The sequence below is a fragment of the Paenibacillus sp. IHB B 3415 genome (assembly GCF_000802655.2).
Taxonomy (GTDB): domain Bacteria; phylum Bacillota; class Bacilli; order Paenibacillales; family Paenibacillaceae; genus Paenibacillus_AQ; species Paenibacillus_AQ phytohabitans.
On the sequence record NZ_JUEI01000036.1, the window covers coordinates 1 to 53,518 of the forward strand.

Annotated in this window: 44 protein-coding genes and 1 pseudogene; 34 read left to right on the forward strand and 11 right to left on the reverse strand. The window is 50.9% G+C overall.

Going from position 1 to position 53,518, the window contains the following annotated elements; translation table 11 throughout:
• Positions 1 to 311 precede the first annotated feature (311 nt).
• From QW71_RS16995 to QW71_RS39875, 3 genes are all read left to right on the forward strand, one after another.
• Complete coding sequence (locus QW71_RS16995; protein ID WP_039300852.1) at positions 312 to 575, forward strand: hypothetical protein; 264 nt, start codon at positions 312 to 314, stop codon at positions 573 to 575.
• Between the two features lie 112 nt (positions 576 to 687).
• A complete protein-coding gene (locus tag QW71_RS17000; RefSeq protein WP_039300855.1) occupies positions 688 to 1,740 on the forward strand; it encodes an acyltransferase in 1,053 nt (350 codons plus the stop codon).
• The gene (locus QW71_RS39875) at positions 1,688 to 1,867 is read left to right on the forward strand and encodes a phage holin, LLH family (protein ID WP_152679781.1); all 180 of its coding nucleotides are present in this window, start codon (positions 1,688 to 1,690) and stop codon (positions 1,865 to 1,867) included. The genes QW71_RS17000 and QW71_RS39875 overlap by 53 nt, the downstream gene beginning before the upstream one ends.
• 125 nt (positions 1,868 to 1,992) lie before the next feature.
• On the opposite strand, the gene QW71_RS17005 is transcribed toward QW71_RS39875, so the two are convergent.
• Positions 1,993 to 2,220 carry a hypothetical protein gene (locus QW71_RS17005; protein ID WP_039300858.1) on the reverse strand — a complete coding sequence of 76 codons (228 nt, stop codon included), beginning with the start codon at positions 2,218 to 2,220 and terminating at the stop codon, positions 1,993 to 1,995.
• Positions 2,217 to 2,396 (reverse strand): hypothetical protein, encoded by a 180-nt coding sequence (locus tag QW71_RS17010; RefSeq protein WP_152679782.1) that lies wholly within the window; start codon positions 2,394 to 2,396, stop codon positions 2,217 to 2,219. Before QW71_RS17010 ends, QW71_RS17005 begins: the two co-directional genes overlap by 4 nt.
• Positions 2,397 to 2,854: 458 nt before the next feature.
• Here QW71_RS17010 and QW71_RS17015 point away from each other — a divergent pair, with 458 nt between their 5' ends.
• Entirely contained in the window at positions 2,855 to 3,061 is a 207-nt protein-coding gene (locus QW71_RS17015; protein ID WP_039300864.1) for a ribbon-helix-helix protein, CopG family, read from the forward strand.
• A gap of 400 nt (positions 3,062 to 3,461) precedes the next feature.
• Here QW71_RS17015 and QW71_RS42225 read toward each other — a convergent pair whose 3' ends face one another.
• A complete protein-coding gene (locus tag QW71_RS42225) occupies positions 3,462 to 3,737 on the reverse strand; it encodes a tyrosine-type recombinase/integrase (RefSeq protein ID WP_083442587.1) in 276 nt (91 codons plus the stop codon).
• 483 nt (positions 3,738 to 4,220) lie between these two features.
• Between QW71_RS42225 and QW71_RS17020 the strand changes: the two genes are divergently transcribed.
• Both QW71_RS17020 and QW71_RS39880 read left to right on the forward strand, forming a co-directional pair.
• The gene (locus QW71_RS17020; RefSeq protein WP_039300867.1) at positions 4,221 to 4,469 is read left to right on the forward strand and encodes a hypothetical protein; all 249 of its coding nucleotides are present in this window, start codon (positions 4,221 to 4,223) and stop codon (positions 4,467 to 4,469) included.
• Between the two features lie 179 nt (positions 4,470 to 4,648).
• Positions 4,649 to 5,092 (forward strand): hypothetical protein, encoded by a 444-nt coding sequence (locus QW71_RS39880; RefSeq protein ID WP_152679783.1) that lies wholly within the window; start codon positions 4,649 to 4,651, stop codon positions 5,090 to 5,092.
• A gap of 737 nt (positions 5,093 to 5,829) precedes the next feature.
• On the opposite strand, the gene QW71_RS17025 is transcribed toward QW71_RS39880, so the two are convergent.
• On the reverse strand, positions 5,830 to 6,042 hold the full coding sequence (locus QW71_RS17025) for a hypothetical protein (protein WP_039300871.1): 213 nt from the start codon (positions 6,040 to 6,042) through the stop codon (positions 5,830 to 5,832).
• A 701-nt stretch (positions 6,043 to 6,743) separates the two neighbouring features.
• Here QW71_RS17025 and QW71_RS17030 point away from each other — a divergent pair.
• From QW71_RS17030 to QW71_RS17080, 12 genes and pseudogenes are all read left to right on the forward strand, one after another.
• On the forward strand, positions 6,744 to 8,504 hold the full coding sequence (locus QW71_RS17030) for a putative metallopeptidase (RefSeq protein WP_039300872.1): 1,761 nt from the start codon (positions 6,744 to 6,746) through the stop codon (positions 8,502 to 8,504).
• 810 nt (positions 8,505 to 9,314) lie between these two features.
• Positions 9,315 to 9,512: a hypothetical protein gene (locus QW71_RS17035; RefSeq protein ID WP_081970197.1), complete on the forward strand. Its 198-nt coding sequence runs from the start codon at positions 9,315 to 9,317 to the stop codon at positions 9,510 to 9,512.
• Positions 9,505 to 10,764: a DNA polymerase IV gene (locus QW71_RS17040; protein WP_039300878.1), complete on the forward strand. Its 1,260-nt coding sequence runs from the start codon at positions 9,505 to 9,507 to the stop codon at positions 10,762 to 10,764. Before QW71_RS17035 ends, QW71_RS17040 begins: the two co-directional genes overlap by 8 nt.
• The gene (locus QW71_RS17045; protein ID WP_039300881.1) at positions 10,761 to 11,237 is read left to right on the forward strand and encodes a hypothetical protein; all 477 of its coding nucleotides are present in this window, start codon (positions 10,761 to 10,763) and stop codon (positions 11,235 to 11,237) included. Before QW71_RS17040 ends, QW71_RS17045 begins: the two co-directional genes overlap by 4 nt.
• 128 nt (positions 11,238 to 11,365) lie before the next feature.
• Positions 11,366 to 12,694, forward strand: a complete 1,329-nt coding sequence (locus QW71_RS17050) for a sugar ABC transporter substrate-binding protein (RefSeq protein WP_039300884.1) — start codon at positions 11,366 to 11,368, stop codon at positions 12,692 to 12,694.
• 157 nt (positions 12,695 to 12,851) lie between these two features.
• Positions 12,852 to 14,633, forward strand: coding sequence for a sensor histidine kinase (locus tag QW71_RS37145; protein ID WP_235441481.1), 1,782 nt, complete (start codon positions 12,852 to 12,854; stop codon positions 14,631 to 14,633).
• A gap of 5 nt (positions 14,634 to 14,638) precedes the next feature.
• On the forward strand, positions 14,639 to 16,258 hold the full coding sequence (locus QW71_RS17060; protein ID WP_039300887.1) for a response regulator: 1,620 nt from the start codon (positions 14,639 to 14,641) through the stop codon (positions 16,256 to 16,258).
• Positions 16,259 to 16,353: 95 nt separating this feature from the next.
• Entirely contained in the window at positions 16,354 to 18,219 is a 1,866-nt protein-coding gene (locus tag QW71_RS17065; protein WP_052770061.1) for a GH32 C-terminal domain-containing protein, read from the forward strand.
• A 17-nt stretch (positions 18,220 to 18,236) separates the two neighbouring features.
• Positions 18,237 to 19,172, forward strand: a complete 936-nt coding sequence (locus QW71_RS17070; protein ID WP_083442588.1) for a carbohydrate ABC transporter permease — start codon at positions 18,237 to 18,239, stop codon at positions 19,170 to 19,172.
• A gap of 23 nt (positions 19,173 to 19,195) precedes the next feature.
• On the forward strand, positions 19,196 to 20,035 hold the full coding sequence (locus QW71_RS17075) for a carbohydrate ABC transporter permease (protein ID WP_039300890.1): 840 nt from the start codon (positions 19,196 to 19,198) through the stop codon (positions 20,033 to 20,035).
• A gap of 197 nt (positions 20,036 to 20,232) precedes the next feature.
• Positions 20,233 to 20,328: pseudogene (locus QW71_RS42230) on the forward strand (hypothetical protein); the annotation flags it as partial.
• Positions 20,329 to 20,444: 116 nt separating this feature from the next.
• Positions 20,445 to 20,624: a hypothetical protein gene (locus tag QW71_RS17080; RefSeq protein WP_039300892.1), complete on the forward strand. Its 180-nt coding sequence runs from the start codon at positions 20,445 to 20,447 to the stop codon at positions 20,622 to 20,624.
• Between the two features lie 221 nt (positions 20,625 to 20,845).
• Here the strand turns inward: QW71_RS17080 and QW71_RS17085 are convergent, their stop codons facing one another.
• On the reverse strand, positions 20,846 to 22,660 hold the full coding sequence (locus QW71_RS17085) for an alpha-glycosidase (RefSeq protein WP_083442589.1): 1,815 nt from the start codon (positions 22,658 to 22,660) through the stop codon (positions 20,846 to 20,848).
• A 254-nt stretch (positions 22,661 to 22,914) separates the two neighbouring features.
• Positions 22,915 to 23,598, reverse strand: coding sequence for an SOS response-associated peptidase (locus tag QW71_RS17090; RefSeq protein ID WP_039300895.1), 684 nt, complete (start codon positions 23,596 to 23,598; stop codon positions 22,915 to 22,917).
• 132 nt (positions 23,599 to 23,730) lie between these two features.
• On the opposite strand from QW71_RS17090, the gene QW71_RS17095 reads away from it, so the two are divergent.
• The 9 genes from QW71_RS17095 to QW71_RS17135 all read left to right on the forward strand — a co-directional run bounded on the left by QW71_RS17095 (position 23,731) and on the right by QW71_RS17135 (position 37,804).
• On the forward strand, positions 23,731 to 24,219 hold the full coding sequence (locus QW71_RS17095; RefSeq protein ID WP_039300898.1) for a DUF523 domain-containing protein: 489 nt from the start codon (positions 23,731 to 23,733) through the stop codon (positions 24,217 to 24,219).
• Positions 24,220 to 24,452: 233 nt separating this feature from the next.
• Positions 24,453 to 25,604, forward strand: coding sequence for a cysteine desulfurase family protein (locus QW71_RS17100; RefSeq protein ID WP_039300901.1), 1,152 nt, complete (start codon positions 24,453 to 24,455; stop codon positions 25,602 to 25,604).
• Between the two features lie 88 nt (positions 25,605 to 25,692).
• A complete protein-coding gene (locus QW71_RS17105; protein ID WP_039300903.1) occupies positions 25,693 to 26,214 on the forward strand; it encodes a PRC-barrel domain-containing protein in 522 nt (173 codons plus the stop codon).
• A 14-nt stretch (positions 26,215 to 26,228) separates the two neighbouring features.
• Entirely contained in the window at positions 26,229 to 26,438 is a 210-nt protein-coding gene (locus QW71_RS17110; protein ID WP_039300906.1) for a hypothetical protein, read from the forward strand.
• Positions 26,439 to 26,824: 386 nt separating this feature from the next.
• Positions 26,825 to 31,363 carry a carbohydrate binding domain-containing protein gene (locus tag QW71_RS17115; RefSeq protein WP_052770062.1) on the forward strand — a complete coding sequence of 1,513 codons (4,539 nt, stop codon included), beginning with the start codon at positions 26,825 to 26,827 and terminating at the stop codon, positions 31,361 to 31,363.
• Positions 31,364 to 31,495: 132 nt separating this feature from the next.
• Complete coding sequence (locus QW71_RS17120) at positions 31,496 to 32,893, forward strand: sugar ABC transporter substrate-binding protein (RefSeq protein WP_052770063.1); 1,398 nt, start codon at positions 31,496 to 31,498, stop codon at positions 32,891 to 32,893.
• Positions 32,894 to 32,967: 74 nt separating this feature from the next.
• Positions 32,968 to 33,948 carry a carbohydrate ABC transporter permease gene (locus QW71_RS17125; RefSeq protein WP_039300909.1) on the forward strand — a complete coding sequence of 327 codons (981 nt, stop codon included), beginning with the start codon at positions 32,968 to 32,970 and terminating at the stop codon, positions 33,946 to 33,948.
• On the forward strand, positions 33,945 to 34,802 hold the full coding sequence (locus tag QW71_RS17130) for a carbohydrate ABC transporter permease (RefSeq protein WP_039300911.1): 858 nt from the start codon (positions 33,945 to 33,947) through the stop codon (positions 34,800 to 34,802). Before QW71_RS17125 ends, QW71_RS17130 begins: the two co-directional genes overlap by 4 nt.
• Positions 34,803 to 34,834: 32 nt before the next feature.
• Positions 34,835 to 37,804 (forward strand): GH36-type glycosyl hydrolase domain-containing protein, encoded by a 2,970-nt coding sequence (locus QW71_RS17135; protein ID WP_200905931.1) that lies wholly within the window; start codon positions 34,835 to 34,837, stop codon positions 37,802 to 37,804.
• Positions 37,805 to 37,809: 5 nt separating this feature from the next.
• Here QW71_RS17135 and QW71_RS17140 read toward each other — a convergent pair whose 3' ends face one another.
• Both QW71_RS17140 and QW71_RS17145 read right to left on the reverse strand, forming a co-directional pair.
• Entirely contained in the window at positions 37,810 to 39,417 is a 1,608-nt protein-coding gene (locus QW71_RS17140; protein ID WP_039300914.1) for a response regulator, read from the reverse strand.
• On the reverse strand, positions 39,395 to 41,140 hold the full coding sequence (locus QW71_RS17145) for a sensor histidine kinase (RefSeq protein WP_047013815.1): 1,746 nt from the start codon (positions 41,138 to 41,140) through the stop codon (positions 39,395 to 39,397). Before QW71_RS17145 ends, QW71_RS17140 begins: the two co-directional genes overlap by 23 nt.
• Positions 41,141 to 41,265: 125 nt before the next feature.
• Between QW71_RS17145 and QW71_RS17150 the strand changes: the two genes are divergently transcribed.
• Positions 41,266 to 42,846, forward strand: coding sequence for an extracellular solute-binding protein (locus QW71_RS17150; RefSeq protein WP_039300917.1), 1,581 nt, complete (start codon positions 41,266 to 41,268; stop codon positions 42,844 to 42,846).
• A gap of 138 nt (positions 42,847 to 42,984) precedes the next feature.
• Here the strand turns inward: QW71_RS17150 and QW71_RS17155 are convergent, their stop codons facing one another.
• Positions 42,985 to 43,719, reverse strand: a complete 735-nt coding sequence (locus QW71_RS17155; RefSeq protein ID WP_047013819.1) for a glycoside hydrolase family 16 protein — start codon at positions 43,717 to 43,719, stop codon at positions 42,985 to 42,987.
• A 191-nt stretch (positions 43,720 to 43,910) separates the two neighbouring features.
• On the reverse strand, positions 43,911 to 44,600 hold the full coding sequence (locus QW71_RS17160; protein WP_371916283.1) for a glycoside hydrolase family 16 protein: 690 nt from the start codon (positions 44,598 to 44,600) through the stop codon (positions 43,911 to 43,913).
• A gap of 228 nt (positions 44,601 to 44,828) precedes the next feature.
• On the opposite strand from QW71_RS17160, the gene QW71_RS17165 reads away from it, so the two are divergent.
• The 3 genes from QW71_RS17165 to leuS all read left to right on the forward strand — a co-directional run bounded on the left by QW71_RS17165 (position 44,829) and on the right by leuS (position 49,199).
• Positions 44,829 to 45,896, forward strand: coding sequence for an AI-2E family transporter (locus tag QW71_RS17165; RefSeq protein ID WP_039300924.1), 1,068 nt, complete (start codon positions 44,829 to 44,831; stop codon positions 45,894 to 45,896).
• A gap of 384 nt (positions 45,897 to 46,280) precedes the next feature.
• Entirely contained in the window at positions 46,281 to 46,487 is a 207-nt protein-coding gene (locus QW71_RS39890) for a hypothetical protein (protein ID WP_152679785.1), read from the forward strand.
• 270 nt (positions 46,488 to 46,757) lie between these two features.
• On the forward strand, positions 46,758 to 49,199 hold the full coding sequence (gene leuS, locus QW71_RS17175) for a leucine--tRNA ligase (protein ID WP_039300930.1): 2,442 nt from the start codon (positions 46,758 to 46,760) through the stop codon (positions 49,197 to 49,199).
• 184 nt (positions 49,200 to 49,383) lie between these two features.
• Here leuS and comER read toward each other — a convergent pair whose 3' ends face one another.
• Entirely contained in the window at positions 49,384 to 50,235 is an 852-nt protein-coding gene (gene comER / locus QW71_RS17180; RefSeq protein WP_039300933.1) for a late competence protein ComER, read from the reverse strand.
• Between the two features lie 147 nt (positions 50,236 to 50,382).
• Here comER and QW71_RS41385 point away from each other — a divergent pair, with 147 nt between their 5' ends.
• The 3 genes from QW71_RS41385 to QW71_RS17195 form a co-directional block, all read left to right on the forward strand.
• Positions 50,383 to 51,300 carry a helix-hairpin-helix domain-containing protein gene (locus QW71_RS41385; RefSeq protein ID WP_039300936.1) on the forward strand — a complete coding sequence of 306 codons (918 nt, stop codon included), beginning with the start codon at positions 50,383 to 50,385 and terminating at the stop codon, positions 51,298 to 51,300.
• Positions 51,301 to 51,873: 573 nt separating this feature from the next.
• Positions 51,874 to 52,392 (forward strand): dCMP deaminase family protein, encoded by a 519-nt coding sequence (locus QW71_RS17190; protein ID WP_039300969.1) that lies wholly within the window; start codon positions 51,874 to 51,876, stop codon positions 52,390 to 52,392.
• 214 nt (positions 52,393 to 52,606) lie between these two features.
• Positions 52,607 to 53,518: ComEC/Rec2 family competence protein (locus QW71_RS17195; protein ID WP_160311817.1), on the forward strand; the 912-nt coding region annotated here is incomplete at its 3' end.

Sequence of the window (53,518 nt, forward strand, 5' to 3'; positions counted from 1 at the left end):
GGGTTATTTTTCCATATCTACTCATGTCAGGTTTGGTGCAAGTGTACTGCATTGCGGACTGGATGGAAGTCGTAGACGAGGCTAACAAGCTAGGTTTTGAATAGGGCGGAGATTGGACCAGTTTTAAGGATCTCCCTCACCTGCAGGTAACCTTTGGCTTGAGCACGGCTCAGTTGCGGGCTGGCAAGAAACCAACGGAAGCGCAGGTAGCGGCGGCTTATGCTGTCATTGATAAATTACAAGGGGAGGCGGACGAATTGTAAGCAGAAGATAAGAAAAGAATTGATACGCTGGAGGCCGCGGTTAAGGCATTGACGAACAGCAGGGATGTACTCAAAGAACAGGCTTTGCGGCAGGCCGGAGAGATTAAGGAGATGAGCGTCTTATTGCTGGAGCTGACCGATACCAACCCGCCAGCGTGGGCCAAGGATGCGCTGAAGGCTTTTGCGAACACTCCGTCAGTACTCAACGGCAAGCCGGTCATTGACACACCGGACAAGGCCACATATACCGAGGCAAGGTTGATTACAATTCTACATCGGGTCGGGCTTGCAACAGAACAAAAGGGTAGATGAGTAATTAATATTTATCCTCAATGCTTGTATATAACGGATTATTTGAAAAAAACATAGATTATGCACATCCTTTTAAGTATATTTAAGTAAATAAGCTAAGGATGTGCTGCATTTGTTTGGGACACTCAGGTTTGTACTTGCGTTCGTAGTAGCAATGAGTCATATGGGAGTAATAGGGGGTACTAATTTCGGAGTTTCAGCGGTTGTCGTTTTCTACATCCTCTCTGGCTATGTTATGAGCCATTCTTTTAGTAGTAACTTTGGTGGGGAAATCAATAATTCAGGTAGATTTTACTTTGACCGATTAATGCGTATTTACCCTATGTATCTTTTGATTTTAATTATCACTGTGGTTTTTTTGGTGATATCTGGTTTTGGGCACACAGATTTCACATATAAAAACTTATTTTCGAATCTGTTAATTATCCCTTTGAATTTCTTTATGTTCACTGATTCTTCTATCATCCTTCAGGATCCTAAATGGAATTTAATACCTCCTGCTTGGTCTTTGGGAGCTGAATTGCAATTTTATCTTTTGGTTCCATTTTTAATTAGATTTAAGCAATTTAGAATTGTAGCACTTGTGATAAGTATTACTGTTTTTATTTCGGCTTCTATAGGACTAATCAATGCAGATATTTTTGGATATAGATTATTGCCAGGGATATTATTTATTTTTTTAACAGGTACTTTTCTATATAACTACAGAAAACATCAAAGTTTAAAAGATTTGAAATTTATTAAAATTATATACGTGATAATTCTATTTTTATTTATTGGCGCATCGTTATTAGGTAAAATGAGCTTACCTTATACTTATGAGGTTCTATTTGGCTATTTAACAGGGGTTATTGTTGTATTTATTTTATCCGGAGTTAACCATAATACTGTCAAAAAAATAGATGATTTACTTGGAGGCATCTCCTACCCTCTATTTTTATGTCACTTCTTAAGTGTTTGGATCTTTCAATATATTTTTGAACGACTAGGGTTCAATCTTGATATAAAAGGACTGTCAGTAATTCAATTATTATTTAGTATTGGCTTAAGTTATCTGTCCTTTAAATTCATTGACGTTCCAATTCAAAGATTCCGAAAGAAGAGGCAACAAATTGGGCGTAACTCAGCGCGAACCGCTTCACAAGAGCGCGGAGTATCAGGCTAAGCTGGAGCAGGCTTTGGATTATGCAACGCAGCAGTTATCCCGTAAGGAGGTTAAGGTCACGCCTGCTGAGATACGGGCGGCGATTGAGGCGGCCTATCTCAAGGCCCAGGCTCCCGCCGTAAAGTAAAATCCCAAACGCTTGGGATTATTATGATTTTCAGACATCACTGCCTATGATATGATAAAGCCAATAAAATCCAGAAGCACTGGTAAAAGCCCGTCAACCTTTACTGGTCGGCGGGCTTTTTTTGTTTATATCTCAACTTCTCCCCACCCTGGCGGCAGCGGCTCCTCCGGCAATTCCTCTATATCCTCCGGCTCCACAATCACCAGGACCAGCTCCACAATGTCCACCAGCGCCCCTATCCGTTTCGGACCGCCTTCAAATGTTCCGATAGCCAATACCTTGCCCGTCTTGCCAGCATGATGGCCCTTCATGATCCGCACGGGCAGCCCCGGCTTCAGTTCTTCTAATTTCATGGCCTTGGCGCCCTCCCAGTCAGCCGCAGGGCTTCTTCACGGCGGCCTATATCTTTCAGCCATGCGGTGTCCTGTGTAGCCGCTGCTGCGTTGGAGAGCTGCCGCAGCTTCAAAGTATCCCAGCAGTACCGTTCATTGATCTGCAGGCAGTGCAGTAGCTCCGGGCCATTTTCCATTTTGAGCTTGCCTGCCTTATGATAGCCGGTACAGCTCTGCAAGTCTTAAGTGTGCGGGCAGCATCAGCGCCGCCCCCTAGCCTTCACCAATGCGGCGATCGACAGGACCAGTGTAACACCGATAACAATCCAGGTAACAATGTTCAGCATCGTTTATTCCTCCTGCGTATACCCGCCGGCATTCTGTATATTCAAAACTGTTTATGTTATGATTGGGTGGAGGAAGGGCCGTGAACCCTTCCCCCGTGGAACCTATTTACGTTTGCCCGGTCGGCTGCGTTTTTCGGTTCCTTTCTTTTTGTCCTTTAGCAGCAATGTTGCGGTAATGAGCTGGATGATTGCTGTAAGGAGCGTTACCCAATCTTTCATGTGCCATGTTCACCTCCTTTCTTATCTCAATTATATACTGGTATCAGTATATTTTTTGTGATATCCTTTAGGAAAGGAGGGACAAGCCTATGGAGCAACAAGGTAAAGCCTCAACCCGGGCAAAAGACAAGTACAATGCCGCAAATTACGATCAAGTAAAATTGTGGGTAAAGAAGGGTGACAAGGAGCGTATTGACGCTGCAGCAAAGGCGGCGGATATGAGCCGCAATGCCTTCATATTGGAAGCTGTTGAAGAGAAGATAAATCGCGAAGGTAAAGAGCCGCCACAGGAGTGATCCTGGACGGCTCTTTTGATGTTTTTTGTTACCCGTAAATTACCCGTAAAACACGTTGTAGATGTATGTTTTTCCTTGTAGCTGTAACTCGGTATAAAATGAGCTAAACCCAATCCCCATAAGGATTTAGCTCATTTCTTGTAGCTCCCTGTAGATATAGCCAAATAGATGTTCTACATCTAGCAAGAGCTTAATGTGGCAAGGGATTTCACGGTTATGTTGAGTAATGAGTTACCCATCAGTGATTTCAATTTGCCAGTTCTTTAATACTTCAAAAGCTTTGAAAACTGTGTCTCCGAAACTCACTATTTCGTTCACTTTGATCATTTTTCGGGGGGGGGGGATGAATATTCTTTAACGCTTGAACCAATCTGCTTATTTATATCAATTGTTCGTTTCTTCATGTCAATGTCTTCCCATTGTAATCCGGGGGGGGGGGGGATGAATATTCTTTAACGCTTGAACCAATCTGCTTATTTATATCAATTGTTCGTTTCTTCATGTCAATGTCTTCCCATTGTAATCCTGTTGCTTCACTGATCCGTAGTCCAGCATAGGTCAGGATAACAAATAAAGCCCACGGGGTGATGGAAAGTACAAATCTGCAAAGCTGAAGAAATAATTCAAGCTCATTTTTCTCGAGAAATTTGGGAAGTATGAGCTTTTTTTCTCCGATTTTTCGTGCAACTTTTTTTCCTTAGGTATAAGGCTCCAGCAGTTGGATTTGTTTCGATTAACCCATTCCGTAAAGCATGTTTATACATAAGTGAAGCGGCAGTATCTACTGCTGTTATACTGCTCCGCTTTAAAACCTTTCTTTTCCTCCTATATAGATTGTACGTCAGTTATGGATTGCCGTGACTCCAAAGAATGTTGGCCCTCCGGCCGCTGTTGTCTGCAGATTTCTTGATTTAAACCGCTATTCGCGGTGGAAATCTGCAGACAAAGGCGGACGCTATCGCTCCTACAGTTCCAAAATCCGCCTCCGCCACTTTTCCCTGTCTGTTTATTTTCAAGTTCAATCTATATAGTGGGGACGGTGGTGCAAATGGAATTATACCCAAGGGTGACGGCGGCGGAGAAGGGTACAACAAGAAAGAAACTGGAAGAGTATCCCGAAAGGGTTCGGAAAATAAGGGTCTACGGAGATAAAGATTGTTTGACGGTGTTAGAGGCCAAAGAGCTGGAAGACTGCAGATGGAAGGTCAGAGAAATCGACGCTGCATTTGAACTTATCTTAGATGATGAGGTAGCGGCCATTATCAAGCACCGGTACGTAAATGCCCGTAAACATAAGCTGACCATTCTAAGATATACGGCGATCAGCAGCAAGGCAACCATTAACCGGCGGGTTGATGTTGGAGTGGAAACTATAGAGGAGCACCTGAAGCTGGCCGGGATCATATGAGCGATAGACGCAACAGTTAAATCCTCTACATCCTACCTATCTAAAATTCTGAACAATCCAGCCTTGGTATAGTTGTGATTAATAGGTATGTATGGTAATGTTACCATATTACCAAATATCTCCTAATAAGGGATGAGGTGATAATTTTAGATATCAACACAAAATCGGAGGGAATGAAAATGAAAAAGAGTTTTTTAGTTGCTACCGCAATAGTCGCTACAATGTCGTTGTCATCTGGTTCAGTCTTTGCTACTGAAACTCCAGTACCATCTGCAACTGCAGTCCCATCTAATCCTGGTGGAATACATCCAATGTCAGACTATTTAGCTGTAAATAATGCTAATCTAGATAATGGTGGGAATTCTTGGACCCATTTATCTGGATTCAATTATGGTAGAATATATCTTACCAATACATCATCCCAAACTCTAACAGTCTATTTATCATACAAATCATCATCTGGTAGCAAAATAAATATCGGAACATGGAGTGTTAGCGGAAATGACACTCTGACTGTTAATACTACTAACGCAGGTGGACAGACCTTTTTTTTAGATTATAATACACCTAATGGTACAGTAAGTGGAAAAGTTAACGTACGAGCATCTGACGTAGCTCTTTAACTCGAATTTCGCACCTAATACATCAATATTAAAAAGAGAAGCGTGCTCAAAGAGATGTTCTGCGGCTACATTCGCACCAAATTCAATGATTTTGTGCGGATGTTCGGCCGTCCGATCCTCAAATCAGGCCGGTTTTGGCCTTGACAGACGTTAAGTGCTCCGTAGAACAACGAGGCTCCTCTATTCCAATTTAGAATATAAGTTCGGTACAAAGCATATGTAAAAGGGCGGCAGCTGCCGCCCTTTTACATATGCTTTTAGTTTTTTTAGAATCTCGACTATTATTTGTTGAGTATCCTTCATATCTTACTTGACCTTGTTAACAAACAACTTGCAGTAGGGAATCAAGTGCTTCGTAGCAAGTTTGAAGTTGAATCCGCACGTGAGTCAAAAAAGGGCTATGATAAAAAGCTAAAGGACCTGTCTGATGAGATAGTTTGCCTTGAAAATAATTTATCTTGATTTGAAGTTTCGCAGCCCGAAGATGCTGTGAAATTTTGAGACAAACGTGAGACTAAGTTGAGACAAGAACAGACTTACAGTAGGGACATAGGACAGCAACATCGTCCGGGTGTCCCTGTTGCCCCTAATCGCTGCAGGACTCGTCAGAGCTGAGCTGAGCAGTGATGATGCCCGTTGCAATAGCAGCAGATATTATAGGGGTATAGCTGATAGTACATGTAGCAAGTAGATGTTACGGCGGTCTGATGCGGGGGACGAGGGTTAAATAACTGCCCTTAACGCGTTCCGCTCGGGCGCGGTTTATGGTCGTTAGATTGACTACAACGCAAATACGGGCAAAATTTAAAACAACTATTTTGACCAGCGAATTTATCGAGACCAGCAATAGTGAAGCTTTCTTCTGGAAGTTCAGTAATGCCACGCGCTCTGTTAAGGGCTTTTTCCAGATAAGTAGGGGCTTCCAAGTGCGAATCACCAGTTTTAAACATGCTGAACGCACCTCCTGTTACATCGTCGGTTCTGAATCCTCCGTGACGTTTGTTAAGCAAAATGTTATCGCTCGGGCTTTTTATCCCGTGCTTCTGTAAGTTTTCTTACAGTTCAGCATATATCATCATCCACATGGGATGTCGGGCGCTCGTGGATGGATTATTGGTTGCCTTCCTCACCATCTATGCGTTGCACCTTCTGAGGTCAATTTATACAGGCTACCTCAGCTTGGCTCAAGATTGCCATATCCAAAAGGACTTAGGGTTCCTTGAGTTCACCCGATTCAAATCTGAATATTGCTATCCAGTTGGGCCGATAGTTGTAGTAATATTTTACCAGACTATATATAGATTTGAATAGACAGGTTTCATTTTAATATTATGGCCTCATAGTTAAGGTAGGTTCGAATCCTACCGAGGCCGAAATCCCAAATGTTTGGGAATATAATATGTAGATGCAAGTCGCTGAAAGGCGGCCATTTTATGTTGCAATAAGGAAAGTGTGTATTAGTGAGTAAACAGCAATTAGCTATTACAGCGGTCTACTGCAGGGGAAATGAGTTTACTTATAAATAAAGGTATTTTATTTGGAATTCTATTAAATTCTACAAATGTCCACAAATTATGATGTTTTGTGTAGGAGGTTTAAAGGAATTGCCCCCCTTTGTGTAGAAACTTTAGGAAAACAAGGGGGCGGAAAAATGAATTTGGGTCCAATATTTATTGCTAATATGAGAAATGGCGAAGAGTTTATATCTGGTATGGATAAAGTGCTTCGAGATTTACGATCGGATTTTGATGTTGCTACAGAAGAACATTCGAAAATTAAAATAACTGAACTTAAGAAGGTTCATGTCGATGTTACTGGCTCAGTATCAACGCTTGCCAATTCAGCACCTGGTTCAAACGGTTGTATAAGTGGGCTTAGAGGAACAGGTAAATCACATTTAATGTTAATAGCCCGTGACCTTATAAATTATGAACGTAAGAGTTTTTGTGTTTATATAAATTTAAAAGAGCTGTTTAAAATAGGTGATTCAACTATTGTAGATGAACGTTTTTATGTTTGGGGTATCTTAAAACAATTACAGAGGCAACTCATTTCGTTGATTGATGATGACACTCCGGAAACAAGATTTCAGAAAATGATGAATCTTTTCAGGAAAAAACGAGACAATGATGCGAAGGTCGAACTCTTAGAAAAAGTGTTTTCCAAAATTGAAAAGCTTATATATATGGGTGATATGGAAATGCTTGCACTGGCGAGAACAGTCACTACTTCTTCATTAAATGGAACTTCGAGCAGTAGCAGATCCAATGTAGGAGGGGCCCTCGGCGTTACTGGACCAAAACTAGAATCGGTGGCTGAACAAATTAATGGAAGTAGTAGTTCAAAAAAACATGATGAGAGTTACAATGTTGATATTTTTCTCAGTACATCTTCATTGCAACAATTATTAATTGAAGTGGTCGGAGTGCTAGGCTTAGAAAGCATTGTGTTTTTTTATGATGAGTGGAGTATGTTGGAGGTTGTAGAGCAGAATCTGTTATCTAAGTTGATTAGATCAATGAGTACATCTCCAATTTACCATTGGATTGGGTATATTCCTTATAAATCAACTCTAGGGGTTCTAGAACAAACTGCTGATATGCCACATAGGATAGACTTAGATTTACAGTTTATCTATGAAGAAGACAATCAGATCTGCAAAGAATACTTTAAAAGATTTATGAATAACAGAATTGAGTCCGTCTTCGGTTCAAATGTATTAACAGTAGGTTCAATAGTTAAACCCCAATTTTTTGATTCTTTAGTTATTGCCAGTATGGGAAATACAAGAGATTTTGGGGTTATGCTAAATAAAGCATGGCAGTTTTATAAACAGGATTTTCTCATTAAGGGTAATACAAGATTTATTAATAAAAAGCATGTTGTCAGTGCTATTAAAGCTGTTGCTGATGAGAAAATGAACAACTTAAAAAGTAAAAATATTAAGTACTCGGAACGCTTATGGAATGAGATAGTGAAATTTGTTGGTGAAAAAAAACACACACATTTCTGTATAGAACTTGATAATTCAAATGTACAGTATATTAATGAAGAAGAAATGCAAGATCTCATGTATCATAGGCTTGTTCATCTGAGAAAAAAGGATATGACGCCAAAAGACGGAGGTGAGTGGCGATTGTCAATGTATGCTGTAGATGCTAGTGTACTCTTTTCAAGAATTTTTGAAACGAAATCTGACAAGAAGAAAATTAAACTTGTTACTGATGTAAATGTAATTCATAACCAAGTTAGACGCTACCTATTTGAAATGTCTAGTGTATTAGATGAGTTCAGGCTTTTACAGGGAAAACAAATCAAGTGTAGTTGTGGAAAATATATAACTGAGGATATGAAACTTGCTTGGGAAGTAAAGAAATGTCCGTACTGTGCTACACCACTGCTAATTAATTGAAATATAAATCTTATTGAGTCGCTAAAAGGCGGCTCTTTTTGTTTGTAATTTTAGGAGGTGATAAAAAAGCTTGATTTTTTAGATTTTGGCTCTGGGTCCCTCTGACTTTTGAAAAGAATGGCGGGTGCGCGTGAGCTCGATTTCTGGCTAGATATAATTTCAAAATGATCGCTTCGTTACAGGTCATTGCATGAAAATACGCATAGTGTGATACCAAGAAAACCCTTGACATATAAGTTTTTTTTCTATGCTCTGCGGTGGTATGAGGAGGGGATGGCGAAATCAGGTGATGGTCAAAGCGAAATGATTGTTACCGCAATACAGATGGCGGCTTGCTCGGGCTGACTCCAAGGCGTATCCAGCAGCTGGCGGAGGAAGGGCATCATTGTCAGGAGCGGCAGGGGTAAGCATATAGCAGCCGGAAGTGTTCAGAATTACATCCGATTTCAGGCGGAAACGGGTGATGGCCGCTCCAGCTTGCCTGTCTTATGCAGTCGGTACAGCTCTGCAAGTCTTATGTGTGCAGGCAGCATTAGCCCCTTTAAGTCGTTCGCGACTTTGAGGGGACTTTGTTTGTGAGTTCATATGGAGACTTGGAAGGGCTTATTTTGGCTGTAAGGACTAAATACTGTTCAGTCCCCTAACAACCCCCAACCCATTCCGCTCCTATCCAGTTCTAATAATTATCAGCAACGCATAAGCTACTCTTACCATACAAGAACATTTGTTCTATTTTACCATTGCTTAAAAAACTTATTCCTGGTTATAATACAAACAAATGTTCTCACTGAATCCCGGAGGCGAGCAATCATGAAGATGAGCATCGGCCAAACCATAGAAATGATATATCTGGACAAAGCGGGCAAGATTACGCAGCGGAAAATTGAAGTGCACGGTATCCGTGATGGCCGCATACGGGCTACCTGTCTGAGCACCGGCCTGCCCCGTGTTTTCCTGACGGACAGCATCTTGTCCTGGCACCCGGTACAGAGGCAGAAATATGCCTAAAGACCGGATCATTCTGCTCTCGGATTGCCAATCCTTCTATGCAAGTGTCGAAAAGGCTGCGCATCCCGAGTATAAAGATAAGCCTGTCGCAGTCGGCGATCCCACGCGGATGAACGGTATTGTCCTGGCTGCCTGCCCTATCGCCAAATCTCATGGTGTAACCACCGCATCACGCGTGGGTGAAGCCATGACCAAATGCCGGGATCTCGTAGTGATCCGCCCCCGGATGAGTACGTATATCCAGGTTTCGCTGATGATTTCAGAAATCTATAAGGGATATACCGACCAGGTTGAGGCTTTCAGCATTGATGAGCAGTTTTTGGATGTGACCGGTTCTTTGAGTGTTTTTGGAGGAGATCTGCCGGATATGATTCGCTCCATCCAGCATCATGTCCTGTTGTCAACGGGGGTGTGGACCCGGGTGGGAGTCGGACCGACCAAAATTCTGGCCAAGATGGCGAACAACTTTGCCAAGAAGAAGGAAGGCGGGGTCTTCAGGCTCGATTACAGCAATATAGACTCGGAGCTCTGGCCGTTGCCGGTGCATGAAATGTTTATGGTGGCAGGCCGGATGACCAAGAATTTTTACCGTATGGGAATTACTACGATTGGAGATATTGCCCGGATGGAACTAGGGGAATTCAAGCGGAGAATGCGCACGACCATGGGCAAGCAGAGCGATATCCAGGCGGAATATTATTGGCAGACGGCGCGCGGCATTGATCCCAGCCCGGTTGTTACCGGGATACGCCACCAGATCAAGTCGGTCGGGCACGGGAAGGCGCTGCGCTGGAATCTCTATACCCGGCTGCCGGAAATTGAGGTTGTTCTGCTGGAGCTGGTGATTGAGGTCTGTCAGCGGGCGCGGAAATACCGGTATATGGGGTCGGTGGTGTCTATCGTGGTGGCAGAGACGGACGGTAACAAATCTAACTCCTACAGCAGACAAGTGACACTGCCGGAGCCGTCGTCTTTAACGCATGAGGTGGCAGCGGCGGCCTACCGCCTCTTTGTGGATCATTGGACGGGGATGCCGCTAAGCCGTTTGGCGATCTCTATCTCCCAGCTGACCGATGACAGTGTCATGCAGCTCACCTTATTCGATGACCGTATCCGCACATTGTGCAGAGAACGGGCAGTGGATCAGATCAAAACCAGATACGGCAGCCGGGCGCTTATCCGCGCATCCTCTTTGCTGGAATCCGGGGTTGCGCTGGAACGGGCGCAGCAGATTGGGGGTCATTATAAATGAGCAAATTAAACGGAAATGAGCGGTGGAAAACCAAGATGTTGATGAGCGAGCATGTAGACCAGTTTGAGGAGAAGCAGGAGGATACGGTCAGAAGAATGATAACAGTTGAGGAGCGGACGATGGTGCGAGACCTCATTTTGCTCCCTTACATAGATACTATGGTCAGCCGGAGCCTGAAGGAGATCGAGCTGTCCAGCAGCATCCTTAAGCGCGCCTTTGTGATTGCCGGTCAAGCGATACAGCGCCGGATCATGCAGGATACCTACCAGCTGCAAAAAGAGCTGAAGCAGCGCAATATCAAAGTGCTGCCCGATGAGCAGGAGGAGTTCCTGGTGTATCACAGAATCTTTTGCCGGGGATATCAGGAACGGTTCGGACTTACGCGTGATGTGATGCGCACCGAGATCAGCTTACGGCTGACCCGGTATACTGCGGAACTTGGAGCCGCATTAAAGGATCATCAGAAATTATAACACCAGCATATCCGGTAAATACCGAACATTTTGAAAGTTTAGTGCAGAGGATAATGAATTTTATCATCGGGCAGGTTTGATAATATTCAGTTGTAAGCGCAGACAGTAGATGAAAGGGGAGGGCATTATTGAACAGTAAGAGTAAAGTGGTACTAAGCGCGATGTTGGCATTCGGACTGCTCGCCGGATGTGGAAGCAAAGGGGATAACGCGCAGCCGGAGGCAGGAACTTCGTCAGCACCCAAAGAAGAGAAGGTGTCTCTCACGTTCTGGAGAAACTCGGGCAATGACGCCGAAAATTCAGCCTATGACAAGCTGGTGGCCTCGTTTAATGAAGCGCATCCTAATATCAAGGTTGAGATGAGTCCGATTCCGTATGCCGATTACGACACCAAGCTGAGAACATCCATTGCTTCGGGCAATCCACCTGATATTATGGCCGTCGACGGCCCGAATATGGCTTCCTACGCCCATGCGGGTGCCTTACAGCCGCTGACCGCCTATTTCAAGAAGGACGGTAACCTGGAGGATATTCCGGAATCGACCATTGCCACGTATACCTATAATAATGAAATTTATATGGCTCCGCTCACCGAATCCTCCATTGCTCTTTTCTATAATAAAAAAATGTTTGAAGCGAAGGGAATTCCTCTTCCCTCCAAGAACCCGGAAGAGCCTTGGACTTGGGATCAGGTGCTGGATGCAGCTAAAAAGCTTAACGACCCGGCCAAAGGTGTGTACGGTATTGATCCGGCGCAAGGCTTCGGTAATGCAGGAACAACAGCATACTTTAAATATCCGATTATTTGGCAGTTTGGCGGCGAGATCATGAGCCCGGATGGAACAACCTCCAAAGGCTACCTGGATAAGCCAGAGACCAAAAAGGCGTTGCAATTCTTCTCCGACCTGTATAATAAAGATAAAGTGTCCTCCCTGGAATACCCGCCAGATCCGTTCCCGAACAACCAGCTGGCGATGACGGTTGACGGCTCCTGGTCACTGGGCAATTATGCCGACAAGTTCCCTAATTTCAAATTAGGCGAAGATTATGATATCGCGCCACTTCCGAAGGAAACCCAGCAGGCTGTCGCGAACGGAAGCTGGTCGCTGGCCATTTCCTCGAAGAGTAAAAATGCCGAAGCTGCCTGGCAGTTTGTAAACTGGGTGACTGGTACTGAAGGGGCTAAGACCTATTGCTCTATCACAAAAGATATTCCGGCCCGCTATTCAGTAGCCAATGAGTTCCCTGAGCTAGGTCAATATCCGAAGAATATCTTTGTCGTACAGAATCAGAAATTCGGCAGACCGCGTCCGATTACACCGATCTTCCCGCAAATGTCCGAAGCGGTAAACAAGATGATTGAGGAAGTGACCATCGCCGGACGCAACGCGGATGCAGCCATTGCCGATGCCATCAAAAAGATTGACAAGGCATATGCAGATCTGCCGCAAAAATAATAAAATTTCCAAACATTGTAGAAACGGCAGCCGCCCTTTATAAAAAGGGCGGTAAAGCTGTTTCTTCTTTCAGCTTAAAGAAGCTTTAGATTTAGCTCCACGTTGTGGGGTTATTTTGAATTTTTGGACCATAATGATAGCAAGGAGCGCGGTTGTCATGTTCTACTCGTTACGCAGCAGATTGATGTGGGCTTTTTCGATCCTGCTGATCCTTCCGATTACGGCGGTTGTCTTCATCCTCAGCAAGGAATCGTCGGAGCAGATCCGAAAATCTACCCAGACTTCCACGCTGCAAACCATAGACCAATTTGCCTCCCATGTCAGCACGCTGCTGACGCAGATTGAGGATATGGGCAACCAGGTGCTGAGCAGCGACATCACACAGGAATGGATAACCGCCGACCTGAACGATGAGAGCACTAAGGGTGAGCAGTATCTGGCCAAGCAAAAGCTGCGTGAGCTGTTATCCTCCTATGCGATCAATAATTCGAATGTGATTTCCATTTCTACCTTTGCGGAGGGAAAGGGCGGGTTATGGACACAGGACCTGAGCTACTTGAAGAGCAGCTGGTACAGTCAGTTTAAGGAGCAGGATGTGCGCTGGACGCAGGCTCACAAGGACAGGGATCAGGCCGACGACAACATACGTTCGCGCGATGTCAATAGCCTTGTGCTCCCTTTGGTGCAGCTCCAGTCCCTTAAGGATGTCGGAGTGATCAAAATCAATTATCCTACGGTGCTGCTGCGCCAGGATTTGGATAAAATCAGCTTCGGCAAAAGCGGCAAAGCCTTCCTGCTGACGGCTGAAGGCCTCAGTGTACTCAATCAGGATCTGACAGGAGCTGAGCAGTTGCTTAGCGGCGGACTTGCTACTTTGCAGAAACATAGTGGAGGACAGACCAGCGGTATGTTTCCGCTTCGCCAAGGGGGGACCGACTATCTGTTCTTTTACCGCAGGTTGCCTGCACAGAACTGGCTGATCGTCGGCGAGGTGCCGGAGGCGGAGCTGTATGCCACCATCACAAAGCTCAAAGAAACGCTGCTCCTTGCCAGCTTTGTTCTGCTGATCCTTGTCATTATTGTCGCGCTGTGGCTCTCCACCGGCATAACGAAGCCATTAAGTGCCATGGCCCGGGCCATGCGGCATGTCAAAAACGGGCAGTTCGAGCTGGCGATGAAGGATATGCCAAAGGTTAGATCACGGCAGAGCGAAGTGGACTATGTGGCCGGTGTATTTGAGCAGATGACCCATCAGCTGAAGTATCTGATTGAGACGGAATTCGAGACCAATCTGCGCCGGAAAAATGCCGAATACAAAGCGCTCCTGCTGCAAATCAATCCACATTTTTACAACAATACACTGGAGATCATCAGCGGTCTGGCGGCGATGAAACGAGAGGATCTGGTCATGGACGCCACGGAAGCACTGGGTAAAATGATGCGTTATTCGCTGAGTCTCGATACGGATCTGGTACAAGTCAGCGAGGAACTTGGCTATATCCGTGACTACCTGTTCCTCCTAAAGCTGCGGCATGAGGATCATCTGATGGTCGCGGTCCGGCAGGATTCCGCCGCGGATCAGCTGCTCATCGCCAAGTTTATTCTGCAGCCGCTGGTAGAGAATGCGGTGAAGTACAGCCTGGAAAAAGGGGGGATCGCCGAGGTGGCGATCACCTCCAGTGTGTGTGGAGAGCGCCTGCACTTGCAGATACAGGATAACGGTTCAGGAATGACACCGGAACTGATCGCCAGCATTCTTGCCGATACGGAGCTTAGGGACAGTGTGGGAATTTTAAATCATAAAGGGGACAGCATCGGATTGCGCAATGTGCTCTCCCGCTGCCGCCTGTATTACGGCGAGCAGTTTGAAGCCGTGCTTGATTCGAAGCTATATACAGGAACAACCATTACACTGAAGCTGCCGCTGATAGAGAGGTGATTATCATGTATGAGATTATGCTGGTGGATGATGAGAAGGGGGTTCGCAACAGTATCAAAGCCAAAATCGATTGGGAAGCCGCCGGCTTCCGGGTGGTCTCGGAGGCCTCAAGCGGCAATGAAGCGCTGCAGCTGCTGGAGCAGGGACCGCTGCCGCAGCTGGTCATCTCCGATATCCGTATGCCGCAGATGGACGGCATTGAATTTATCCGCATCTGCAAAAAGAAGTATCCGCTGCTGAGGACGGTTGTGCTGTCGGGATACTCTGACTTTGATTATCTGAAATCGGCCATACAGCTTGGAGTGAAGGATTATTTGCTGAAGCCGGTAGCCCGCGCAGAACTGAATGAGCTGCTTGGCAAGCTGGGTGAAGAAATTAAACAGGAGCAAAAAAACCTGCAGGCCTCACGGCAGGATCTCCTGCAGAAAAATGAGCAACTGCGGCTGCTGCAGGAGAATTTTTTGCTGCAAATGGTCAAAGACGAGTGGTACAGCTTGGCGGCTATCAAGGAACGGCTGCAGCAGCTCCAGCTGACCCCGCTGACGGCGGATGATCTGAAGCTGCAGTTTGTTGCTGTGGAGATGAGAGTGCCGGCGGGGCGGATGGCGGACCGGCAGGAGCGCCGGGATCTGCTCAATTTGGCTTTTCAGATGTTATGCCGGGAGACGGCTGCTAAGCGGAAAGGAATCTATCCATTCAGCGATGTCGCCAATTCCGCGATGATGTATTTTCTGGTTATTATGAAGTCGGGGCCGGAGCATGCCGATCGAACGGGCCGGTTCGTAGAAGAACTGAAACGAAACATCGCCAGTTACCTGAAGCTGGAATGTGTGACGGGGATTGGCGAGGAAGTGAAGGGACTCAAGCGGCTGAAGAACGGTTATGCTTCGTGCATGCTGTCCTGGAGCCAAAGCACCGTGTATAAAGATGGAAAGGGCGAACGGAGCCGAGTGATGGAGCTTACGCAGGCTTTTACCCCGGAGGTGGAGCGGAAGCTGGTGCAGGCGATTGAAAATTTGGACATGAGCACCTTCCGCCAGCAGCTTGACACCATTTTCAGTAGCGAAAGAGATACGCCGATGTTTGCTTTTACCTTTCTGGCCCTGCGGATGCTGCTGATGTTCAGCTCCATCGCCAAAAAGTTCGAGCTCGGCGGCTCCGCCCTGCAGAAGTATTTGTGGAACTGTCAGATGACCATTGCCGATTACCAGTCGCGTGAAGGCGTGCGGGGGCAGATAGATGAGCTGGCGCAGCTTGTCATGGACGAAGTGAAGAAGCTCCGCTTCTCCAGCGGACATCATATGGTCGAAGCGGTCAGAAAATACGTGGAGGAGAATTTCTCCTACGAGTTGACGCTTTCTTCCCTCGCCGAAATGTTTCATCTGAATGAGACCTATTTATCCGGGCTGTTCAAGCAGCATGTGGGCATTACGTTCAGCGACTATGTCACCAGGCTGAGAATGACCAAGGCGGAGCAGCTTTTGCAAGAGAACGAACTGAAGCTGACTGATATCGCCATGCTTGTCGGCTATTCCAGTTCCAGCTATTTCAGCACCTCTTTCAAGAAAAACAGCGGCAAAAGCCCCAAAGAATACCGTGAATGGTATTTGAAGAATCACCCCTGAAAACATCACAACTTCTGAGCCGATCATATTGAAATGATTTCTCTAGCCGTTCAGCTACAATAGGGTCAACTAAACAAGGAATAGGAGTATGCAGTATGAATGTTTCTGGAGAGAAGCAAGCACATAAAGAGATCAAAACTACAAGCAAACTGGCATGTGTGGCTGTAGTACTGCTGGTTATCGCAGGGTGCACTCCGTCCAGTGCTATCTCTAATACTGCACCTGCGGCCTTTCAGTTTTCTGCGATTCCCAATTACTACACGGAGCTATACCGTCCGCAGTATCATCTGTCGCCGGAAAGCGGGAATATGAGCGATCCGAATGGAATGGTTTATTTCGAAGGTGAATATCACCAGTTCTACCAGAACAGCGGCCAGTGGGGTCACGCCGTCAGCACGGATCTGATCCATTGGCAGCATCTGCCGGTAGCGCTCCTGCGCGATTCGCTCGGGGAGATTTGGTCGGGTAGCGCCGTGGTGGACTGGAAGGATACGAGCGGTTTTTTTGGCGGAAAAGCGGGATTGGTTGCGATCTTCACCCATTTCAAAGGAGGAATGCAGTCGCAGAGCCTGGCGTACAGTTCTGATAAAGGACGCACCTGGATCAAATATGAGGGCAATCCCGTGATTCCGAATCCGGGACTCAAGGATTTTAGAGATCCCAAGGTGTTCTGGCATGAGCCTTCGCACGCTTGGGTGATGGTTGTCTCGGTGGACAACCGGGTGAGATTCTATACCTCTCCAGACCTGAAGACCTGGCAGATGGCCAGCGAATTCGGCGCCGATCAGGGCTCGCATGCCGCCGTCTGGGAATGTCCGGATCTATTTGAGCTTCCCGTGGAAGGCAGCAAGGAGACCCGGTGGGTGCTGGCGCTCAGCATCGGCAATAACAGCTCAACCCGTGGCTCGACGGCGCAATATTTTATCGGTAGCTTTGACGGACAGATATTCAAGAACGAGAATGAGCCCTCCAAAGTGCTGTGGACCGATTACGGAAAAGACTTCTACGCTGCAGTGTCCTACTCTGATATTCCGCAGACGGACGGCCGCCGGATCTATGTCGGCTGGATGTCCAATTGGCGCTATCCGTTCTCTATGCCAAGCGCTCCGTGGAAAGGGAATATGTCGCTGCCACGGGAGCTGAAGCTGCGTGACATTCCCGGTGAGGGATTGCGCCTCGTCCAGCAGCCGGTGCAAGAGCTGGAAGCTTTGCGTGGCCAAGCGGTCAAGCTGGAACCCCAGCGGCTAGAGCCAGGCAGCAATCCACTGGCCGGTCTGCACGGGACCTCCTATGAACTTGATACCGAGTTCACCGTGAAGGGGGAGGCGGAATTCGGAATCAAACTGAGAAAAGGTGCAGATCAGGCGACGAATATATCGTATAACAACGCTAATTCAATGCTTACGGTGGATCGAACCCGATCAGGCGACAGTTCATTTGAAGCCGGGTTTGCCGAATCGGTCCAGGCTCCCTTAAGAGCGGTGAACGGTAAAGTCAGGCTGCATATCTATGTGGATGAATCGACGCTGGAGGTGTTCGGCGCAGACGGCGAGACTGTGGTTTCCAGTATTCTTTTCCCGGGGGCTACCAGCAATGGATTGGAGCTGTATGTGAAAAAGGGGGACGTGATGCTGGACAAGGCCGTCTTTTATCCCATGGCCAGTGTATGGCGGAATGAGGATCCGGGCGGCTCGGAACCGCTTCGCGTCCTGCTTAGCCAATCCAGTGCGGATGTTCCGCTTGGCGGCATTGTGGAAGCGGCAGCGGCGGTCGTTCCGCTAACAGCTCCCCAGGATCTTACTTGGGTGTCGAGTGATGAGGCAGTTGCACAGGTGGAGAGCCGTTCCGGAACATCCGCTGTCGTAAAGGGACTGAAGGAAGGCCAGACGGAGATTAAAGCCCTTGCTCCGGGTGGGCAAATTTATGCCGTAATGAACGTGTACGTCTATAAACCGGATTGAAATGGAGTGAAAAGATCATGACAAGCGTTACAGCGGCAGCTGAGTCTGCCTCCAAAACTGCCCCATCAAGCAAAAAGCCCCGCCGGTTTCTGCGGGGAGAAGAAATGACCGCCTGGTGGTTCGTGCTGCCTTCCTTTGCTTTGCTGCTCATCTTTGTGTTCTATCCGATGCTGCAAGCCTTTGTGATCAGCTTTCAGAATTATAACCTGGTAGGATCGACCCGCAGCTTTGTCGGGCTGGACAATTACAAGACTCTGGTGACGGACAGGGATTTCCTGGCCAGTCTCAGGCATTCGTTTCATTTTGCCATCGTAGTTATTCCGATTCAGACCGCGATTTCACTGGGCCTAGCACTGTTAATCCAGAAAAAGTTCAAGCTTACCGGTCTGTTCCGCACACTCTATTTCATTCCGGTTGTCATTTCTACGGCAGTGGCCGCAACTGTGTTCAAACTGATCTACAACAAGGAATTCGGGATTCTGAACAATGTGCTGAAGACATTTCATCTGCCCACTACCAATTTCCTGTCCAACCCGGATACGGCGATGAACGGCGTGATTATGCTGGGAATATGGAAAGGCGTAGGCTTTTTCATGATTATCTTCCTGGCCGGACTGAACAACATTCCGCAAGATTTATACGAGGCGGCCCGGGTAGACGGTGCTACAAAAATACAGCAGTTCTTCCGCATTACGCTTCCTTTGCTGAACCGTACCACGGCCTTCGTTGTAATTATGACGACAATTGATGCCATTAAGCTGTCCGGCCTTGTGTTTGTATTGACCAGTGGAGGACCCAACGGGGCTACCGAAACCGCAGTCTATTATATTTATAAAATGGCCTTCCAGCAGATGCAGATGGGCTACGGCACCGCTGCCGCCTTTATTCTGTTCGCGATTGTTCTCGCCATCTCGCTCGTGCAAATGAGACTGTTCCGGAACGCGGAACATTAATGAGACTACTAGGAGGAATCCACATGAACCGCTTTGCAAGCATTGCCAAGTATACGGTTATGACCGTCCTGGCTGTCATTTCAATTATCCCGATCCTCTGGATGATCTCGGGTTCACTACGCCCTTATGAGGAATTGTTCAAGTACTCCTCCAGCCTGAATATTCATTTGTTCGTTCCTGTCCAGCCAACGCTGGCTAACTTCAAAGAGGTTATCTTCAGTGAGGGCAACCCTTTTCTCCGCTATATCGCTAATACACTGTTTGTTGCAGGGATTGTAACCCTGCTGGTGCTGCTAGTGAATTCGATGTCGGCGTTTGCTTTTGCCAAGCTGCGTTTCCGTGGAAAAGCGGTTGTCTTCGCACTGTTCATGTCGGCGATGATTATTCCCGGTGAAGTAACGCTGGTCCCAAACTATCTGCTGATGAATTATTTCGGCTGGCTTAACTCCTATAAGGCGCTGGTGATTCCTTCGATGCTGTCTGTGTTCGGAATCTTTCTGCTGCGGCAGTTCTTCGCGGAAATTCCAGATGAGATTCTGGAGGCGGCCAAAATCGACGGAGCCTCGATGCCCCGGACCTTTTCCAGTATTGTCTTGCCTGCGGCTGTCCCGCCGATGATCACCCTTGCGCTGATGACCTTTCTTGGCAACTGGGATTCATATCTGTGGCCTCTAATCGTTATCAATGACGAAAAGAAACAGATGATCCAGGTAGCCATTGCCACTTTCTCCTCGGTGGAAGGAACAGATTGGTCTAAGATTCTTGCCGCAAGCACCATTTCCACGGTTCCGATCCTGATCCTGTTTCTGTTCCTGCAGCGCTATTACATTCAGGGCATTACGATGTCCGGTGTGAAAGGGTAATGAAGGAATGGGAATAACGATGAAATACCGTACAGTGGCGCTCGGTTAATGGGTTTGGTATTGCTCATATTTCAGTAGTCTCGGCCAAAGTTGGTCCATGGTATATTGAACGTACAAAAGAAACCTCTCCTTTCAAATGGTTGTGTGGTAACTCCATTTTACTAAAGGACGGTTTCTTTTTGTGATTTTAGCCAGTTGAGTGCGTGAAACGCGTGAAACAAGAAACCGAAAGGGCAGCTTGTTTAAAGGCCGTCTTCGCGAATAGTTCTCTAAGAGGAGACGCACACTATTAGGGTGATTTGCCATCCAGCCTCATTGCAAGCAGATACAGCTCCGGCGACCCGGAAACTCGGTGAGCGGCTTTGAATTGCACAATCATTAGAGAATAAGATGAGGAGGCCCTAAGTTAATGTCCAATAAAAAAAGCTACTATGCATTTGAGGATCCGCTTGGCACTACAATTGAATTTCAAGCTACAAGCTTACAACAAGCCATGGTGATTAAAAAGAAGAAGGCTCATGAATTGGGAATTCCTAAAGAGGCGTTTGAACTCACAAGCATACGCAAGAAACCCACTCAGAGCACATAGCCTTTCTTCGGGTAGCTTCCTCATACCTTAGATTTAGCGTGCATAAAGCTATGACAATTTCATCGTAAAGATCAACCTGCATTTACAATTCACTAGGCATGAGCCGAAAATCAAAAGCCGCTTATTTGCGGCTTTTTCATTTATAGGACAATCACCTGTAGTATAACGAAAGAAACCGCGTATAGCGTGTGGGACACCTCTTTTATTTACAGTCTGATGTATCAGGCTTCGCTATCATTTGCACTATAGAGTATCCGGTATTCCAGCGGTTCCAGCGTAATATTTATCCGGCCGGCTTCCATCTCCACCGGCTCACCGCTGAAGGCATCCTGCCAACGGCGCTGGTCTCCGAATGAATGCTGGAGAGTTACCGGACTGCTGGAATTGTTCATCCAGACAGTAATGCGGCTGTTGTCATTGAAACGTTCGTACACAAGGCCCTGGCTATCCGCATCACTCTGCAGGAAACGGAAGTGACCGGTACGCAGTACCTCATGCTCCTTGCGCAGGGCAATCATGCGCTGATAGAAGCTGAATAGCTCACGGTCCTGACGGTCCTCCTCCCAGATCATACATTTACGGCAATCCGGGTCATCCTCTCCCGTAAGTCCGATTTCATCTCCATAGAAGATACACGGTGTTCCGGTAAAAGTAAGCAGGAAGGTGACTGTCAGTTTCAGTCTCCGGGTATCCCCGCCTAGCCGAGTAAGGACTCTGGGGGTATCGTGGCTGGCGAGAAGATTGAACAGCACTTCGTTTGCCTGACGCGGGTAACGCATCAGCAGTCCGTAGATATGGGAGGCGAAGGCCGTCGGCTCCATCTCCTCTCCCCGGAAGAACTCCAGCAGCCGGTCAGAGAAAGGATAGTTCATTACGGAATCGAACTGATCCCCCTGCAGCCAGCTGAGAGAGTCGCTCCATACCTCACCGATGATGAACGCCTCCGGGTTAATCTCTTTGACCGCCTGGCGGAATTCGCGCCAGAATACATGGTCCACCTCATTGGCCACATCCAGCCGCCAGCCGTCGATTTGAACCTCGCTAAGCCAGAAGCGGGTGATGTCCAGCAGATATTCTTTGGTTTCCTGGTTGGCCGTATTCAGCTTGGGCATCCCGGCGAAGAAGCCAAACGTATCGTAATTGGGATTGTCACCTTCGGCCTTAACCGGATAATCATAGATATGAAACCAATTGGCGTATTTGGAGTCTGCCCCATGTTCAATTACATCCTTGAACGGCGGAAACTCCGCGCTTGTATGGTTGAAGACGGCATCCAGCACTACCTTAAGCCCTTTGGAATGGGCCAGGCTGACCAGCTGCTTCAGCAGCTCCAAATCCCCGAAGCTGGAGTCGATCGTTCCGTAGTCTACCGTATCGTATTTATGGTTGCTGGGAGCCTGGAAGATAGGTGTCAGATACAGCGCCGTTGCGCCAAGCTCAACAATATAATCCAGATGGTCGATAATGCCCTGCAGGTCTCCGCCAAAAAAGCTGTCATTCGCCGGCGTAGCGCCCCATTCGAGCGTCCCTTCAGGATCATTCGCCGGATCGCCGTTGGCGAACCGGTCCGGCATGATCTGATAGAAGACTGCGGACTTCGCCCATTCCGGAACATGCAGCAGATCCACCTCGTGAATATAAGGCATTTCATAATAGCCTCCGGGAGGCACGGGCTGCTCTTTCCTATAGAAGCCGGATTCAACCATCCATACCGTCTCCGCATCCGTTTCCAGACGGAAGCCGTAGGAGAAACGTTTGCGTTCGGGCGTTACCTCAGCTTCCCAGTAATCGAAATAGGCATCTGCACCCACCTTGAGCATTTCCAGCTCCTGATGATGATGCTCCCAATCGTATTTATCGCCCGTGAGTGCAACTACCCGTTTCACATTGTTCTTTTTGCTGCGCAGACGCAGGTGAAAGGTAGTGCTGTTATAAGCATAGGCCCATTTGCCCTGCGGAGAATGATAGAGGCACTCAAGCTCAATGGATGTGCCTGGTGTTGTTGTTGATGTCAGTGCATGTCTGCTGATAGCCATGTCTATTCCTCCTGGGATCAATAATGAATGGATATAATAACGAATGAATGATGAGCTTTAGTTAATACCCGGGATAAATAGGAATTAAACACCAGATAGAACTGTCATAGGATGGAAAATAGTAGGTGAGCGGGAGCGGAGATGTAGGGCTTACAAAGGTGGGAATTTCCGAATCATGCAGCCTCATCTGGTCTTCCAACTGCCGGCCGGCAGTTGGAAGACCTGGAGATAATGCCGGGATAGAGTGATGCAACCTATACGGCATCTACCCCGGCTCTGTTAATCAGCTCCCGGTAGTCATTCCGCACATTGCCTACGGCTGATGAGACGGGATAAGCCAGCATCTGCCTTGCATCATAAGGCTGCAGCAGCTTCATCAGGGAGGGGATGTCCTGGTTGCTGCGGTCCAGCCACTGCGCTTCCGCGTCCTTGCCCAGAATGACCGGCATCCGGTCGTGAATCTCTTCCATGAGGCTGTTTGCAGCTGTTGTGATGATGGTGCAGGTGGCGATTTTGTGGCCGCTGGGATCTGTCCAGATATCATACAGGCCGGCCATGGAGAAGAGCTGTCCGTCCCGCAAGGTGATGCGCAGCGGCTGCTTGCCACTCTCCTTGACTTGCCAGTCATAGAAGCCGTCTGCCGGAATAATGCAGCGGCGGGACGATACAAGCCTTTTAAATGAAGCTTTCTCCAGCAGCGATTCACTGCGGGCATTGATTAGCTTCGCAGCGTTCTTATCCTCCTTAGACCAGGAAGGCAGAAGCCCCCAGCGCAGCTGGCCAAGCTTATTGTGTTTGCCGTCATGAATAACCGCCGGAATATACTGCATCGGAGCGGCGTTGAACTTCGGTGCATAATGGTCGAAGGAAGGATCGCCGGTGAAGTACCTGGTCATCAGCTCTTCCAGTGTTACGGTAATCGTATATCTTCCGCACATTTTACCCGTGCCTCCCTTTAGTGGCTGCCAGTTTACAGCATGGCCGCTTCGTGCTATGCTGCCTATATTTCTCATGATAACATTACATTATAGAGGAAGAAACTTAGGGATTGTGAAGGAGGAGCGGCGGCTATGATTATCGTAAGTTCCTGCCTGGCCGGAATGAAGGTTAGATATAACGGCACGGATTGTCTGGATCAGGGCATCCAGCACCTGCTGGACAATCAGCAGGCGGTTGCCATATGCCCTGAACTGATGGGCGGCTTCTCTACTCCCCGGGAACCGGCTGAGATTATAGGCGGCAACGGGCGGGATGTGCTGGAGGGCCAGGCCCGGGTGATCGACAGAACAGGCAATGATGTAACTGCAATGTATATAAAGGGAGCCTATGCCGCTCTGGAGCAGGCAAGGAGCTTATCGGCAACTCTGGTGGTGCTCAAGGAGAACAGCCCTTCCTGCGGCAGCTCCATGATCTATAACGGAGAATTTGCCGGTGTGAAAGTGCCGGGAGAAGGTGTAACCTCAGCGCTCTTGCGGCTGCACGGGATTGAAGTGATCTCCGAGGAGCAGCTGGCTGCGCGGTTGCCGGAACTCGAGGCTGACGAACCGTCCAAGCCATAGTTTTTCCCAATAATACTCCATGGACAAATGTTACAATATTGTGTTTATTAACAGGTGGTAAAAGGGCTTGTTCAGCAGTATAATTGAGTAGTCCTGCAAGTGGAAACGGCCTTGCCGTTCTCTCAAGGACGGTACCGTTTCAGCGAGAAATAGAAGGATAAATTATCGTGTGAAGCATATAAATTCTTATATTTTAAGAAAATCCTGAATTTCAAGAAGCGGAGAATCTCGTCATGAAACCCATCTATTTGGACCACGCCGCCTCAACACCGGTTCATCCGGAGGTGGCTATGGTTATGTACAATATGTTATTGAACCAGTATGGCAATGCGTCCAGTGTGCACCAGTTCGGACGGTCGGCCAAAAGAATCGTAAATGGAGCGCGCGACAGGATCGCGGGCTTTTTGGGCTGTTCCCCTGATGAGTGGGTGTTCACCAGCGGCGGTACAGAGAGCGATAACCTCGCCCTGTTCGGCGCAGCCTATGCTTCTATTCATAAGGGTAAACATATCATTACCACAGCAGTCGAACATCATGCGGTATTGCATACATGCGGACAACTGGAGCAACAGGGCTTCGAGGTTACTTATCTTCCCGTAGATTCCACAGGACTTGTCTCTCTGAGGGATGTGGAGTCTGCCCTGCGTGAGGATACAGTATTGATTAGCGTAATGTTTGTGAATAATGAAGTGGGAACTGTACAGCCTATAGAAGAGATTGGCAGATTGGCGGCCGGGCGGGGCATTCTTTTTCACGTGGATGCTGTACAAGCCCTGGGCACGCTGCCTATGGTGCTCCGCGAGCTGCCTGTCGACTATATGAGCTTCTCGGCCCACAAGATTGGCGGTCCGCAGGGAATTGGCGGATTGTATGTCCGGCGGGGAGCACCGCTGCAGCCAAGGCAACATGGCGGACTTCAAGAGCGCGGCAGACGGGCAGGTACGGAGAGCCTGGCCAGTACAGCCGGCTTCGCTACAGCGGTAGAGCTGGCTGTAGGCGGACTTGCGGAGCATCATGAGCAGGCTGTCAGGCTGCGGAGTACACTGCTGCAGGAGCTGGACAAGCATGCCGGAGCCGGCGGATATGTAATTAACGGAAATGAACAGCAGATGGTGCCCGGAATTCTGAATGTAAGCTTCCCGGGTGCGAAGACAGATGTGCTGCTGATGAATCTCGATATGGAGCGGATTGCGGCCGCCAGCGGTTCAGCCTGCACCTCGGGCTCTCTGGAAATCTCGCATGTCCTGCAGGCGATGAAGCTTCCGGAAGAACTTTTGAACTCGGCGATTCGCTTTAGTACAGGTTTGGGTAATACTAATGAAGAAATGCAGGTTGTTGCCCAAAAAGTTGGAACCATCTTAAACCGGCTGCGTACTAAAGACTAGGCATTTTTGCGGTCTGGCATCCGTTTGGAAGGTTTCTAGCCTCAGGGAACTCGTAAGTACTATTTAAGGTGAGGGGACTTTGGACGCCATGAAACTTCAAGATATGATTGGCCTCACCGTATATGAAGTTGAAGAAGGTACTGAAGTCGGTGAAATAATCGATATTGGACTGGATTCAAACTGGAACATTACGGGTATTGAACTGGAAAGCAAAACTTTTTTCTCCAGTCATGTGAAAGTTGTGGCATGGGATGATATTGTCGCTTATGGCGAAGATGCTGTCATGATCCGCAATAAAGAGTCGATTATTAAGACCGACGCTGACCATATACCCTATACTTTCCTCTTGGGAAAGAACAAGTTGAAGGATTTGCAGGTGCTTACAGCATCCGGAACGATACTTGGACGAATATCGGATGTTTATTTTGACCAAAAGATGGGAAACACAATAGTAGCGCTGGAAATCAGTGACGGGCTTGTAACTGATTTGATCGAAGGCCGCAAATGGCTGCCTTGTTCTGAAGGAATGTCTATCGGGGAGAATTCGGTACTGGTTCCTGCGATGAGCGAAGAACGGCTTCAAAAAGCCATTAATATTGTTAACGGATAGGTGGAATGTATTATATGAAGTGTCCAAACTGCAACTCCAAGGATATCGGCAAGATCGGTTCCCACCAGTTCTATTGCTGGGGCTGTTTCATCGAACTAACGGTCAACGGCGAGAAAATGTCGGTTTATCAGGTTGAAGAAGATGGCACGCTCAGTTCGCTTGACGATCTGTTCTCGGGTGAAGATGTTGCACAGGATTTCCCGCAGATCCATGCATCCTCCTGATCATTAGCCTGATTCATTCCCGGATAAAGTTACATAGATTCGCCGTGGGGCTGACCTCAAAGCATCGAATGGATGCTTGGGTCAGCCTTGTTTGCTCTTAAGCAGGAGATTCGCAAGCCTGCGGTGGGTGTTCCACGTAACGGTTCTTCAATCTTCTGCAACACAAAAACCAGCCAATCCTGGATCAGGATTAGCTGGTTTTTGTTGTGTATGGACCCTGGACAGCGTCTGCTTACAGGATAACTTCTCCTATAAATGCGGAAGTTGCATCTTTGTTATATGTGCTAACGAATTGGTATGTCGCCTCCGGGATACGGGCTCTATACTGAAATCGACTGGCGGCAACGCCGGATTCTGCAAGGTTCTGCATAAGGGGGAATATTGAAATGTACCGTAGAGGAATATCCAAGTTGCTGATTGCCGGTATGCTGCTGTCAGGGATTCAGCTTCCGGGAAACACGGGAGTGGCAGGAGCAGAGGGACTGGAAGAGCTTCCCGTATCAGCCGCAGGCACAAGCAGTGCTATTGCAGCCGGAAAGGCAGCATTTGCCGATATGAATCAGCACTGGGCTTCGCCAGCGGTGGACAGGCTGGCGGCCGCCGGAATTCTGCAGGGGAATGGGCAGGGGAGATTTGGACCAAGCCGTGCAATCTCACGCGCAGAGATAGCGGTTATCCTGGGCCGTGTGTTTCGTTACTCAGCTCCGGGAACGGCTGTGTTCAGTGATGTAAGCGCTTCTTCCTGGTATGCCAAGGATGTGGGCGGGATTAGTGCAGCAGGCATAATCCAAGGTTACGCGGACGGACGGTTTCAGCCGGGAGCAGCTGTAACCCGGCAGGAGGCCATGACGATGCTGAGCCGGGCTTTCGGCCTGGAGGCGGCCTCGCAAACTACGCTGGCTGCGCAGCCTGACGGGTCAGCGGTCAGCGACTATGCCCGGGAAGCAGTGAGTGCCATGCTTGACGCAGGCTACCTGCGCGGCGGGCCGGATGGCAAGCTGAATCCGCAGACGCAGATGACCCGGGCTGAACTGGCGGAGCTGCTGGGCCGGATGATCGGGTGGATCAGTTCAGGCGAAGGAAGCCACTCGATTGGCAGGGTGTCCGGCAATGTGATTGTCAACCGGGCGAATGTGCAGATCGAGAACGGGCCGGTTAACGGAAATCTCTATGTGACTGCCGGAGTAGGAGAGGGAGAAGTAACGTTCTCGGGAATCAAGGTGCAGGGAACCACTCATATCTCTGGAGGCGGTGACCATTCGGTAGTTTTCCGTAAATCTTCACTGGGGCAGATCAAGCTGAACAAGCCCAAAGCACCGGTACGGCTCGTTCTGGAGGATAGCAGCTCCGTAGCCCGGATTGAATTGCTCCAGCCGGCCAAGGTTGAGATTGGGGCCGGCACAAGGGTGGAAGCACTGATTATCGGTGCCGGCGCTGCCGGATCAGAGATTGTGAACCGGGGGGACATCGGCCTGCTTGAGACCAAAGCGGATCGTGTGCTTCTCAACGGCCTAGCGCTCAAGGCTGGTGAGACGCTTCGGGGCTTGTCCGGCAATGGAGCCACACCACAGGCAAGTGCAGCCGCCACCTCTGCGGGGAGTGGCGGGAGTTCAGGCGGAGCGATGTCAACGCCAACGCCTGCACTTATGACACCTGCTCCAACAGCGACACCTGGGGCAACGCCGACAGCAACGCCAGTCGTTACTCCGCCAACCCAAGACAATCCATGGGAGCTGGTCTGGAACGATGAATTCGACGGTAGCTCCATAGATGAGACCAAATGGAATGTTCAGGATACCGGAACGGTATACAATAACGAGCTGGAATATTATGATCCGGGCAACGCTTCACTTACAACAGAGAGCGGACACAGCGTACTGGCGCTGGAAGCGCGGAAGGAGGCTTACGGCGGAAAAGAGTACACATCGGCCAAGCTGACCTCCAAGCTGAAGGGCGACTGGACCTACGGCAAATTCACGGTGCGCGCCAAGCTGCCGATTCAGCAGGGAATGTGGCCGGCCATCTGGATGATGCCAACGGACGAAGAGAAGCAATATGGGCCTTGGCCCGGAAGCGGCGAGATGGACATTATGGAATTAACAGGACCGGTAGCCGGGGATAAGGAGAAGGCGGATCTGTATCCAAGAACTGTGCATGGCTCACTTCATTACGACATCCCGCATATGTCCCAGTCCAAGACCTACGTTCTGCCGGAAGGCAAGACGTTCGCTGACGATTTTCATGATTTCACGCTTGAATGGCTTCCGGGCCTGATTCGGTATTACGTGGACGGTAAAATGTATTTTGAAACGAGCGATTGGGGAACCAAAAGTGAGGGCCAGCCGGATTACTATACGTACCCCGCACCGTTTGACCGGCCGTTTTATATGATTCTTAATCTGGCGGTGGGCGGCGACTGGCCGGGGAATCCGGCAGCTGACTTCAAGTCCGACGAGATGTATGTGGATTATGTCCGGGTCTACAAGTACAAGAACCTGGATCAATGGCCTGATGTGACAGGACAGCGTCCAACGAATCCGGAGCTCTCGACTCCGCAGCGTCCTGCCCTGGCTGACGGCAATCAGATCTATAACGGGGAGTTCAAGGGTGCTGCCGCAGCGGACGGCCTGCCGGAATACTGGGAAATGATCGAGAATGCAGGTGGTGAGGGAACAGCCTCGGTCATGGAAGACAAGGATAAGGGCGCGGCGGTGAAGGTGGCCATCGAGCAGGCTGGAACGCAGAATTATTCCATTCAGCTCACCCAGAAGCCGCTTCTGCTGGAGAAGGGCAAAGCCTACAAAGTGACTTTTGATGCCAAAGCAGACGCAAACCGTCCGCTGATGAGCAAGCTGACCGAATTCGGCGGAGGATGGACGGCGTATTCCAAGGAACGCAATTTCCAGCTTTCGCCGGACTGGCAGTCATTTGAGTATACCTTTACCATGGCCCAGAATTCCGACAACAATGTCCGGTTCGAGTTCAATCTGGGTCTGAGCGATATTGCCGCCTATTTCGCTAACGTTCGAGTTGTGGAGACGCAGCCCCTGCCAGTGGTACGTACTCCGTTGTCTGACGGCAACCTGATCTACAATGGCGGATTCGAGCTGGGAGAAGGGCGGCTGGGTTATTGGAGCTTCGCCGTTAAGCCGGAATCGGGAGCTGCTGCGAAGGCCAGTGTAACCAATGCCCTGGAGCTGCCGCTGATGAAGCGCGAATTCAAGGCAGATGTCCAGAAAGCCGGAGGCTCGGCTGAGGATGTGACGCTCATCCAGACAGGAATCCCTGTGACAGCCGGCGGAGTCTATCAGCTTGCGTTCGAGGCGAGATCGGAGCAGGAGCAGCCGGTCGGCATCAAGCTGGACGGCGGCGATGGGAAGACCGTCTATCCTGACGGGTCTACCTTCACGCTGACAACGGAGTGGAAGAGCTATACAGCGGAAATAGCGCTGTCTGGCGGGTCCGGTACAGAAGCAGCACTATCGTTCCTTCTGGGCCAGAGTCCGGGGCAGACCGAGATCGACAATGTGCGTCTGGTTCGGATGGTTGATCCGCCTGTAATGAACGATTACCTGCATCTGCGGGGCGACCAGTACTGGAGAACATCGGGTACCGGCCTGATTCCGAGCGGCGAAGGCGGCAAGGACATCACGGATATGGACCAGGACGACTATGTGGAATACAAAGTGGTGCTGCCTCAGGCTGCCAGCATTGTTCCGGTAACCAGGGTATCCAGTGTGTGTGCGGATTCGGAGCTTACGCTGTCGGTGCTGGATGCCGGCAAGCAGAGTGTAGTGACGACCTCTGTCTATAGTACGGCAATCGGAGATACCGGAGGACCTCATTCCTACCGCGCAATCATCGGGGCACCGCTCGAGCTGCCTGCCGGAACCTATTATTTCCGTCTTGGCGGCAGCGGCTACAATCTGGCTTGGCTGGATCTTACCCGCGAACTCGTGAAAAACGGCGGCTTCAAGGACGCTTCCACCGACAACTGGACGCTGTTTAAGAGGGACTGGGACAATGATCCGGTGAAGAATACCGTAATGACTGCTGTGTATGGGGCGCTGCAGGTTGACCTGGGCGGTAGCGGCGATGAGGACTGGAATGTACAGGTGAAGCAAGGAGCGATACCCGTAGAGCAAGGCAAGAAATATCTGCTTCGCTTCGATGCCGATGCCTCCATGAACCGGGAGATGCGGGTGCTGGTTCAGCGTGACGGCTCCTTGGACGGCAATTGGACCCCATATACGAATGAGAAGGTCAGCCTGAGTGAAGCGGGCGGACATTATGAATATCTGTTCACCGCTCCGGCAAGCGATTCCGCTGCCGTACTGCAATTCAGTCTGGGCAAGGTTAACGAGCTGCTGGGAGAACATACGGTTAGACTGAGCAATATTTCCCTGCTGCAGGTGAGCCCGGTCATGGCGGGTGAGGCGTATGGGGAGAATCTGATTCCGAACGGAGACTTCTCCGCTCCGCTTAAGGGCTGGAGCAGCTTCTCCTCCGACAGCGGCGAGTTATCCATTGTCAATGTGAATGGGGCGCTGAAGATAAAGGTGGGTTCCACAGGAACGAACAGCTGGGACCGGCAGGTCTTTTATGAGGGAGTCGCTTACAACGAAGGCAATCATTATACACTTACCTTCAAGGCCAAGGCGGATCTTAAGCGCAAAATGAATATCAGCATCGGCTGGCTGGATGTGGCGAATAATTACACCTGGCACGGGTACACAAGCAAGATTGTTGATTTGGGTACGGAATATACCGAATATACCCTGGAATTCGACGTTGCCGGAGACAGCACCTCTATCGGCCGCATTTCGTTCGAGCTGGGCAACATTAAGGATGGGGGCACGGGTCAGCTTGCGGTGGATATCGATGATATTGTGCTTATGAATAACGGAACCGTAGCTGCACCTTGAACAAGCTTTAGAATTTGTTATCCAGGCTTGCGATTTGGTATTTAGACCGGCAAGAAACACTTTTATAATCATTACATGGAGGACGGGCAGCCGTTCTCCGTGATTTTCAAACGACAATGGGGGAGATTTATTGTGAAAAAGACAGCAGTATCCATCACCGCACTACTCATGGCATTTTCAGTAGTGGTCAGCGGATGTGGAGGCAATAACAACCAATCAAGTTCGGCTAACAACGGAGGGAAGAAAGAAGTATCCAGTGCAACTGCCGCTCCTGCAACGCCAAGCACGGACCCTGTTACCCTGAACGCGTGGGTGATGCCGAACAGTCCCAAGCCGGATGCTGACTTCCTGAAGACGCTTGATCCTTACCTGAAGGAGCATACGAATGTCACCGTTAAGGTAACCGTGCTGGACTGGGGTTCCGCCTGGACCAAGATTACAACGGCGGCTACAAGCGGCGAAGGCCCGGATTTGCTTCAGCTCGGTTCGACCTGGGTCCCTGCTATCGCCAGTATGGGCGGCATTGATAAAGTAACGGATAAGGTAGCTGATGTGGGCGGCGCCGAAGCCTTCCTGCCGGCGATCTGGCAGACTACCTCCATCGCGGGCGACAGTGAAGTCTACGGAGTACCTTGGTTCGTAGATGCACGTGCTATCTACTACCGGACAGATGTATTCAAGCAAGCCGGGGTTGATACAGCCACAGCCTTCAAGGATTGGGATTCCTTCAAAAGCGCGCTGCAAGCGGTCAACGGACAGACCGTTGACGGCAAAAAGATCGCTGCACTCGGACTTCCGGGTAAAAACGACTGGAACGTAGTGCATAATATCTTCCCTTGGATCTGGGCCGCAGGCGGCGATGTTCTCTCGGAAGATAACAAAAATATTGCCTTCAACGAAGAGAAGGGGCTTGACGGCGTGATGTTCTACACCGGACTTGCCGCTGAGGGCCTTGTGGATAAATCTTCGCTTGAGAAGAATTCGTCGCAGATTGAGAGCGACTTCGGCGACGGTAAATCGGCGGTCATTATCTCCGGCCCTTGGCTCGCCAAGAACTTTGCGACACCGAAAGCAAACGGCGGTATGGATGACAAGAAAGCGGCCAAGAACTTCGCGGTGGCTCCGCTTCCGGCAGGTCCGGGCGGACAAGCTACCTTCGTCGGCGGCAGCGAGCTGACCGTATTCAGCGGCTCGAAGAACAAGGAAGCGACTTGGGATCTGATTAAGTACCTGACTGGCGATGAAGCGCAGAAGGCTTATGCTGCCGTATCCGGCCAGCTCCCGGCTCGACTGTCACTTCTGGAATCGCCTGATCTGGATGCCAGCATGAAAGCATTCTCGGAAGCCACGAAATACGGAAGAACCTATCCATCCATTCCTCAATGGGGACCTACGGAAACGGCGCTGCAAAAGCATTTTGCCAACATCTGGGATATTGTCGCCGGTGTGAAGGGCAAATATAGTGAAGAAACCGTCAAGCAAGAGCTGGATTCTGCAGCGGCCGAAGTCAAAGCAATTATTAACCAATAATTATGAGGATTAGGGGGATGCCGCCGCGCGATAGGGTGCGGCGGTTCTTCCATTAGTAAAGTGAGGGATAAGAGATGGGACTCCATACTGAAAAAAATCTGCCTGCGAAGGCTGCTTCCGACAAGCGCGGACTGTGGCGCAAACGGGTCAGAGAGAATAAATTTGCTTACATGCTGATGGTGCCGACCATCATTTTCATGCTGTTGGTGCATTTGCTCCCTATGATTCAGGGATTCTGGATGTCATTCCTGAAGCTGAACCAATTTACACTGGGCAAATATCTCAAGGCGCCGTTTGTGGGCATCGACAATTATATTGGCCTGTTGTTCAACACTGATAACCCGGTCCGCCAGGGGCTCAATTTTGCCATCCGCAACACCGCGATTTATTCGGTCATTGTGACGATCGGTGTAATGATCATGGGCCTGATGATGGCCTTGCTGCTGAACCGTGATTTTCCCGGACGCAGCATTGCCCGTACAGCCATGCTGCTCCCATGGGTCGTTCCGTCTTATGTGGTCGGTGTGCTCTGGGGTTTCATGTGGCAGAAGGATGGCATTATCAACTATTTCCTGGTCGATGTCCTGCATCTCTTCAATGAGAAGCCTTTCTGGCTGCTGGGGCCGAATACGATCTGGGCGATTATTATCCCAACCATCTGGCGCGGCTGGCCGTTCCTGATGGTCATTTTCCTGGCTGGACTCCAGACTATTCCCGAAGATATCTATGAAGCGGCAACCATTGACGGTGCGGGCAAGTTCCGCCAGTTCTGGAACATGACGCTGCCGATGCTTAAGCCGGTTATTGCGGTACAGCTTTTATTCCAGATTATTAACAATGTCTACTCCTACAACATCGTCTCCACGATGTTCGGCAACGGTGCCGGATATCCGGGGGAATGGGGAGACCTCCTGATGACAGCCTTGACCCGCCAATCCTTCGGTTATTGGTCCTTCGGTTCGGGTTCTGCCGCTTCAATCATGCTGATGTTTGCCATGCTGATGGTCGTCGGTATCTGGTACCGCGCCTTTAGATCGGAGTTGAATGCCCAATGAGTACACACCGTAAACGTTCCGTCAGTTCGTTCCTGCTGACCTCACTAACCTGGGTCATCGTTGTATTGACGATATTCCCCATTTTGTGGATGATCTTCACCTCTTTGCACTCTAATGACCAAATTCTGAACGGTATCACTACCTTTAGCCTGCCGAAGCCGCAGTGGGTCAATTATATCAATATGTGGGATACCGTTAATTTTGCCACCTATTTCCGCAACAGCCTTCTGATCTGCGGTGCGACAACCCTGCTTGCCGGCTCCTTTGCCGTTCTGGCTGGGTATGCGCTGGCCCGGTTTGATTTTCCCGGATCGAAGCTGTTCAGCATGAGTATCATATCCACCCAGCTGATTCCGGGGATTATGTTCCTGTTCCCGATTTATCTGATGTTCCTGTGGATCAAGAATACGTTCGGTTTGCCGATGATCAATACGTACTGGGGAATGATTCTCGTCTACACGGCGTTCTACACCCCAATCAGTATCTGGATTATGCGAAGTTTCTTTGTCTCGATTCCAAGAGACCTGGAAGAGTCGGCCACGATTGACGGCTGTACGAAATTTCAGGCTTTTTACAAAATCATTCTGCCGTTGTCTCTGCCCGGCATTATTGCGACAGGCATCTTCATCTTCCTTACGGCGTGGGATGAGCTCCTCTTCGCCTGGGTTTTGACAACCAGCTCGGATGTACAGACGATTCCGGTCGGTATCCGCTTGTTTGTCGGCCAATACAATACCCGCTACGACCTGCTGATGGCAGCGTCCACGGTTGTAACCGTGCCGGTCATGGTCATATTCTTCATGACGCAAAAATACTTTATCAGCGGTATGACCGCGGGGGCCGTCAAGGGCTGACCCGCAGCATGCCAGGAAAGGTGAGAGCAATCATGCTGAAATTTACTACCGCAAGAGAAGCGATGGCTTCGGCTGAAGAGATCCTGAGACAAGCCTTCGCAGACCGGATTGGCCCCGGGGCGCACATCAGCGCCCTCTTTACGGATTCGGAACGCCGGGGGGCTGTAGGCATAGCCGGTCTGCCGCTTCGGCTGCCTGCCATTCAGGAGCTGCTCAAGCTCCCCGCTGTGGCAGCGCTGCTGCCAGGTGAAGCGGGTGCCTCCGCGTTGTTCGCCGTAAACGAAGAAGCCACGGAATTGTCACTGTATATCCGGCACGCCGGAAGACAGGAGCAGACTGTTGACGTACCGGAGGCTACCGCAAGCGTGGCTTTGGCGCACTTGCAGGCTGCCCCGGGCTGGGCAGGCGCGCTTAACGCTGAGGGCGAGCATGTAATTGATCTGCGTTCACCTGTGCCGGGTCCGCATTTCGCGGTCAATTTGCTTATGGGTAACCGTCTGAGCTTTCCCCATCCGCTTCAGACCACTCCGAAGAGCGTTGTTGACCGGCTGGGCGGCGGCAGCTTCCGTTCGCATGCGGCCACCCAGGTGCTGGCCACCCGCTGGGATATGCGCCAGGAGGAGAACGGGTTCCCGGCTAACCGGCAATTCTATCTGTTCGAGGACGGGAAGCAGATCTTCTATTCCGCGGACCCCGGAGATGAAGGGATGGAGTCGGCGGTCTGCCGGCATTCGCAGAATGTAACCCGAATCATCTGCCGCACGCGCTGCGGACTAGAGATTACACGAATCATCTCTATTCTGCCTCAATACGAGGGCCTGCCTCTGGCTACCGAATTACAGCGGATTGAGATTGAGAACCATGGAGAAGCCGACCGCCGTCTGCGGATCGTCTACACGGGAATGTTCGGTTCCGCCGCACCGGGTGCATTGTTCGAGGATGTGCTGTACAGCAACGTCATTATGCAGGGCGGAGTGCTCCAGGATAATACGGGAGCCGTGGCAGCCATCAGTCCGGATTATTATCCTGAAGGCGGCCGTCATGATCTGCGCTTCCACACAATGATCGTTCACGGGGCAGAAGGACCGGTGCTGCCGCGTGAATACTGCGTCAGCTACAATGAATTTGTCGGTACAGGCTCGCTGCACCGTCCGTCCGGCGCGCTCAGACTGAGTAACATTCTGCACCGTAAGGGGCCAGGGTTCTTCGCGGTAGCCGGGGAAATTCAAGCGGCTGCGGGAACTAAGACAGCTGTTGACCAGTTGACCGGTCTTGTCTCTGACAAGAGCGGGGCGCCTTGGAATGACACAGTGCTGGCGGATGAAGTGGGGGCGCTGGTCGCCCGTTTCTCCGATCCAGGCGCGGCGGAATCAGCGCTGGAGGAATCAGCCGGGTTCGTACGGAATTACAGCAAATTCCTGCAGGTATTCTCCGATGACAAGAATTTCGATGTGTTTATCAACCGCAATCTGCCGTTTCAGGTGCTCTATCAAAGCTTTGTCTCCCGTTCCTTTTGTCAGACACAGAAGGGCTACAGGGAGATCGGCTTCCGCGAAATCCAGGATTTGTACGCATCGATGTATTATTTTGTCGGCATGGGACGAAGCGCTCTGGTGAAAAGTCTGCTTAAAGAATGGACCGGCATGGTGTTTGAGCTGGGCTATGCCTATCATAACTTCTTCTGGGCGGGCAAGGAGCCGGGCAAATGGTCCGACGATGCGTTATGGCTCGTTCAAGCCGTCTACCGCTATGTAATGCTTACCGGCGATCTCGAGTTCCTGGACGAGTCTTGTCCGGTAGCGGGACAAGACGCCAGCCGGCCGGTCTTCGAGACACTCAAGGCGATTATTGTCTATTCAGGGCAGATTTCAATCGGCCGCCACGGTCTGCCCTTACTGGACTTCGCAGACTGGAACGACTGTCTTAAGCTGGATGACACGTATCTGAACGGTCCAGCCAAGGAAAAGCGCTACCGGGAGCAATTGCAGGCAGGAGGGGTCTTCGGGGATTCACTGGACAGCGATTATTCCGAGAGCGTCATGAACGCCTTCCTGCTAAAGGTAGCGGTAGATGAACTGTCTGCTCTGGCTGCCCGCAAAGGGGAGCAGGATGATGCCGATGAGCTGAACCGCTTCGGAGCCAAGCTGCGCGGGCGTATTCAAGAGCATGCCTGGAAGGGCAACTTCTTCGCCCGCGTGCTCTTCAACCGGTACCCGGACGGCGAATACACTTATTTGGGAGCTGCCGGAGACGGTCTGTCAGCAGATCCGGCATCCGATGGTTCTTACTTCTTAAATTCCTTCAGCTGGAGCATCCTGTCGGGCTGTGCCGATGAAGCGCAGATCTCGGTGATGCTGGACACTATGAAGTCGCATCTTATGACTCCTTTCGGATTGAAGCTGGTTTCGCCGGTTGCCTTGGGCAGGGTCTCTTCTCACACAGCTTCGGACGAATACTTTCCGGGTGACCGGGAGAACGGCGGCGTATTCAAGCATGCCTGCATGATGGCCGCAGCTGCGATGTTCAAGGGCGCCAAGGAAGTCTCGGATTCAGGGCTTGCTGCCGAGCTGGGCCGTTTCGGCTATTGGCTGCTGGACCGGATCATGCCGTTCAAGACGATGGAGGATCCGTTTGCAGTCTGCGGAAATCCGCGATTCTGCACTCAATATAATAACAGCGAGACGGGGGAGAACATCGGTCCGATGCTAAGCGGCACCTCGACCTGGCTCACCCTCTCGCTGATGGAAGCGCTGGGCATTGAATATACAGCGCAGGGGATTGCACTGAGTCCGATCCTGCGGGAAGAGCAGACAGAATTCTCTTACACTCTGAAGCTTGGGAAATCTTCATACTGTATCCGGATCAGTAAACCGGAAGGCTTCTGCCGGATGCGCGGCGGTGCTGCCCGTCTGACACTGGATGGCCGGGCGCTGGAGGACGGGCTTATTCCGACTCCGGATGACGGGCTCACCCACGAGGTGGAGCTGCGGTTTGAAGAGTAAAGATGTTAGAGTGCCCGGTCACGGAACTCATGCGGGGTCATCCCCGTGTACTCCTTAAAGAGCTTGATAAAGTAATGGGCATTGGAATAACCCAGCTCGGCGGAAACCTCATAAATTTTCAGCGGCGTATGAATGAGCAGATACGCCGCTTTTTCCATCTTAACCTGACTGATGTAATCGCTGATCCGCTTGCCTGTCTCAAGCTTGTACATTTTGGACAGATATACCGGATGCATCTGGACATGATCGGCGATGGCCTGGAGGGAGACATAATGCATATTGCGGTCGATATATTCATGTACGTTCCGAATCAGGACTGTCCGGCTGTCCCGCCGCTCGGATTCAAAATGCTCCTTCAGCAGCGTAACCATCTCCAGCGCCCATTCCCGCAGCTTGTCGGCCGTCTGGAAGGGGGCCTGCTTCATCAGCGGGTTGCCCACGATCTCGCCCAGCATCTTCTTATTCTTATGGGCGAAATAATAGAATGCCGTCTCCAGATGCAGACGGGCTTCATGGATATGCTCCAGAGAGTGGTCCGGATTCCGGGCCAGCTCCGAAGCGATGGCATTCAGCTTGACTTCGATCCCCTGCCAGTTGTTCGCCTCAAATAAATGAAAGAAAAGCGGAGGCTCGTAGAGCGGCTGGAGAATTTCTACAGGGTTAAAGCTGCTGTTGTCCGTGGCATCCAGATAGATGCCTGTTTCGCTGCCGATATGCTGGCGGATGGCCGAGATGCCGGATTGATAGAGCGTGTACACCTGATCCGGGAATCCTCCCCAACCCGTAGTGACCACAGAAAGGCCGCCTCCAATCAGCGTGCTGACATGATTCTGCAGCTGGTAGGCGGCCTGGGTGATATCATCTGCCAGATTCAGGCGGGGTTCAATGTCTTCCCTGGGCTGCAGCAGAAATACAAGATAATCATGGACATCCTTGCTTGACCAGATGTGGAACCGGTCTTGAAACAGCTCTTGCGCGATATTAATAATGGCGTATTCGAACAGCAGCATGCTGCCCATGTCCTGACGCCGGAAGAACTCCTCCGGTCTGACGATTACAAGGCATACCGGCAGACTGGTGGAGAACGGCAGATCGAATTGGGAGAGCCGCTCGTGCAGCTGCGGCCTGGACATCTTCCGCCCCTGCAGGAGCTCGCCGAGCAGCCGGTCCCGCAGGAGCGGAAGATGCTCGCGGAAGGTCTGCATTGTCCGCTGAAAGGAGGACCAAGTCTCCCATTCGCCGCGCAGCTCTTCCTGGAGCTTGCCAATAACGGCAATCAACTGGTCATTGGCAATTGGCTTAAGCAGATAGGCACTGGCTTGCTCTTCAATCGCCTTGCGGGCATATTCGAACTCGGCATAACCGGTCAGCATAACGACCCGGATATGCTTCCAGCGGCTACGGATGGAGGCGATCAGTTCGATGCCTGAAATTTCAGGCATGTTGATGTCAGTGACAACAATGTCGATAGGATAACGCTGAAGCAGCTCCAATGCCTCGTATCCGGAATAAGCCTTGTGGACTTGTTCAAATCCCATTTCCGTCCAAGGAAGCGAAATGGATAGATCATCAACGACATAAGGTTCGTCGTCAATCAGAAGAATTTGATGCATAGGGTTCCTCTTTCTTCTCCATGCGAAGAGTAATTTTTAAGCCGCCTTCAGGTGAAGGGGCGATCAGAAGGCCGGATGAATCACCATAATGGGACCTGAGGCGCTGCTGGATGTTCCATAGCCCGCAGCCTCCGTCCTCGCGCGCCGTTTCGGAAATCCGGGCCTGCAAAGCGGTAACTGCCTCATCCGTCATGCCAGCTCCGTTGTCTGCAACGGTGACTATGACACTCTCTTGTGTATGGGAGGCGGTGATCCGAATGGAGCCTTGGCCGATCTTTTTCTCAATACCGTGAATGATGCTGTTCTCCACCAAGGGCTGAATCAGCAGCCGGGGAATCTGCAGACCCAGCAGATCTTCCGCGATATCCATCTCATAGCAGATGCGCTGTTTCCGCAAATTCTGAATCTCCAGGTAATTCTCGAGCAGCTTCAGCTCGTCCTGCAGCGTAGTGAGGGAATGGTCCGCCTTGGTGATGTAGCGGTAATATTCTCCGAGGTTAAGCGCCATAGCCTCCACTGAATCGGTGTCGCCGACAACGGCCTTACTCTTAATAAAGAACAGGCAGTTGTAGAGGAAGTGCGGATTAATCTGCGATTGAAGCTGTTTCAAGTGGGCATCCTTGGCCCGGAGCTGCTCCAGGTAGACCTGTTCAATCAGCAATTGAATTTTTTCTGCCATTTCATTGAATTCTTCGTTGAGCATTGTGAACTCAGGATTGGTCTTGGTATGAATACGGGTAGACCAGCGTCCTTCCTTCATCCTGTTGAGCGAACGCAGTAAAAGGCTAACCGGACGCTGCACTTGACGATATAGCTGCAAAGAGAACAACAGGCTCATGACCAGGAGAAAAGCCGATCCCGTCAGGAAGAAATAACGGCTGCTGCGGATCGGCTGAAGAATCTGCTTCAACGGCGAATAATGCACGACCCGCCAGTTAATGGCCGATGAAGGAACCGAACTGATAAGAAAGCTGCCCTTCTTGAGGTTGAGGATTTCCGATGTGCCCTGTCCGTCTGCGGAATCAAGCGTTGCGGTGATCCGTTCAGCCATCTCCCGGTCGGTATTGCGGGAGAGGATCATCCCGAAAACCGGATGGAACAGGAAGGTATCGCCCTTGTTCTGCGACTGGTAGGCATCGAACATTCGTTCAATGTTGGATACAGGGAAATACATCGACAACAGCAGTTCTGCCTCTCGGGGAGGGCTGCTTTCTGTAGCGGGATCTGACAGCAGCAGGCGGAAGCCCGCTTCAGTGCTGCCCCTGTCCTCAGAAATATACTCCCAGCCGGCCGGGAGCGGATTCTCCAGTACGGAGGAATCAAAGGAGAGTGAGGAATCTGACCCCAAGGTCTCACCGTTGTGCGGCTTGTACAGGACAATCCGGTTCTCCCACGTACTGGAGCTGGTCTGAAGGGAGAGCTTCTCCAGCACGGTCATAATGGTCTGGGCGGGGTCAATAAGATGGCCCAATTGCCGGATCTGCTCGTAGTCACGGATGGTCGGGTCTCTCTGAAGAGCATACATGCTGCCCGCCAATTGGTTGATATTGTTGTCCATCTGCTGGGTCAGGAACTCCAGGTGATTCAGGTCAGTTGTCTTGATCTGACTCGTGATGACTCCGATATCCTTGCGGTAGGATAATCCGTAGAATAAGAGTGTGGTTGATATAAGGGAGAGCAGGATTGCAACCATTTTAATAAACAAACTCGGACGCCAGGCCATAAAATCATCCTTTTCAGAAGCTTTCACTGTTAGCCGTAATAAAAGAAGTGTACCATGTGATGCCGAAGAAGATTATGATACAAGTTGTCCGGCTCTCCAGAACATTACGAAAAGCAGGTGGTTCCATGAAATTCAGATTGCCGTTGTTCGCGCTGGTCCTGATATTGTCGGGCTGCACCTTCCGCAGCTCCGGGGCCACTCTCCCGGCAGCTTCCCCGGAGAGCACGGCGCCTCATTTTGACGTCAAGGCGGGTAAATATAATCCGCCCATAGACCTGTACACAGTGGGCTCCGTGAACCCCAATTTGACTTTTAAAAAAGGCGAGAGCCTTGAACATAATGTGCATACGGCCTGGGCGGAGGAACGGTTGGGAATCCGTATCCGTTATCTCTGGACCATCTCCGGCACCTCCGAGAACTACGCCAACAAGCTGAGGCTTGAGCTGGCCAAAGGCAATATGCCCGATGTTGTCACTACACGGGATGCAGCCATCATTCAGGAGCTGATTGACTCCGGGCAATTCATGGAAGTCGGCAGTTTATTTGAACAATATGCCTCCCAGGTGTGGAAGAAGGCTGTTGCCGAGGACACCTCGGCATGGAATGCCTTCGTGCGGGACGGGCATAAGTATGCGATTCCCATCATGGATTACGAATACAACTCCGATCCGCTGCTCTGGATTCGCCAGGATTGGCTGGACAAGCTGAAATTGGAAACACCGCGGACTCTGGATGAGCTGGAACAGGTCATGGACGCTTTTGTCAACCAGGACCCGGACGGCAACGGATTAAAGGATACTTACGGCCTTGCGTTAGGATTCCGTAACGGTCCCAGTACCTGGATGGGGGACAGCAGCTGGATTTTTGGAGCGTTTGGCACGGTTCCCGAGCAATGGAACCGCCGGAGTGACGGAACCCTGGAATATGGTTCCGTGCAGCCCGGCGCCCGGAAGGCTGTCGCGCTTATGAAGCATTGGGTTCAGCAGGGGTACTTGTCGACCGACAGTGCCTGGCTTGATGAAGAGGGCGCCGCCAACCGTTTCGTCTCCGGCAAGGCCGGCATGATTGCCGGCCCGTATTGGATGCGCGGCTGGCCCTTGTCTTCCCTGACTGCCGCAGACCCGCAGGCGTCTGTCAAGGCTGTTGCGATACCCTCCGGACCGGAAGGTACCGCTATGAGAAGAGGCACCTTACCTGTCAACGGAGCAATACTGATTAACAAGAAAATGAAGCACCCCGAAATCTTTTTTACCTATCAGAATTATATGTTTGATTATTATGCTACCTCCACCGGCGAGTTCATTAATGGTCTTGCAGAGGGCTATGACTGGGCAATGGAGGGCGGCAAGGCGACCATAGAGCCCTCTGCGCTGCCGATGGGCGTCATCCGGGTGGCCTCCTACACACTGACCTTCGACGGGGCGAGAATTCCCTCCGAAGTCATCAAGGAGATTCCGGAGGATATTGCCCCGGTGCTGCTGGGCCAGAAGGAGGCTTCCCGTAAGGAACAGTTCACGGGACCGCCCACCAAGACGATGAAGAGCGATGGTGAGCTGCTGAAGAAGCTGGAACAAAAAAGCTTTCAAAACATAATCTTTGCAGACAGCGGTATCGGGGAATTTGACGAGTTTGTCGGCAAATGGAAGGCCTACGGGGGATTGTCCGAAACCTCGGAGGTCAATGCCTGGGACCGCAGCCGCCGATGAGTCCGCAGGGACAAGAAAACCGGGGATTGTCCGAAACCTCGGAGGTCAATGCCTGGGACCGCAGCCGCCGATGAGTCCGCAGGGACAAGAAACCGCCTTGATGAAGGCGGTTTCTTGTCGGAGAGGCGCTGGAGCTTCTTACTTGCCCCGGGCTGGCGCTGGTGTATAGCGGAATTCGTCATAATAAGCATGTAGCGGAGCCGTGCCGTCATAAGCCTCCAGCCAGGAATCCACGCCTGTTCCGTTCCAGAGATTCATCATAATACGGCCCGGAGTAAAGGGGATACTCTCGGTCGCAGTATGAACAGGGCGGCCGTCTACATACCAGGTAATGGAATCCCTCTTCCAGTCGAAACTATACCAGTGAAATTCTTCTGACGCGTCAAAGCCGAGGTCAATCACCTTTTCATGTCCCCCGATGCCGTCTGTGAAGTAGTTCAATTGCATCTGGCGGGTGTTTTTACCCAAAAATTCAATATCGATTTCGTCCCAGGGCTCACCTTCTGAAGGGCCGGTATACGTGAAGAAAGAAGAGACTACACCGGGATTGGCCGCCGGCTTCATACGGATTTCATACTTGCCATAGCTGTACTTTTCCAGCGAACGGTATTCCGCACCGTCGAACTCGCCGGGGGACCGGCTGGTGAGAGACAGGGTCATAAGATCATCCCCGGCAAATGAGATGTTGTTTTCTCGCCAGGTGCAGTTGAACATGTCTCCGTTGGAATAACCATCCGTTTTCTTCCAGAACTCCGAATTGAATTCTGTAAAATTGTCCTTCGCGCCTCCTGCTTCGGATCGGGGTGCTGAAGTGAAGGCCCATAGGCCCCATACTGCTGCTGACAGAGCAGCAACGGCTACGGATGCTTTGATTAACCTGTTGCGTATCAATTCTGTTCCTCCTGTGATGATGTTTCTTGCTTTTATCGTACAGAACCCAGGCTCTGGCCGCTATACCAATGTGTCAATCCGGATAACAAATTCTGAAGATAACGGCTTCCGGGCAGATGTAAAAGGACTCCGGCAGGTGCGCTCTGTGCACCGCCGGAGTCCAAATTTCGTTTTTAGTTGCCTGTAAATTTCAGCCAGTCATAGTAAGCGTAGAGCGGGTTGGCTCCGTTATAGGAACCTAGCCAGGAGTCCACTCCCGTTCCGTTCCAGAGGTTCATCATAATTTTGCCGGGACGGGACGGAATATTGCTGGTGGCCGTATGCTTCAGAACGCCGTCCACATACCATTTAATGTAGCCCTGCTGCCAATCGAAAGCATACGTATGATAACCTTGGGAAGCGTCAAATCCCAGATTCACGATCTTTTCATGACCGCCAACCCCGTTTGTATAATAATTGAATTGGACTTTAGTGGTGTCCTTGCCCAAAAACTCGATATCAATTTCATCCCAGGGCGTGCCGTCGGAGGGTCCGGTATAGGTGAAGAAGGAAGAGACGATTCCGCTGTTCTTGGCAGGCTTCATGCTGACTTCATATTTACCGTAGCCGTACTTGTAGACTGACCGCATTTCTGCACCGTCAAATTTATTATTGCTGGGACTGGTCAGTGCCAGACGAAGCTGTCCGCCGCTTGTAAATGAGATATTGTTAGCGCGCCAGGTGCAGTTGAACATCCCGCCATTGGAATAGCCGTCGGCTTTTTGCCAGGTTGCGGAATTGAAGTAGGTCAGAGGCTCATCAAAGACGGTGGCTGCTGAAACAGACGGAGCTCCAGTGAGCAATCCGGCAAGCAGCAACAGCATACCTGCACCGCATAATCGTTTTAACCTTTTCATAATAAAAGTACCCCTCCTCGGAATGAAAGCGTTTTACAATATGATTTTAGCGGACCTTGATGCCGGCCACTATACCAACTTTCCAACCCAAATAACAAAAAACCAATTTTTTGCAGGCAAGAGTATTTCATTACCCTCTCACACATACTAATATTGCATGACTGTTAGAGGCTGTACATATTCAGGAGGGGTATTATGGAGCAATGGTCCCAAAGTAAATGGTTCCGCTGGATGATCGGCGTGCTGCTCTCCCTGATCATTCTGTATTTCGTCTGGCTGCTCCGCCCCATGCTGGAGGGAATCTTTCTGTTTCTAAAAGCGATCCTCGCCCCGTTCCTGGCGGCAATGATCATCTCATATGTGCTGAATCCTGTGGTTTCCATGCTCTCCAGGAGAAAAATGCCGCGCAGCGTGGCCGTCCTGCTGATCTATGCGGTATTTCTCACCTCACTGGCGGTCATTCTGATCAACCTGATTCCAATGTTCATCGAGCAGCTGGAGGAGCTTAACGAGCATCTGCCGGAGATGACACTGCATGCGCAGGGCCTGATGCGGGGCATGAATTCCAGACTGATTCCGCCCGGTGTGGAGACGGGAATGAATAACTGGTTTTATCAGCTGGAAAATCGCCTGGCCGAAGGCATCTCCCACTTCCTTGATAATATTGCCTCAACCATTGGCATCCTGTTCAATGCATTCATTGTGCCTTTTCTGGTGTTCTACATCCTGAAGGACTTCGATGTGTTCGAACGGACCGTTGTATCCTGCCTGCCCCGGTCCCGCCGTAAGTCGATCGTCACCCTGCTGAAGGACATTGATGAGGCACTTGGCAACTATATCCGCGGGCAATTTCTTGTCTGTATTATCATTGGTGTGCTGGCCTATATCGGTTATGCAATTATCGGCATGCCTTATGCACTGCTCTTCGCCTGTGTGGTAGCGGTATTCAATATTGTGCCTTATATGGGTCCGTTTCTGGGGGCGGCTCCGGCCATTGTGATGGCTTCGACCCTCTCATGGCGCCTCGTCCTGATGGTAGCTGTAGTAAATACGCTATGCCAAATGCTGGAGAGCAACGTCATTTCTCCGCAGGTCGTTGGACGGAAGCTGCATCTGCACCCGCTGCTGATTATCTTCGCGCTGCTGGTCGGCGGGGAGATCGCCGGAATGATCGGGCTGATTCTGGCGGTGCCGTTCTTCGCAGCGGGCAAAGTGGTCATTCAGCATATCATCGCCTATTATATCCGCAGAAGGCCGGCATAAAGGCAGGGATATCGTTAAATCATTGACGGTACATGTATCTTTTGGTTATAATGTGGTGAATATTACGAGTAAAGAGCAGTACACATAGCAGTGCGATGAAGAGGAGTATTAATTCGTGAGACCGTTATTGCAGAGAGCCGGCACTTAGGGTGCGAGCCGGTTAACGGACCGCAGTGAACTCACCTCGGAGTAATGGCGCGAGCCGCAGGGTTCCTTAAGCTTCATTAATAAGGAGACCGGCGTGTGAACCGTCGTCGCCTCACCCCCGCTAAAGGGTGTCAAAGTGAGTGCCGGACAAAGAATGTCCGCCGCTAACTAGGGTGGTACCACGGGAATTCAAACCTCTCGTCCCTAGCGATAATACGCTAGGGATGGGAGGTTTTTTTGCGGTTAGCCCGGCGGACCGGCGAAGCCTGGGATGGTTCCAGCGGCGCCGCACGGTCAAGGATGTTCCAGCAGACCGGCGAATCGGAAGCGGGTTATGGGCCTTGCGGATTCTGCCGGCCCGGCGAAGCTTGGGCGGGTTCCTGCCACCCCGGCGAATCAATGGCGGGTTTGGCTTTTCAGCCCTTCCGGCCCAGCGAATCATAGGCGGGTTCTTGGGCTTTGCTGGTCCGCCAGGTGAACAGATGGGGTTTATAAAAGTTACAGAGAACGGAACGGAGAAAATTTTGGAGCTGGAGCAACGTAGTGGCCGCCTTTATACTCGGATTTCTACCGCGATAAGCGGTTCTAATCAGGAAATCCGAGTATAACAGCGGGTGGAAGCCCAAAACTTTTTGCAGTGGAGACTATCTCTTAACTCTTTTTTAAAGACAATAGTACGACCTAAGACAGCAACACTCCAAGGAGGAGCATAAGATGAGCGACAATACTCAAGCCCCGACCGGCTACCGCGCCCAAACCATCGAGCCGAAATGGCAGAAATTCTGGGACGAGAACAAGACTTTCAAAACAAGTGAAGAAGCAGGCAAACCGAAGTTTTACGCACTGGATATGTTCCCGTATCCTTCCGGCGCAGGGCTGCACGTAGGCCATCCTGAAGGCTACACGGCTACAGACATCGTCTCCCGTTTCAAACGGATGCGCGGCTACAACGTGCTGCACCCGATGGGCTGGGATGCTTTCGGACTTCCGGCAGAGCAGTATGCGATGGATACCGGACAGCATCCGCGTGACATTACCTTCAAGAACATTGACAATTTCCGCCGCCAGATCAAGTCGCTGGGCTTCTCCTACGACTGGGACCGCGAGATCAGCACAACTGATCCGGGTTACTACAAATGGACGCAGTGGATTTTCATCCAGCTGTACAACCGCGGTCTGGCTTATGTAGCTGAGGTTTCCGTGAACTGGTGTGAAGCGCTGGGTACCGTCCTGGCGAATGAAGAAGTGATCGACGGCAAAAGCGAGCGCGGTGGCCATCCCGTGGTCCGCAGACCAATGCGCCAGTGGATTCTGAGAATTACCGAATACGCAGACCGTCTGCTCGAGGATCTGGATGAGCTGGACTGGGAAGAAAGCATCAAGGATATGCAGCGCAACTGGATCGGCAAATCGACCGGTGCTGAGGTGACTTTTGCCATTGAAGGGCATGAGGCTACGCTTGAAGTGTTCACCACCCGTCCGGACACCCTGTTCGGAGCAAGCTATTGCGTCGTGGCACCGGAGCATAAGCTGGTTGATGTGATTACAACAGAAGAGCAGAAGGCTGCCGTTGCGGACTACCGCGACAAGGCTTCGCGCAAGAGTGATCTGGAGCGTACCGATCTGGCCAAAGAGAAAAGCGGTGTCTTCACCGGCGCTTATGCAATCAATCCGGTGAACGGTGCACAGGTGCCGATCTGGATTGCCGACTACGTGCTGGCGGGCTACGGAACCGGAGCGATTATGGCTGTTCCGGGTCATGATACCCGTGACTGGGAGTTCGCCAAGCAGTTCGGCTTGAATATTATTGAAGTAGTGCAAGGCGGCAACGTCGAAGAAGAGGCTTATTCCGGCGACGGTCCGCATGTGAATTCAGGGTTCCTCGACGGCCTGTCAAATACAGAAGCAATTGCAAAAATGATTGCCTGGCTCGAAGAGAAAGGCAGCGGCAAGGGCAAAGTAACCTACCGCCTGCGAGACTGGCTGTTCAGCCGCCAGCGTTACTGGGGTGAGCCGATTCCGATTCTGCATCTGGAAGACGGCACAATGAAGACCGTTCCTGTGGACCAGCTGCCGCTGGTACTGCCGGATGTGGATGCGATCAAGCCTTCGGGCACAGGTGAATCCCCGCTGGCAAATGTAACCGAATGGGTCGAAACAATTGATCCGGAGACCGGCATGAAAGCCCGCCGCGAGACCAACACCATGCCGCAATGGGCCGGCAGCTGCTGGTACTACCTGCGTTATATTGATCCGCACAATGATCAGGAGCTGTGTTCACCCGAGAAGCAGAAGGAATGGCTGCCGGTTGACCTGTACATCGGCGGAGCCGAGCATGCGGTGCTCCACCTGCTGTATGCCCGCTTCTGGCACAAGGTTCTCTATGATATCGGCGTAGTCGATACGAAGGAACCGTTCCACAAGCTGGTGAACCAGGGGATGATCCTGGGGAACAACAATGAGAAGATGAGTAAATCCCGCGGCAACGTCATCAACCCGGATGAGATCGTGGAAGCGTACGGCGCAGATACACTGCGCGTCTACGAAATGTTCATGGGGCCGCTGGAAGCAACTAAGCCTTGGAATGAAAAAGGCGTGGAAGGCATCCACCGCTTCCTCTCCCGCGTATGGCGCCTGTTCGTGAATGAAGACGGCAGCATCAGCGCGAAGATCTCGGCAGATGGCGGAACCGATGAATTCAAACGGACCTGGCATAAGACGCTGAAGAAGGTAACCGAAGACTTTGAGCATCTGCGGTTCAATACGGCGATCAGCCAGCTGATGATTTTCATCAATGATGCCTACAAGCAGGAGAGCCTGTCCACAGAAGCGGCAGAACAGTTCGTCCAGATGCTGTCGCCGCTGGCACCGCATATTGCCGAAGAGCTGTGGCAGCTGCTGGGTCACGAGGGAAGCATCAGCTATGTCGCATGGCCGGCTTATGATGAAGCCTGGACCGTAGATGCGGAAGTGGAAATCGTCGTGCAGGTCAACGGTAAAATCGTTCAGCGTGCACTGATCCCTATGGATATGGGACAGGAAGATATGCAGAACCATGCACTGGCCCTGCCGAACGTGAAGGCAGCTGTTGAAGGCAAAACCGTACGCAAAATCATTGCCGTTCCCGGCAAGCTGGTAAATATAGTAGTGGGTTAAGCGAAGAACGCAACTCTGCCCGGGTTTTATTGGTTTCCGGCAGTGCTCCGGAAGCGGAGAACGGAGCGGCAGAGCGTAGCTTATAAGGCGGGAATGGCAAGAGGGAAGGACGCTGGCAAGGCATACGGCCCTTGCAATAAGCTATGGCAATGGACGTTGGCAGCAGGCTATAGCCGCAGCTGCCTTAGCGGTCAAGAGGGCTCTGGACGATGCTGCTGCGCCCGAACAGCTCGTCGAGCTTTTCCACATCTTCATCGTATTTGTCATGCGTAGTGGTGATCAGGCGTTCGAACACCCCTTCCAGACTCGTGCGCAGGTGGTTCAGCGCTTCCGCTGTAATGCCTCCCCGGACGGCAACCCGTTCCTGCAGCCCCTGCGGGGTGAAGGAGCCTTCTGTCAGCAGCTTGCCTGTACCAAGCAGCATTTCACCGGCCAGACGGCTGACCAGGGCCTCGTCAATGCCGGTTGCTTCTACAGCCGCTTCGATCCACCGTTCCAGGAAATAGCTGATGAACGCCGGGCCGCAGCTGGAGAAATCAGAGGCAATCCGCGTATGACTCTCCGGGATTTCCGCAGGAACACCAATACATGAGAATAGCCGGAGCAGGACCAGCCTGTCTTTTTTATTTAATCTGCTTCCGAAGATGCACAGAGAAGTCCCGCTTTTGACGGAATGGGTGATGCTGGGAATAATCTTGGCAATTTTGGAGGGCAGTACGGATTCAAGATGGTACAGCTGAACTGGACTAGTAATGGATACGACAATCTGATCGCTGCGCAGGTAAGGGGCAATCTCATCGCTTAACATTTTGAACTGCAAAGGTTTGACACACAGAAACACGATATCGCTCTCGGACGCGGCTTCGATGTTGCCCGAACATACAGTGATTCCGGGATGAAGCTTCTTCAGCTCCCTCAGCTTGCCCGGGCTGCGGTTGCTGGCCAGCACATCACACGGATCAAGGGCTCCCGAACGAAGAAAGGTGTCGATGAGCAGACCGCCCATGCTGCCTGTTCCGATAAATCCCACTTTCATCCTGTGGTTACCTCCTTTCTAATGTTGCTGGGTTCTGGGCTTACAGGAATACTCTTCGTTCAATGTATGCACGGCAGTCTTGGACAAATGACAGGTTTTAAGCTTGTTTTTGAATAAAATTCCAGTTTACTGAAGGAGGACAGCTTCATGGGCAAAAGAATGATCGGCTGCGCCATTGCCGCTGCGCTGCTGGGCGGCGGCCTAGTCTGGGCTGCAGACCACAGGGCAGAGAACGGCATCGCCGGGTGGGAGACCCTGAACGCCGGGATGGCACAGGCGCTGGGGGTGGCGGATGGCGGCGCAGGAACGGCAGGGGAGAGTGGTGAAGAGGGTGGCGGCGGTGCTGAAGGGGTAGCGGCTGTTGGTGGCAGCGGTGCTGGAAGTAGTAAGGCGCTGGCAGCGCCCGGAGGTAAGGGCGGTGCTGTAAGTGATAAGGCCGGAGTGGTTAATGGCACCGGGATTGCTGCTCCGGCGGGGACAGCCGGGGCAGTGGCAGGTGGGGATGACGGTAATGCGAACGGTAAGGCCGGGGCGGCCGTTGGTGGCGGGGGCGTAGGAGTAGCTGAGAATGGAACCGCTAATGGCGGGACTGTTGGAGCAGTGGGAAGTGGCGGTGTAAGCGGTGGGATGGCAGGAGTAGCAGGAAACGAGGGCGGTGTAAATGGAGGGACGGCTGGAGTAGCAGGAAATAGCGCTGTAAACGGAACGGCTGGCGCAGAAGGAGGTGGCGGCGTAAGCGGGGGTGAAGTAACTGGAGGTGCAGCGATTGGATCGGCGGGCAGCGGCGCTACAGGTGGCGGGACGGTTGGTGCAGTTGGGAGCGCTGGAGCAGCAGGTGCCGCAGGAGCCGCAGCTCCAGCAGTGGCTGCTGATAGCAGGGTCAACGTGAACATTGCCGATACCGCAGCCCTGATGGACCTGCCGGGTATCGGGGAGAAGAAGGCGCAGGCGATTATCGAGTACCGTAGCAGCAAGGGAGCGTTCCGCAGCCTGACCGATCTGGGCAAGGTGAAGGGGATCGGGCCGAAGCTGCTGGAGCAGCTGAAGCCGCTGGTGGCATTTTGAGTCCAGGGACCCGCTGGATGATTCGAACGGGCGGCAGCATTCATACTGAAGCTTGTATACACTACAATTGACAGGGAATTACCGGGTTGTTGTTACACAAGGTTGTCTGATTGAGCCGAGTCTATCCTGCCCTGCCCATCCGTATGCTTCGTTGGTCAGATAAGTGTATTTGGTACAACTAAAAACTGTAAAACTACTAATTTCTTAAAGTTAGTTGCACTTCGTACAACTAAAATACGATGTGTGGCGATTTTAGCTCAGCAGATCGTGATATAAGTGTACGAAATACAATTAAACTGATTTTCATCCGAATTTCAGTCTTTTTAGTTGTACAGAATACAGTTAAGTCCAGAAACTGAAAAGGAATAGTAACAGTAACTGGTCAAGTTTGAGCCTGCCGGAAACTGAGCTTAACGCCAGAATCGACGTTTCTATCAGCAATTGCGGTTTACGCAGCATGATGCTGTAATGAGAACGGTTGGCAGGCTAGTGTTAGGACAAGCTGTATAGTGAAAGAATGCTGCATTATGTTACAATAATGAACAACTATTTAAGAGGAAGTGGAGATTGCTGATGACTGTGGCTTACCGCAAGAACTGGGATACATACTTCATGGATATTGCCTGCATGGTCTCCACCCGTTCGCGCTGTCCCCGCCGCCATGTCGGCGCTGTGCTGGTGCAGGGCAAGAAGCTGCTGGGCACCGCCTATAACGGCGCACCGATGGGTGTTCCGGACTGCTCGGAAGCAGGCTGTATGGTCTCCGAGCAATATGAGCGGGAGATCATTGACGGCGTAGAGACCATGGTGAAGAAGCAGCGCTGTATCCGTACGATCCATGCTGAGCAGAATCTGCTGCTGTTCACAGACCGGAGTGACCGGGAAGGCAGTACCGTTTACGTCACAGATGAACCGTGCTGGACCTGTGCCAATATGTTAGCCAACAGCGGGATTGTAGAGATTGTCTATCTGCGTCCGTACCGCAAGGATATGGAGAAGGTTGAGGCCATGCTGTCCTCCAAAGGAATTGTGTTCCGCCAATTGGAGAACTACGAGCCGCCGAAGGAAACGATGATCTCGGTATCGGAATAACCGGAAGCATACCGGAGGACTTGCGTCACCACACAGAATAGGGACAGGTTAGTGTTATGGATAGCTTCAGATCTTCAGGGGAAGAACCTCTGCTTACGCATGTGTTTGCGTTTGCAGGGGTTCTTTGTCTTTGCTGCGGCAGCGGGACAGGAAAAGAGTAGTTCCATTTTGACGGGAAGAAGAGAATAGATCGATGATTAAAGGAGAGATGCTGATGAACAGAAGGCCGCTCTTAAGCTTCACGATCTGCTGGATTGCCGGAAGTACGGCAGGCTGTATGTTTTCCGGCCGCAGCTTGCTGTTCTACCTCGCAGGCTTACTGCTGCTGCCTGCAATCTGGGTGGTCAGCGGCGGCATACGCTGGAGAACGGCTGCTGTGTTCGGGCTGGCGATTGCTGCGGCAGTCCTGTATTGGGAGTGGAGTGAGGCGCGTAACGTGAGCCTGCTGCCGGAGCAATTGAGGCGATCGGCAATCGAACTGAATGAGGCTAACGTTACAGCCGCAGGCGTTATTGCTTCCCCGGTGGAGCGGGACGGGGACAGGGTTGATTTTACAGTGAAGCTGTCACGGATCGGACTGAAGCGGCAGGGAAGTCAGGAGACCGAAACAGCGGCGAATGTAGAAACGGGAGCTAAAGTAGATACAAAAGAAAAATCAGCGGCCGTGGTAGCGGCAGGGGCAGCAGCAGATGCTGAAACAGGAGTAGGTGCAGACGCAATAACAGGAGCAGAAGAGGAAGCAAAAGGGGAACTTGTTGCCGTTCAAATCAAGCTTCAGGAAGAAAGCGAAATTGCTGTAGTCGCTCTTTGGCAGCGGGGAGACCGGGTAGTCATTGAAGGAGAGCTGGCGCAGCCGCAGATAGCGCGTAACTTCGGCGGATTCGATTACCGGGCTTATCTGCTCACGAAGAAAATCCACTGGCTGCTAAAAGGGAGCGGAACAGCCAGCGTTAAGATTGCTACTCCGGCATCGTGGCAGCTATCCGGCATTCTGCGCTGGAATGATAGGATGCGCGCCACACTCGGCGCAGAGATGGAGCGCTTATTCCAGGAGCCACATGCCGGTTATATGAAGGGACTTGTCATCGGCATCCAGGAGGATCTGGCCCCGGAGACCTTCAAACAG

Coding starts and splice junctions, on each gene's coding strand:
- QW71_RS17005 (WP_039300858.1), bottom strand. CDS start 2,220: ATGAAATTAGAAGAACTGAAGCCGGGGCTGCCCGTGCGGATCATGAAG.
- QW71_RS17010 (WP_152679782.1), bottom strand. CDS start 2,396: ATGGAAAATGGCCCGGAGCTACTGCACTGCCTGCAGATCAATGAACGG.
- QW71_RS17015 (WP_039300864.1), top strand. CDS start 2,855: ATGGAGCAACAAGGTAAAGCCTCAACCCGGGCAAAAGACAAGTACAAT.
- QW71_RS39880 (WP_152679783.1), top strand. CDS start 4,649: ATGAAAAAGAGTTTTTTAGTTGCTACCGCAATAGTCGCTACAATGTCG.
- QW71_RS17025 (WP_039300871.1), bottom strand. CDS start 6,042: ATGTTTAAAACTGGTGATTCGCACTTGGAAGCCCCTACTTATCTGGAA.
- QW71_RS17030 (WP_039300872.1), top strand. CDS start 6,744: ATGAATTTGGGTCCAATATTTATTGCTAATATGAGAAATGGCGAAGAG.
- QW71_RS17035 (WP_081970197.1), top strand. CDS start 9,315: ATGAAGATGAGCATCGGCCAAACCATAGAAATGATATATCTGGACAAA.
- QW71_RS17040 (WP_039300878.1), top strand. CDS start 9,505: ATGCCTAAAGACCGGATCATTCTGCTCTCGGATTGCCAATCCTTCTAT.
- QW71_RS17045 (WP_039300881.1), top strand. CDS start 10,761: ATGAGCAAATTAAACGGAAATGAGCGGTGGAAAACCAAGATGTTGATG.
- QW71_RS37145 (WP_235441481.1), top strand. CDS start 12,852: ATGTTCTACTCGTTACGCAGCAGATTGATGTGGGCTTTTTCGATCCTG.
- QW71_RS17060 (WP_039300887.1), top strand. CDS start 14,639: ATGTATGAGATTATGCTGGTGGATGATGAGAAGGGGGTTCGCAACAGT.
- QW71_RS17065 (WP_052770061.1), top strand. CDS start 16,354: ATGAATGTTTCTGGAGAGAAGCAAGCACATAAAGAGATCAAAACTACA.
- QW71_RS17070 (WP_083442588.1), top strand. CDS start 18,237: ATGACAAGCGTTACAGCGGCAGCTGAGTCTGCCTCCAAAACTGCCCCA.
- QW71_RS17075 (WP_039300890.1), top strand. CDS start 19,196: ATGAACCGCTTTGCAAGCATTGCCAAGTATACGGTTATGACCGTCCTG.
- QW71_RS17080 (WP_039300892.1), top strand. CDS start 20,445: ATGTCCAATAAAAAAAGCTACTATGCATTTGAGGATCCGCTTGGCACT.
- QW71_RS17085 (WP_083442589.1), bottom strand. CDS start 22,660: ATGGCTATCAGCAGACATGCACTGACATCAACAACAACACCAGGCACA.
- QW71_RS17090 (WP_039300895.1), bottom strand. CDS start 23,598: ATGTGCGGAAGATATACGATTACCGTAACACTGGAAGAGCTGATGACC.
- QW71_RS17095 (WP_039300898.1), top strand. CDS start 23,731: ATGATTATCGTAAGTTCCTGCCTGGCCGGAATGAAGGTTAGATATAAC.
- QW71_RS17100 (WP_039300901.1), top strand. CDS start 24,453: ATGAAACCCATCTATTTGGACCACGCCGCCTCAACACCGGTTCATCCG.
- QW71_RS17105 (WP_039300903.1), top strand. CDS start 25,693: ATGAAACTTCAAGATATGATTGGCCTCACCGTATATGAAGTTGAAGAA.
- QW71_RS17110 (WP_039300906.1), top strand. CDS start 26,229: ATGAAGTGTCCAAACTGCAACTCCAAGGATATCGGCAAGATCGGTTCC.
- QW71_RS17115 (WP_052770062.1), top strand. CDS start 26,825: ATGTACCGTAGAGGAATATCCAAGTTGCTGATTGCCGGTATGCTGCTG.
- QW71_RS17125 (WP_039300909.1), top strand. CDS start 32,968: ATGGGACTCCATACTGAAAAAAATCTGCCTGCGAAGGCTGCTTCCGAC.
- QW71_RS17130 (WP_039300911.1), top strand. CDS start 33,945: ATGAGTACACACCGTAAACGTTCCGTCAGTTCGTTCCTGCTGACCTCA.
- QW71_RS17135 (WP_200905931.1), top strand. CDS start 34,835: ATGCTGAAATTTACTACCGCAAGAGAAGCGATGGCTTCGGCTGAAGAG.
- QW71_RS17140 (WP_039300914.1), bottom strand. CDS start 39,417: ATGCATCAAATTCTTCTGATTGACGACGAACCTTATGTCGTTGATGAT.
- QW71_RS17145 (WP_047013815.1), bottom strand. CDS start 41,140: ATGGCCTGGCGTCCGAGTTTGTTTATTAAAATGGTTGCAATCCTGCTC.
- QW71_RS17150 (WP_039300917.1), top strand. CDS start 41,266: ATGAAATTCAGATTGCCGTTGTTCGCGCTGGTCCTGATATTGTCGGGC.
- QW71_RS17160 (WP_371916283.1), bottom strand. CDS start 44,600: ATGCTGTTGCTGCTTGCCGGATTGCTCACTGGAGCTCCGTCTGTTTCA.
- QW71_RS17165 (WP_039300924.1), top strand. CDS start 44,829: ATGGAGCAATGGTCCCAAAGTAAATGGTTCCGCTGGATGATCGGCGTG.
- leuS (WP_039300930.1), top strand. CDS start 46,758: ATGAGCGACAATACTCAAGCCCCGACCGGCTACCGCGCCCAAACCATC.
- comER (WP_039300933.1), bottom strand. CDS start 50,235: ATGAAAGTGGGATTTATCGGAACAGGCAGCATGGGCGGTCTGCTCATC.
- QW71_RS41385 (WP_039300936.1), top strand. CDS start 50,383: ATGGGCAAAAGAATGATCGGCTGCGCCATTGCCGCTGCGCTGCTGGGC.
- QW71_RS17190 (WP_039300969.1), top strand. CDS start 51,874: ATGACTGTGGCTTACCGCAAGAACTGGGATACATACTTCATGGATATT.